Source organism: Micromonospora sp. U21 (genome assembly GCF_018070045.1).
Lineage (GTDB): Bacteria > Actinomycetota > Actinomycetes > Mycobacteriales > Micromonosporaceae > Micromonospora.
Map to the genome: position 1 here is coordinate 1 of NZ_JAGPYK010000043.1, position 45,928 is coordinate 45,928.

Annotated in this window: 47 protein-coding genes and 1 pseudogene; 19 read left to right on the forward strand and 29 right to left on the reverse strand. The window is 70.6% G+C overall.

All coding sequences use genetic code 11. The annotated features are described in order from the left end of the window. The first annotated feature begins 476 nt into the window (after positions 1 to 476). Entirely contained in the window at positions 477 to 1,211 is a 735-nt protein-coding gene (locus KBX63_RS31830) for a hypothetical protein (RefSeq protein WP_210917723.1), read from the forward strand. A gap of 43 nt (positions 1,212 to 1,254) precedes the next feature. Here the strand turns inward: KBX63_RS31830 and KBX63_RS31835 are convergent, their stop codons facing one another. Continuing rightward, positions 1,255 to 1,848 (reverse strand): PadR family transcriptional regulator, encoded by a 594-nt coding sequence (locus KBX63_RS31835; protein WP_210917726.1) that lies wholly within the window; start codon positions 1,846 to 1,848, stop codon positions 1,255 to 1,257. A gap of 53 nt (positions 1,849 to 1,901) precedes the next feature. Here KBX63_RS31835 and KBX63_RS35725 point away from each other — a divergent pair, with 53 nt between their 5' ends. Then, a complete protein-coding gene (locus tag KBX63_RS35725; protein WP_247663757.1) occupies positions 1,902 to 2,585 on the forward strand; it encodes a DUF998 domain-containing protein in 684 nt (227 codons plus the stop codon). 429 nt (positions 2,586 to 3,014) lie between these two features. Here the strand turns inward: KBX63_RS35725 and KBX63_RS36140 are convergent. After that, positions 3,015 to 3,140 (reverse strand): annotated as a pseudogene (locus KBX63_RS36140) (helix-turn-helix domain-containing protein); the annotation flags it as partial. 133 nt (positions 3,141 to 3,273) lie between these two features. Beyond that, positions 3,274 to 4,179 carry a LysR family transcriptional regulator gene (locus KBX63_RS31845; protein ID WP_307871916.1) on the reverse strand — a complete coding sequence of 302 codons (906 nt, stop codon included), beginning with the start codon at positions 4,177 to 4,179 and terminating at the stop codon, positions 3,274 to 3,276. A 129-nt stretch (positions 4,180 to 4,308) separates the two neighbouring features. On the opposite strand from KBX63_RS31845, the gene KBX63_RS31850 reads away from it, so the two are divergent. After that, a complete protein-coding gene (locus KBX63_RS31850) occupies positions 4,309 to 5,247 on the forward strand; it encodes an SDR family NAD(P)-dependent oxidoreductase (RefSeq protein ID WP_210917731.1) in 939 nt (312 codons plus the stop codon). A 163-nt stretch (positions 5,248 to 5,410) separates the two neighbouring features. Here the strand turns inward: KBX63_RS31850 and KBX63_RS31855 are convergent, their stop codons facing one another. Then, positions 5,411 to 5,869, reverse strand: a complete 459-nt coding sequence (locus KBX63_RS31855; protein WP_210917733.1) for a hypothetical protein — start codon at positions 5,867 to 5,869, stop codon at positions 5,411 to 5,413. Between the two features lie 253 nt (positions 5,870 to 6,122). Here KBX63_RS31855 and KBX63_RS31860 point away from each other — a divergent pair, with 253 nt between their 5' ends. From KBX63_RS31860 to KBX63_RS31875, 4 genes are all read left to right on the forward strand, one after another. Next, on the forward strand, positions 6,123 to 7,697 hold the full coding sequence (locus KBX63_RS31860; RefSeq protein WP_210917736.1) for an MFS transporter: 1,575 nt from the start codon (positions 6,123 to 6,125) through the stop codon (positions 7,695 to 7,697). Between the two features lie 92 nt (positions 7,698 to 7,789). Continuing rightward, on the forward strand, positions 7,790 to 8,569 hold the full coding sequence (locus KBX63_RS31865; RefSeq protein WP_210917739.1) for a thioredoxin family protein: 780 nt from the start codon (positions 7,790 to 7,792) through the stop codon (positions 8,567 to 8,569). Between the two features lie 87 nt (positions 8,570 to 8,656). After that, a complete protein-coding gene (locus KBX63_RS31870; RefSeq protein WP_210917741.1) occupies positions 8,657 to 9,154 on the forward strand; it encodes a hypothetical protein in 498 nt (165 codons plus the stop codon). 186 nt (positions 9,155 to 9,340) lie between these two features. Then, positions 9,341 to 12,211 (forward strand): glycosyl hydrolase, encoded by a 2,871-nt coding sequence (locus KBX63_RS31875; protein WP_210917744.1) that lies wholly within the window; start codon positions 9,341 to 9,343, stop codon positions 12,209 to 12,211. A gap of 63 nt (positions 12,212 to 12,274) precedes the next feature. Here KBX63_RS31875 and KBX63_RS31880 read toward each other — a convergent pair whose 3' ends face one another. After that, positions 12,275 to 13,375, reverse strand: coding sequence for a winged helix DNA-binding domain-containing protein (locus KBX63_RS31880; protein ID WP_210917746.1), 1,101 nt, complete (start codon positions 13,373 to 13,375; stop codon positions 12,275 to 12,277). Between the two features lie 100 nt (positions 13,376 to 13,475). On the opposite strand from KBX63_RS31880, the gene KBX63_RS31885 reads away from it, so the two are divergent. Beyond that, complete coding sequence (locus tag KBX63_RS31885) at positions 13,476 to 14,498, forward strand: YafY family protein (RefSeq protein WP_210917748.1); 1,023 nt, start codon at positions 13,476 to 13,478, stop codon at positions 14,496 to 14,498. Between the two features lie 42 nt (positions 14,499 to 14,540). Continuing rightward, the gene (locus KBX63_RS31890) at positions 14,541 to 15,080 is read left to right on the forward strand and encodes a DinB family protein (RefSeq protein WP_210917750.1); all 540 of its coding nucleotides are present in this window, start codon (positions 14,541 to 14,543) and stop codon (positions 15,078 to 15,080) included. Between the two features lie 66 nt (positions 15,081 to 15,146). On the opposite strand, the gene KBX63_RS31895 is transcribed toward KBX63_RS31890, so the two are convergent. The 6 genes from KBX63_RS31895 to KBX63_RS31915 form a co-directional block, all read right to left on the reverse strand. Continuing rightward, positions 15,147 to 17,300 (reverse strand): FtsX-like permease family protein, encoded by a 2,154-nt coding sequence (locus KBX63_RS31895; RefSeq protein ID WP_210917751.1) that lies wholly within the window; start codon positions 17,298 to 17,300, stop codon positions 15,147 to 15,149. Beyond that, the gene (locus KBX63_RS31900; protein WP_210917752.1) at positions 17,297 to 17,977 is read right to left on the reverse strand and encodes an ABC transporter ATP-binding protein; all 681 of its coding nucleotides are present in this window, start codon (positions 17,975 to 17,977) and stop codon (positions 17,297 to 17,299) included. The genes KBX63_RS31895 and KBX63_RS31900 overlap by 4 nt, the downstream gene beginning before the upstream one ends. Beyond that, positions 17,974 to 18,498 (reverse strand): PadR family transcriptional regulator, encoded by a 525-nt coding sequence (locus tag KBX63_RS31905; RefSeq protein WP_210917753.1) that lies wholly within the window; start codon positions 18,496 to 18,498, stop codon positions 17,974 to 17,976. The genes KBX63_RS31900 and KBX63_RS31905 overlap by 4 nt, the downstream gene beginning before the upstream one ends. Before the next feature lie 259 nt (positions 18,499 to 18,757). After that, on the reverse strand, positions 18,758 to 19,474 hold the full coding sequence (locus KBX63_RS31910) for an isocitrate lyase/phosphoenolpyruvate mutase family protein (protein ID WP_210917755.1): 717 nt from the start codon (positions 19,472 to 19,474) through the stop codon (positions 18,758 to 18,760). Between the two features lie 139 nt (positions 19,475 to 19,613). Then, complete coding sequence (locus KBX63_RS36145) at positions 19,614 to 19,736, reverse strand: hypothetical protein (protein ID WP_256443217.1); 123 nt, start codon at positions 19,734 to 19,736, stop codon at positions 19,614 to 19,616. Positions 19,737 to 19,753: 17 nt separating this feature from the next. Beyond that, positions 19,754 to 19,924 carry a hypothetical protein gene (locus KBX63_RS31915; protein ID WP_210917756.1) on the reverse strand — a complete coding sequence of 57 codons (171 nt, stop codon included), beginning with the start codon at positions 19,922 to 19,924 and terminating at the stop codon, positions 19,754 to 19,756. A 552-nt stretch (positions 19,925 to 20,476) separates the two neighbouring features. Here KBX63_RS31915 and KBX63_RS31920 point away from each other — a divergent pair. Further along, positions 20,477 to 21,661 (forward strand): low temperature requirement protein A, encoded by a 1,185-nt coding sequence (locus KBX63_RS31920; RefSeq protein ID WP_210917757.1) that lies wholly within the window; start codon positions 20,477 to 20,479, stop codon positions 21,659 to 21,661. Between the two features lie 39 nt (positions 21,662 to 21,700). Here KBX63_RS31920 and KBX63_RS31925 read toward each other — a convergent pair whose 3' ends face one another. The 7 genes from KBX63_RS31925 to KBX63_RS31955 form a co-directional block, all read right to left on the reverse strand. Then, positions 21,701 to 22,891 (reverse strand): low temperature requirement protein A, encoded by a 1,191-nt coding sequence (locus tag KBX63_RS31925; protein WP_210917758.1) that lies wholly within the window; start codon positions 22,889 to 22,891, stop codon positions 21,701 to 21,703. A gap of 112 nt (positions 22,892 to 23,003) precedes the next feature. Further along, positions 23,004 to 23,855: a pyridoxal kinase PdxY gene (gene pdxY / locus KBX63_RS31930; protein WP_210917759.1), complete on the reverse strand. Its 852-nt coding sequence runs from the start codon at positions 23,853 to 23,855 to the stop codon at positions 23,004 to 23,006. A gap of 75 nt (positions 23,856 to 23,930) precedes the next feature. Beyond that, positions 23,931 to 24,539, reverse strand: coding sequence for a hypothetical protein (locus KBX63_RS31935; protein WP_210917761.1), 609 nt, complete (start codon positions 24,537 to 24,539; stop codon positions 23,931 to 23,933). Positions 24,540 to 24,647: 108 nt separating this feature from the next. Beyond that, positions 24,648 to 25,631, reverse strand: a complete 984-nt coding sequence (locus KBX63_RS31940) for a hypothetical protein (protein WP_210917763.1) — start codon at positions 25,629 to 25,631, stop codon at positions 24,648 to 24,650. 79 nt (positions 25,632 to 25,710) lie between these two features. Next, positions 25,711 to 26,682: a pyridoxal-phosphate dependent enzyme gene (locus tag KBX63_RS31945; RefSeq protein ID WP_210917765.1), complete on the reverse strand. Its 972-nt coding sequence runs from the start codon at positions 26,680 to 26,682 to the stop codon at positions 25,711 to 25,713. 121 nt (positions 26,683 to 26,803) lie between these two features. After that, positions 26,804 to 27,679, reverse strand: a complete 876-nt coding sequence (locus KBX63_RS31950) for an alpha/beta fold hydrolase (protein WP_210917767.1) — start codon at positions 27,677 to 27,679, stop codon at positions 26,804 to 26,806. A gap of 171 nt (positions 27,680 to 27,850) precedes the next feature. Further along, positions 27,851 to 29,377, reverse strand: a complete 1,527-nt coding sequence (locus KBX63_RS31955; RefSeq protein ID WP_210917769.1) for a glycerol-3-phosphate dehydrogenase/oxidase — start codon at positions 29,375 to 29,377, stop codon at positions 27,851 to 27,853. 45 nt (positions 29,378 to 29,422) lie between these two features. On the opposite strand from KBX63_RS31955, the gene KBX63_RS31960 reads away from it, so the two are divergent. From KBX63_RS31960 to KBX63_RS31970, 3 genes are all read left to right on the forward strand, one after another. Next, a complete protein-coding gene (locus tag KBX63_RS31960; protein ID WP_210917770.1) occupies positions 29,423 to 30,988 on the forward strand; it encodes an FAD-binding oxidoreductase in 1,566 nt (521 codons plus the stop codon). Then, the gene (locus KBX63_RS31965; protein WP_210917771.1) at positions 30,989 to 31,852 is read left to right on the forward strand and encodes a diacylglycerol kinase family protein; all 864 of its coding nucleotides are present in this window, start codon (positions 30,989 to 30,991) and stop codon (positions 31,850 to 31,852) included. It abuts the gene before it with no gap. Positions 31,853 to 31,930: 78 nt separating this feature from the next. Further along, positions 31,931 to 32,431 (forward strand): GNAT family N-acetyltransferase, encoded by a 501-nt coding sequence (locus KBX63_RS31970; RefSeq protein WP_210917772.1) that lies wholly within the window; start codon positions 31,931 to 31,933, stop codon positions 32,429 to 32,431. On the opposite strand, the gene KBX63_RS31975 is transcribed toward KBX63_RS31970, so the two are convergent. The 6 genes from KBX63_RS31975 to KBX63_RS32000 form a co-directional block, all read right to left on the reverse strand. After that, entirely contained in the window at positions 32,428 to 33,018 is a 591-nt protein-coding gene (locus KBX63_RS31975) for a TetR/AcrR family transcriptional regulator (RefSeq protein WP_210917773.1), read from the reverse strand. The two genes, KBX63_RS31970 and KBX63_RS31975, sit on opposite strands and share 4 nt — an antisense overlap. Before the next feature lie 74 nt (positions 33,019 to 33,092). Continuing rightward, positions 33,093 to 33,905 carry an RNA polymerase sigma factor SigF gene (locus tag KBX63_RS31980; protein WP_210917774.1) on the reverse strand — a complete coding sequence of 271 codons (813 nt, stop codon included), beginning with the start codon at positions 33,903 to 33,905 and terminating at the stop codon, positions 33,093 to 33,095. Between the two features lie 207 nt (positions 33,906 to 34,112). Beyond that, complete coding sequence (locus KBX63_RS31985; protein WP_210917776.1) at positions 34,113 to 34,583, reverse strand: DUF3618 domain-containing protein; 471 nt, start codon at positions 34,581 to 34,583, stop codon at positions 34,113 to 34,115. Beyond that, positions 34,580 to 35,011 (reverse strand): phage holin family protein, encoded by a 432-nt coding sequence (locus tag KBX63_RS31990; RefSeq protein WP_210917777.1) that lies wholly within the window; start codon positions 35,009 to 35,011, stop codon positions 34,580 to 34,582. The genes KBX63_RS31985 and KBX63_RS31990 overlap by 4 nt, the downstream gene beginning before the upstream one ends. A gap of 93 nt (positions 35,012 to 35,104) precedes the next feature. Further along, entirely contained in the window at positions 35,105 to 35,296 is a 192-nt protein-coding gene (locus KBX63_RS31995) for a hypothetical protein (RefSeq protein ID WP_210917778.1), read from the reverse strand. A 218-nt stretch (positions 35,297 to 35,514) separates the two neighbouring features. Next, a complete protein-coding gene (locus tag KBX63_RS32000) occupies positions 35,515 to 36,558 on the reverse strand; it encodes an acyl-CoA desaturase (RefSeq protein ID WP_210917780.1) in 1,044 nt (347 codons plus the stop codon). A gap of 439 nt (positions 36,559 to 36,997) precedes the next feature. Between KBX63_RS32000 and KBX63_RS32005 the strand changes: the two genes are divergently transcribed. The 4 genes from KBX63_RS32005 to KBX63_RS32020 all read left to right on the forward strand — a co-directional run bounded on the left by KBX63_RS32005 (position 36,998) and on the right by KBX63_RS32020 (position 40,696). Then, entirely contained in the window at positions 36,998 to 37,807 is an 810-nt protein-coding gene (locus KBX63_RS32005; protein ID WP_210917783.1) for a Stf0 family sulfotransferase, read from the forward strand. Positions 37,808 to 37,908: 101 nt separating this feature from the next. Next, positions 37,909 to 38,325, forward strand: a complete 417-nt coding sequence (locus KBX63_RS32010) for a helix-turn-helix transcriptional regulator (protein ID WP_210917799.1) — start codon at positions 37,909 to 37,911, stop codon at positions 38,323 to 38,325. Positions 38,326 to 38,384: 59 nt separating this feature from the next. Then, entirely contained in the window at positions 38,385 to 38,687 is a 303-nt protein-coding gene (locus KBX63_RS32015; RefSeq protein WP_210917786.1) for a GNAT family N-acetyltransferase, read from the forward strand. Between the two features lie 188 nt (positions 38,688 to 38,875). Further along, entirely contained in the window at positions 38,876 to 40,696 is a 1,821-nt protein-coding gene (locus KBX63_RS32020; protein WP_247663759.1) for a long-chain fatty acid--CoA ligase, read from the forward strand. Positions 40,697 to 40,790: 94 nt separating this feature from the next. Here KBX63_RS32020 and KBX63_RS32025 read toward each other — a convergent pair whose 3' ends face one another. From KBX63_RS32025 to KBX63_RS32040, 4 genes are all read right to left on the reverse strand, one after another. Next, positions 40,791 to 41,966, reverse strand: a complete 1,176-nt coding sequence (locus KBX63_RS32025) for a zinc-dependent alcohol dehydrogenase (RefSeq protein WP_210917790.1) — start codon at positions 41,964 to 41,966, stop codon at positions 40,791 to 40,793. 9 nt (positions 41,967 to 41,975) lie between these two features. After that, on the reverse strand, positions 41,976 to 42,956 hold the full coding sequence (locus KBX63_RS32030; RefSeq protein WP_247663760.1) for an SRPBCC family protein: 981 nt from the start codon (positions 42,954 to 42,956) through the stop codon (positions 41,976 to 41,978). Positions 42,957 to 43,141: 185 nt separating this feature from the next. Next, positions 43,142 to 43,561 (reverse strand): nitroreductase/quinone reductase family protein, encoded by a 420-nt coding sequence (locus KBX63_RS32035; RefSeq protein ID WP_210917791.1) that lies wholly within the window; start codon positions 43,559 to 43,561, stop codon positions 43,142 to 43,144. Between the two features lie 32 nt (positions 43,562 to 43,593). Further along, a complete protein-coding gene (locus KBX63_RS32040) occupies positions 43,594 to 43,716 on the reverse strand; it encodes a ribosomal protein bL36 (RefSeq protein ID WP_074311439.1) in 123 nt (40 codons plus the stop codon). Positions 43,717 to 44,039: 323 nt separating this feature from the next. On the opposite strand from KBX63_RS32040, the gene KBX63_RS32045 reads away from it, so the two are divergent. Continuing rightward, the gene (locus KBX63_RS32045; protein ID WP_210917794.1) at positions 44,040 to 44,516 is read left to right on the forward strand and encodes a PPC domain-containing DNA-binding protein; all 477 of its coding nucleotides are present in this window, start codon (positions 44,040 to 44,042) and stop codon (positions 44,514 to 44,516) included. A gap of 113 nt (positions 44,517 to 44,629) precedes the next feature. Next, positions 44,630 to 44,884 carry a hypothetical protein gene (locus KBX63_RS32050; RefSeq protein ID WP_210917796.1) on the forward strand — a complete coding sequence of 85 codons (255 nt, stop codon included), beginning with the start codon at positions 44,630 to 44,632 and terminating at the stop codon, positions 44,882 to 44,884. Positions 44,885 to 44,964: 80 nt separating this feature from the next. On the opposite strand, the gene KBX63_RS32055 is transcribed toward KBX63_RS32050, so the two are convergent. Then, positions 44,965 to 45,699, reverse strand: a complete 735-nt coding sequence (locus KBX63_RS32055; protein WP_247663761.1) for a bifunctional 2-polyprenyl-6-hydroxyphenol methylase/3-demethylubiquinol 3-O-methyltransferase UbiG — start codon at positions 45,697 to 45,699, stop codon at positions 44,965 to 44,967. Positions 45,700 to 45,928 lie beyond the last annotated feature (229 nt).

Below are 45,928 nucleotides of genomic sequence, written 5' to 3' on the forward strand. Positions count from 1 at the left end.
CTCAGCCCCGACGAATACGAGACCGCCTGGCATACCCGCCAGCACGAACCAGCCGCGCCACCTATCGTCACCCCTGCGCCAGCCGGCAGCAGGTAACCACCGCTCCATCAAAGCGGGGGGAACTCACCGGCCGGAACCCGCCTGATCGCCCGCCGGGAACGACCACACCCCGGCGCACAGTTGTCGCTGTTCGACACCGTCAACGGCATGCGGCACCAGGTCATCGCCACCGACACCCCACCGCCACCACCGGCCGGCCACCCATCACCAGGTTGACCAACGTCCCTGGGCAGTACACCTAGCTAGCCGCGGGAGCCGGCGGCGCCTGCATGGCCCGCGCCGCCGGCCCCATCGCCCATCCGCGGACCAGCATCCGAGTCGCCCATCCGTTGACCCGCAAACCCCGCAAGGACGTGATCAAAGATGACCGTTAGCGAGCCAGCCTCGTTCGCGGCGTCATCGGTGCCGGCCTCTTCTTGGTCGCCGTTCCGGCGCTGCTGTGGGCTACGGGTGGGAACCCTCTGCGCCGGCTGCCGGCCTGGTCGCAGATCCCAGACTGGTTCGAGCGCTCCAGCGGACGGTTCACCCCGGACTTCCTCATCGGTGCGGCGCTCTGGGCGATGTGGCTGCTGTGGGGCGTGTTCACACTGCTCCTGCTCGCCGAGATCCTCGCGGCGGTGACCCGGTGGCGCATCCCCATACTCAAGCTGCCGGCCCCGTTACACCGGCTCGTGTTCGGTTTGGCCGGCACCGCCGCGCTCGCCGTCACCCCCGCAGGCTCCCTCGACGCGGCGGTACATCCGGATCAGCCGGCCACACCCGCCGCCGCGACCGAACGCGCCGACGTTCCCCGGCAAGCCGCAGCCCGTGGACCCGCCATCATCCACGTCGCCGACCAGCGTTACCTCTACACCGTCGAGCGACACGACACCCTGTCCAAGGTCGCGAAGGAGTGGCTCGGCGACGCCGGCCGCTGGCCGCTGGCCGGAAGTCTGCCGGCTCAACAAGGACCGCCACTTTCCCGCCGGCGGTGTCCTGCGCGACTGCGACCTCATCTACCCCGGCTGCGAGCTTCGCCTACCTGCCGGCGCAGGCCCCCACAACCGCCAAACCAGCTTCGCAAGGTCACGACCTGGCGATCGCTGCGACCGCCGGGCGTATGGCCGAGATGGGCCCAACTTGTCACGGCCTACCCGATTCGGCCCGGATGACCCGCACGATGGCGCCCGCAGGAGGTCAACGCGTGAGCTCGGGTCAGCCGGGCCAGACCGGGGCGCCGTCAACGAACGGCCAGGTGATTCGTTCGGCCCGCAGGTCCTCGACCAGGTTCCGGACGTAGGTCAACTCGGCTGCCACGACCTGGCGCTGGTACTCGGACTCGATAGCGAACAGCCTGGGCAGGAACCTGGTGACCTGGGCGATCTCCGCGTCGAGCATGGTTAGTCGCTCCTCGAGCCGAGCGACGCGGGTCGTCAGTTCGACGATCGCGGCCGGCGGGGCGAGGTTTGGTAGGAACGACAGCGCGGCCGGGAACTCCGGGTACTCCAGTGCCGGTGTCGACAGCATGGTGCGCAGCCACTCGCCCAGTGTCGTCCGCCCAGCGTCGGTGATCCGGTACGTGATGCGTTCCGGCCGGTTGTCAGTGCGCTCGGTCGACGCGATCTCCGCGAGACCGTCGCGGACCAGCCGCTGGATGGTCTGGTAGACGCTGTTGCGCTGGCTCACGTTGACCACGTCGTCCTTGCGACGTTCCTTGATCAGTTGCTGCATCCGGTACGCGTGCATCGGCTCCTCGACGAGCATCGACAACAGGGCCAGCGCGAGGACGGAGCGGCGTGGTGCGGACATCCATTGAGCGTAGCTGTTGACACGATACTAGTCATAAAATGTATAGTCATTCCATGGCTACTTCGACAGCACTCCGTATCGACGTCCTCGACCGACCCGTCCGATCAGCCCAGTGGCTCGCACTCGGCGCCGTGGTCGGGCCAGTTCTGTTCACTCTGGCCTGGCTGCTCCTCGGCTTCGTGAGCACCGGCTACACCCTGTTCGACCACCGGTTCACCGACTACTCGCCGATCAGTCAGCCAATCAGCGGGCTGGGCATGGGCGCCACCGCCCCATACATGAACACGGCCTTCGTCGTCACCGGCCTGATACTGATCGCCGGCCTCGTCGGCGTCTTCCGCACCGCCAGAGCCGCCGAGCGGCCGACGCTGCGCCGCACCACCTTCGTACTGCTCGCTTGTACCGGTGCGGGTCAGGTGGTGTGCGGCGTCTTCAACCTCGAAGCGGTCATGCCCCACATGCTGGGCTTCGTCCTGGCGCTGGGCACCCCGATCGTCAGCTTCCTACTCGCCGGTCTCTACTTTCGTCGCATCCCCGACTGGCGACGGTTCGGCACCCTGCTGCTGCTCGGCGGCCCGCTCACCCTGGTGCTACTCGTCGCGTTCTTCATGACGTTTCAGCCCACCGCCGACGGCGCCGAACACGGCATCGCCGGCCTCGTCCAGCGAGCCGGCATTCTCGAGGTCCATGCGTGGTTCGCCACGATGGGATGGCTGGCGTACCGGCGCCGGCAATAGGCAGCGTCCCGGACGGGTGCAGCGCCGCGGGCGGTTTCCAGCGGTCGTCGCGACAGGGGTCAGTCGACTTGCCCTGGCCGACGATGAGGTTGCCTTCCCAGTGGACCGGTACGGCCCGGTCGACGACCTCGACCGGTCGGTCAGCGGGGCGTCCATCTTGGCCAGGGTGAGCTGTCCGTTGCGCCAGCGGAACGCCGAGCGGGTGTACTCCGCCGACGCCCGAGACTTGCGCTTGGACTTGAACCGCGGGTAACGCGACCGCTTGCCCCAAAACGCCGCGAACCCGGCTTGCAGGTGCCGCAGGGCCTGCTGCAACGGCACGGAACTGACCTCATTGAGGAACGCCAGATCCTCGGTACGCTTCCACTCAGTCAGCCACGCCGACGACTGCACGTAGATGCTGCGCTGCCGGTCAACCGCCCACGCGCGGGTGCGCGCATCCAGCGCCAAGTTGTACACCTCGCGCACGCATCCGAAGATGCGGTTCAACTGCTCAGCCTGCTGCGGGATCGGATAGAAGCGGTACTTGTACGCCCGCTTCACCACCTCACCCACGCCTCACATTTTAACCAGTAGTTCACGTAAGCCCATCCCTGACGAGAGCGGCGTTTCCTCCCCCGCCTGAAGGCAGGGGTATCCACGCCGCGGCACCGATGAGCGAGGCTCACCTCGGCCGGGCGTGCGCGGCTCAGCCGGTCTCGGTCAGGTCGGTCGTTGCCGCGAGTTCGGTGACCACGTCCAGGAGCCGGTGCAGGGCGGGTGAGGTGTTGCCCGACAGCCACACCACCTCGGTGCGCGCGACGGCGCCGGTCAGCGGCACGAACACCACGCCGGTGCGGCGAAGGCTGCGTGCCGAGCGGGCGAGCCGGGTGACTCCGATTCCAGCGGCGACCAAGCCGAGGAGGCTCTGCACGTTGGCCTCCTCCTGGACGACGTCCGGGACGAAGCCCGCTTCGCGGAACTGGTCGTCGTAGGCGCGGTGCCAGGGTTCCCAGGAGCTACGCGGGGTCATCACCCACGGCTCGTTCGCCAGGTCGGCGAGCTTCAACTCGGCGCGCTCGGCGAGCGGGTGGCCCTCGGGCAGTACGGCGCACACCGGTTCGGTCGCCAGAGTCCTGGAGCGCAGGCCGGGGGCGAGCGGGGTCCGGGTGAAGGCGGCGTCATAGCGGCCGCCGAGGACACCCTCGACCAGGGGCGCGATGGTGGTGGAGTCCGTCGTCAGGCGAAGGTCGGGGAGTTGGTCACGCACGGCCCGGACCACCGGGGGCAGGAGATGGTTGGCGACGGAGGTCAGGAAGGCCAGGCTGAGGTCGCCAGCCTCGCCCCTGCGGGCCCGTTCCACGACGGCGACGGCCTCGTCGGCGCGGTCCGTCACGGCGCGGGCCTCGGGCACGAACAGGGCGCCGATGTCCGTCAGGGTGGTGCCGCGGGTGCCGCGATCGAACAGCTTCACCCTGAGGAGGCGTTCCAGGGCGGTGATCTGCTGGGACAGCGACTGCTGAGCGATCATCAGACGGGCGGCGGCCCGGGTGAAGCTCAGCTCCTCCGCGAGGACCAGGAAATACCGCAGTTGGCGCAGCTCGGGGGTGGTCACAGGGACAGACTGTAGCCATGCCAGGAAGCGTGTGTTGGGCGCTTCGGAGGGTGCCGCGCACGATGGTTTCGGACCACGGCGAGCGTAAGAGCCGTAACGAAGCGACAAGGAATCCGAGGAAAGCCGATCATGAATGCACCTCGCGTCACCACGCCCTTCGGCGCCGCATCCACCGCCGATGACGTCGTCGCCGGTGTCGACCTCACCGGGCAGCACGCCGTCGTCACCGGCGCCTCGTCGGGCATCGGTGTGGAAACGGCCCGGGCCCTCGCGACCGCGGGCGCCGCGGTGACCTTGGCGGTACGAAGCGTGGCGGGCGGCGAGCGGACGGCCGAGGACATCCGCGCCACCACGGGGAGCCAGCTGATCCGGGTCGCTCCCCTGGACCTCTCCGACCAGGGGTCGGTCGCCGCCTTCGTCAGCGCCTGGGAAGGCCCCCTGCACATTCTGGTCAACAACGCGGGGGTGTCGGCGACCCCGGAGACGCGGACGGCGGAGGGCTGGGAGCTGCAGTTCGCGACCAACCACCTCGGGCACTTTGCGCTCACCAACGGGCTGCACCCGGCCCTCGCCGCGGCCGGAGGGGCCCGCGTGGTGTCGCTCAGCTCGATCGCACATGTGCAGGCACCGATGGTCTTCGACGACGTCGACTTTCGCGAACGCCCCTACGACCGCCTCCTCGCCTACGGGGAGTCGAAGACGGCCGCCGCGCTGTTCTCGGTCGAGGCGAACAGGCGTTGGGCCGGCGACGGCATCACCACCAACGCGGCCAATCCGGGCGCGGTCAGCACCAATCTGGGGCGTCACCTCACTGAAGGGGACTTCGCGCAGCTTCCGGCGTACGACTTCAAGACCCCGCAGCAGGGCGCGGCCACCTCCGTGCTGCTCGCGGCCTGGCCGCAGCTGGAGGGCATCGGCGGCCGGTATTTCGAGGACTGCGACGAGGCGCCGCGCTACAACCCCGAGACGCCGCTTCGGGGTGTCGCGGACCACGCGCTCGATCCCGCAGCAGCCGAGCGACTGTGGCAGGTGTCGCTCGACATGCTCGCCGACGCGCAGCGCGGCTGACCGGAGCTTTCAGCACGATGTTCAACGGCAACAGCGGCGCCCGACCGCAGATCCGCTCCTGCACCGCCGGCTGACACCCCGGACAACGACCGCCCTGGCGGACGGCCACTGACCCGGTCGTGCCGGGCAGCGACGCTGCCCGGCACGATGCACGCCACGGCCGTCAGCCGCACCATCCCGACCTGTTGCCGCCGGCGTTGGAGTCCGTCGGTGGGTAGTAGATGTTGCCGATGACCCAGATGCACCTGCCGCTGGCGTAGGCGTTCACCGGACCGGCGTAGTACCTGTAGGTGCCGTGGTCCCGGTCGTTCGCCGCCAGCAGTCGGCAGTTGCTGGTGCCGGATGAACAGACCCACAGCTCGATTGACATGACCTTGCTGACGCCCCACGTGTTCGCACTCGACACGGTCCGCGCGCAGTTGTATCCGCCGCTGTAGTAGATCTCGACGTACCCGTACTTCGTCGAACCGTTGATGGCCACGTCTCCGTACAGGTCGAATCCACCGACCTTGGAGCCTGAACATGTACCGGTCGCGGCCTGCGCTGGCGGGCTGGCGAGGAACGCACTCCCGGTTGTGCTCAGGACAAGCGCGGCGAGTACCGCGATGACTCGCGATCGCAAGGTCGTCAATGGTGTCTCCGTGCTCTCGGTGCCCCGCTGGGAGGCGGTTCAGGACCGGCACAGTCAACAGTCGTCCGCAACCGCGGACCAGTGATTCGAACTGGGTCGAATCCCCGCTGGTCACCGCCGCTCTGGGGCCCGCGCACACGTTGTCCGACGCCGGTCGGACGGAAGCTGGTTGCGTCTGCTCGACCAGCCCGAGTTCGCGCCCGCCGACCTGCTTCGGCACCCGGCCGGAAGGACAGGTATCAGAATGCGCAAGTGGCTGCCGCTGCTGACGGTCTGCCTGGGTACGTTCATGCTCCTGATCGACGTCACGATCGTGATCGTCGCCCTGCCCGACATGGTCGACGACCTGGACGCGTCGTTCCGGGCGATGCAGTGGGTGATCGACGCCTACGCCCTCGCGCTGGGCGCACTGGTGCTCGGCGCCGGCTCGATCGCCGACCGGGTGGGGCACCGCCGGGCGTACGTCGTCGGGCTCGCGCTCTTCGCGGTCTCGTCGCTGCTGTGCGGTCTCGCGCCGACCTCGGGCGTGCTGATCGCCGCGCGCGCCGTGCAGGGCGTCGGCGCAGCGGCCATGTTCGCGACCACGTTCGCCCTGCTCAACAGCGCCTACGCGGGTCGTGACCGGGGAAGCGCGTACGGCATCTGGGGCGCGGTGGCGGGCGCCTCGGCCGCTGTGGGCCCGATCCTCGGCGGGCTGCTCACCGAGGGCGCCTCGTGGCGCTGGATCTTCCTGGTGAACCTGCCGGTCAGCGTCGTCGCCATCCTGCTCTGTGGCAGGACGCTCCCCGTCGCCCACGCGGCGGTTCGCGGCAGGATCGACGTCGCGGGCATGGCGAGCTTCACCGCCGCCGCGGCCTGCGTGACGTACGCACTCATCCGGGCGAACGAGGACGGCTGGTCAGCAGCCACCGTCTGGTGGCTGCTGGTGGTGGCCGCGCTCCTGCTGGCCGGGTTCGTCGCGATCGAGGCGCGCACCCGGCACGCCATGTTCGACCTCGGTCTCCTGCGCAACCGCTCGTTCGTCGCGGTGCTGCTCGCCGGTCTGCTGCTGACGTTCGCGGCTTTCACCACCCTCACCTACACCTCGATCTGGCTCCAGTCCGTGCTGGGACTGAGTCCGCTGGCGGCGGGGCTGACCGGCCTGCCGATGTCGGTCACCGCGTTCGCGGTCTCGGCGGCGCTGGGTCGGGTGCTGCACGGTCGTCGACCAGATCTGGTGATCGGCTCTGGTCTGCTGTTCGTCGGCCTCGGCAGCCTGCTGACCGCGGCGCTCGTGCACGGTCCGGCCAGTTGGCCGGCGCTGCTGCCGGGGCTCGCCCTGATCGGTGTCGGCGTCGGCCTCGCGACGCCCATCCTCGGCTCGGTCTCCATGGCCCTGGTGCCCGCCGAGCGCGGCGGCATGGCCGCCGGGGCTGTCAACACCACCCGTCAGCTGGGCTTCGCGTTCGGCATCGCCGCGCTGGGCAGCGTCTTTACCGCCCAGGCGCAGACCACCCTGGCCGGACGTGGCATTCCGGACCCGGCACACGTGGCGCACGCCATCGCCGGCGGCCAGACACCCGGCCTGCTGCGTGCCACGCCGGCAGCCGGGCGGCAACTGCTGGACAGCGCGGCGCACGCCGCCGGGGTGGCCGGCGTGCAGGCGACCTTCGCCGTGGCCGGGGCCGTCGGCATCCTCGCCAGCGTGCTCGTGGCCGTCCTCATGCGACCCGGCAGACCGCGCGCCGCCGCCTCGGCCGAGCGTCCGCCCGTCGCGGACGGGGGCGGGACGGTGCCCCGAACCCGGGACACTCCCGCTCGGTTCGGGACCGGGCGGTAGGCGGGAGGACGCGCGGCGAGGGGCGGCAGGCATGGTCGCGGCCGTAACGGGAACCGGAGATCGGCCAGCAGGACCGACGGAGGAGACGCGCCATGACGGACGCATCGAGCACCGGGGCGATGCGTGCCCACGTGCCGGGTTCGCCGCCGCGGGCGCGGGACGTCGCGCCGCCGAACGGTGGCTTCGCCGTCGTGGAGATGTTCACCTCGCAGGGCTGCTCGAGCTGTCCTCCGGCGGAGGAGCTGCTGACCGAGATCGAGCGCGACGCCCGGATGCGGGGGCAGCCGGTCTTCGCGCTCGGCTTCCACGTCGACTACTGGGATGATCTGGGCTGGCCCGACCGGTTCGCCGACGCGTCGTACACCGCGCGGCAGGAGGCGTACGCACAGGCCTTCGGCTCCGGGCGCCTGTACACCCCCCAGATGGTCGTCAACGGCACCGTCGAGTTCGTCGGTTCCGACCGTCGACGGGCGGCGACGGCGATCGCGTCCGGCCTGACGTCGGCAGCCACCACACCGCTCAGACTGTCGGTCCAGGACTACGGCGCAGGCACGGGTGCCGGGCAGCGGGTGGTGCTGGGCTACGAGACCGCGCGGCCTCCGCAGCGCGCGGTGCTGAACGTGGCGATCGTCGAACGCGGCCTGCAAAGCGAGGTCCTCCGGGGTGAGAACGCCGGTCGGACGCTCCGGCAGGACAACGTGGTGCGCGCCTTCACCTCGTCGGGTCTGGACGTCGAGCGTGGGCAGGTGGAGCTGGAGGTGCCGCCAGATCTTGATCCTCGGCAGGCCACGGTGGTCGGTTACGTGCAGAACGACGGTGACAAGGCGATCGTCGCCGCCGCCGCGGTCGACCTGTCCGCCGTCGCGGGATGAGAGTGGGCTGATGGCGGTGCCTGATCGGGCGTCACGTCACCATGGCGCGCTGGCAGAGGCGGCCTCGCGAAGCTAAGGTCCGAGAGCATGTCGGGGTGGAGGCGAGCGCTCGGAATTCTGGCGATCGGGCTCTTCCTGGTCGGGTGCTACGGCTGCTTCACCCGGAGTTTGCCGGTGTGGCAGATCGTTGCCCTGGGCGCCTTCGCGGTCTTCGGCGCGGTGCTGTGGACGGCGCTGACGGTGACGAAGGCGGTTCGGGAACGCGGTCCCGCCCAGGCGACCGCTACGGCGTACCTGGACGCGCTCGTCGCGGCCGAGTTCGCGGTCGCGTACGAGTTGCTCGCCGAGCAGCGCCGGCAGGCCAGCGACCTGCCGACGTTTTCCGAGCTGCACTCCGGTGGCCAGCGGCTCACCGGCTATTCGGTCGAGGGGACGACGATCGTCGGCCCTGGGCGACCTCGTGCCGAGGTACGGACGCAGGGCCGCTTCGGTGATGGCGAGGTCGCGCCGCTGCAGCTGCTGCTGATCCGGCAGGCCGACGGCCAGTGGCGGGTCGCTGACTGGCACACCGGCGAGCGGTGGTAGGTGAGCCAGGGTCGCGGGCGTTCAAATCGCGACATCAGCACGCAACCCACGGGACACATTGACGGGAGTCATGACCCTCGATTACCGTGCGGACTGAGAGAGCGCTCTCTCACCGCACCTTCTCCTCAATTCAGACAACGTGTCGGAGCCGGCGAGGCCGGCATCCCGGCACGCGATGGAGGCACCGTGAAACCTCCCGTCCCCCACCGCCGTTGGGTCCTGGCCGCCACCACCGCCCTGACCCTGGTCGTCGGCGGCCTCGCGATGTCCGTCACCCGCCCCGCGGAGGCCGCCCCCGTCGGCGCCGGCAGCTACACCACCACCCCGGTCGGCCCGCTCCCCAGCGGCTGCGGCTCGATGTCCAGCAACCCCCGGCAGTTCGCCACCGCCAACGCGCCAGCCGGTGCCATCCCCACGAACGACTGGTGGTCGTCCCTGCTCTGGAAGCGCACCGACTGCTCCTTCAGCGAGCCCCTGCACGCGCACCCGATCTCCTACGACACGTTCGGCGACGGCCTCGGCTTCTCCGCCAACTCCACGCCCGCCATCAGTGGCACCGCGACCGGCGTCGGGGAGTACCACTACCCGTACGTCCAGGACATCCGGGTCGGCGTGGCCGGGCTCGGCGCACCCCAGGTCAAGGTGGACGGCTGGACCGACTGGACGGTCAGCCCACACTGGAGCGACGGAGCGCGGACGATGCGTGCCACCATCGGCCACGGCCTGCCCTTCGCGTACTTCCAGACCACCGGCGGGGACGCGGTGATCAGCGCGACGGGCACCGCCGACGTCTGGTCCAACAGCGGCGCCACCGTCGGCTTCCGGGTCAACGGCCACGACTACGTCGGGTACGCCCCCAACGGCGCCACCTGGACCGTCAGCGGCGGCCGGATCTCCTCCACCCTGGCCGGTCGCGGCTACTTCTCCGTCGCCCTCCTGCCGCCGACGTCGAGCACGGCGGAGCGCGCCGACCTGGCCGCCACCTACGGCAGGTACGCGCACGCCCACGTCACCGGCACCCAGGTCTCGTACGCCTACAACCCGGCGAGCAGCGGGCTGACCACCACGTACGCGTTCACCACGACCGCCCGGGAGGGAAGCGCCACGCAGACCGTGGTCAGCCTCTACCCGCACCAGTGGAAGTCCCTGACCGGCTCCACGCCGATCACGTTGACCTACCCGTCGGCGCGTGGCCGGATGAAGGTGCTCACCGGCGTCAACCAGTTCCGCACCGCCATGAAGTTCCAGGGCGTCCTGCCGGAACTGCCGGCCGTCGGCGACAGCAGCGGCGCCGACCTCACGACGCTCACCGGTCACCTCGCCGCCACCCGGGCGAACCCGATGGACCAGCGCGGCGGCGACACGTACTGGACGGGCAAGGGGCTCGGCCGGGCCGCCCGGCTCGCCGAGGTGGCCGACCTGGTCAACGACACCGCGACGCGGGACAGCGCGCTGAACGCGATCCGCAGCACGCTCACCGACTGGTTCACCGCGTCGAGCGGCAAGACCTCGAAGGTCTTCTACTACGACGGCAACTGGGGCACGCTGATCGGCTACCCGGCGTCGTACGGCTCCGACCACGAACTCAACGACCACCACTTCCACTACGGCTACTACATCGCCGCCGCCGCGACGCTGGCCAAGTTCGATCCGGCATGGGCGACCAAGAGCCGTTACGGCGGCATGGTGGACCTGCTGATCCGGGACGCCAACAACTACCGCCGCGACGACACCCGCTTCCCCTACCTGCGCGACTTCGACATCTACGCCGGCCACGACTGGGCGTCCGGGCACGGCTCGTTCGGCTCCGGCAACAACCAGGAGTCGTCGTCGGAGGGGATGAACTTCGCCAACGCCCTGATCCAGTGGGGGCAGGTGACCGGCGACACCGCCGTCCGCGACGCCGGCATCTTCCTCTACACCACTCAGGCCGCGGCCATCCAGGAATACTGGTTCGACGTCAGCGACCAGAACTTCCCCGCCGCCTTCGGGCACTCGACGGTCGGCATGGTCTGGGGTGACGGCGGCGCGTACGCCACCTGGTTCAGCGGCGAGCCGGAGATGATCCAGGGCATCAACCTGCTGCCGGTCACCGGCGGACATCTCTACCTCGGCAACAACCCGGCCTACGTACGGACCAACTACGCCGAACTGGTGCGCAACAACGGTGGGCCGCCGACGGTGTGGCAGGACATCCTCTGGCAGTTCCAGGCCCTCGGCGACGGCGACGCGGCGCTCGCGAACCTCCGCGCGAACCCCAACTACACCGTCGAGGAGGGCGAGAGTCGGGCACACACCTTCCACTGGATCCGCAACCTCGCGGCGCTGGGCACCGTCGACACGACGGTGACCGCCAACCACCCGCTGTCGGCGGTGTTCTCGCGCAACGGAGCGCGCACGTACGTGGCGTCGAACCCGACCGCGACGGCGATCACGGTGACGTTCTCCAACGGCACGACGCTCGCCGTGCCGGCCGGACGGACGGCCACCACCGGGGCGTACACCTGGAGCGGCGGCAACGCGTCGGGCGGCCTACCGCCGGTGACCCCACCGCCAACCGACCCGCCGCCCACCGACCCACCGCCCCCGTCGGGCTCCCCGACGCGGTACCTGCTGCCCGGTGGCGGGCTGGGCGCCGCCGGCGGCGCGGCCACGACCACGGTCGCGGCGGCCAACGGAAACCACGACGGTACGCCGACCAACGCCCAGGTCTTCACGGCGACCGGCCTCAACCTCGCCTACTCGGGCGGCCAGACCACCTTCGACCTGTTCGTGGACGCCGGCACGGCCGTCGGTAACGGCGTGCAGGTGCGGATCTCCTACGACCTGACGGGCAACGGCAGTTGGGAGCGGGTGGAGACGTCGCGCTACTTCGCCACCGACCCGGTCCCCGGCTACGAGCACTACACCCAGAACGCCGGCCTGGCCTCGGCCACCGGCACGTTGGGTGCCCTGAGCAACGGCACGGTCCGGGTGGAGGTCTGGTCGGCGATCGGCAACAACCCGAGCACGGTGGGCATCGGCAACCAGTCGGTGCTCCGGCTTCCGTACGCCTGATCGACCCGCCCGCGCCGCCGCCGGTTCGGTACAGCCGGCGGCGGCGCGGCGCACGCCCCATGCTCATCGGGGGGACGGAGCCACCTCCACCCAGTGGCTCTCGTTGTCGCAGAGGAACGCCGCCAGCTCCAGCCCGTGCTCGGCGACGGCGGTGCGGTCGGCTCGGGAGAACCGGCGCAGCGGAGTGACGGTCACGGTGCCGGCCTCGACGCTCCAGGTCGCGGCGACCCGACCGTCGACCAGCACCGCGCGCTCGCCGGCGACCGACAGGCCACGGTCGGCGTCGTCGACGATCCGGCTCCGGTCGTGGTAGCCGAGTATCGCGTTGTCAAAGGCCGGCAGGAACCGCACCGGGGCGGGTGTGTCGGGATCGGGACGCGGCGCGTCGGGAAGGTCCAGCAGCTCGCGGCCGCGCTCGTCGCGGAACGTGACCAACTCACCGCGCATCGCGGTTACCGCAGGCAGCAGTCCGGCGAGGCCGCACCAGGCGCGCAGGTCGGCCGTCGCCGCGGGGCCGAACGCGGCCAGATAGCGGCGTACCAGCGCCTGACCGACCGGGTCCGTGCCCTCCGGGGCCGGCGGGTCGATCTCCCGACCGAGCCAGGAGGAGAGCAGGGCGTAGCGGGCACCGGCCCTGGCGCGCCACACCCCGCGCGGCGGCAGTTGCACCATCGGGATCAGCGCGGCGACCAGCAACTCCCCGATCGGCCTCGGCCCCGGCGCCGGCCAGCGCTCGGTGAGGGCCCGCGCGAGCTCGGTCATCGTGCGCGGCTCGTCGTCCGCCATCACCGACCGGCCCGCCGCCGCCAGCTCGTCGAGGTCCATCCCGTCCAGTTCGCGGCGGTAGGTCCCGAGAACCCGTTGGCGCAGCATGGCATCGTGCCGGGAACGCCAGGCCAGAGCATCGTCGGCGGTGAGGAGGTGGACGGTGCGGCGCATGAGGTGTGTCCGCACCACGCTTCGCCGGGTCAGCAGGTCCGAGAGCACCGCCGGGTCGAACGCACGCAGCCTCGACCAGAGCCCGACGAACGGCTCCTGCGGTTCCTGCGCCTGCAGGCCGCCGAGGTGCGCGACGGCATCGAGGACCGGTACGTCGGCGCGATCGAGCAGCAACTGCCGGGCGAGCGTCGCGCGGTTGAGTGCGCGGATGTCGAGAACCGTCATCGGGTGCGGGGGTCCTTGCGGTCGTTCGGGTGCTGGCACGAGCAACGGTCGCAGGTGAAGCGGTCAGGTTCTGGCCGCTACTCGTGGCAATATCGGGCTCGTGCTGAGGACCTCAGCGCGGCTGCTGTCGTTGCTCTCGCTGCTCCAGGCGCGCCGGGACTGGCCGGGGGCGCTGCTGGCCGAACGGCTGGACATCAGCCCGCGCACCGTACGCCGGGACGTCGACCGCCTGCGTGAGCTCGGCTATCCCATCGTGGCCACCAAGGGCCCCGACGGGGGTTACCGGCTCGACGCGGGCAGCGACCTGCCGCCGCTGCTGTTCGACGACGAGCAGGCCGTCGCCCTCGCCGTTGCCCTTCAAATCGCCACCACCGCCGGCGCCGGCATCGAGGAGGCCGCGGCGCGCGCGCTGCACACCGTCCGGCAGGTCATGCCCGCGCGGCTGCGTTACCGCATCGACACCGTGCGGGTCACCGCCGTCGAGCGGCCCGCGACCCGATCGAGCCCGCAGGCCGACAGCGGCGTGCTCATGGCGCTCAGCGCGGCCGTCCACGCCCACGAGGTGCTGCGCTTCGACTACGACTCCGCATACACACCGACGGCCGGCGACGACGAGCGCGCGGCCACCGCGCCGCGCCGGGTGCAGCCCCACCACGTCGTCACCTGGGATGGGCGCTGGTACCTCGTCGCCTGGGACCTCGACCGCGCGGACTGGCGTACCTTCCGCGCTGACCGGATCACACCCCGCACCCCCACCGGCCCTCGCTTCACCCCACGGGAACTACCCGGAGGGGACGTGGCCGCGTTCGTGGTCAGCAGGTTCCAGGGCCCCGAAGGGTGGCCCTGCCGAGGCGAGGTGATCCTGGACCTCCCCGCCGACGTCGCCGCCCGCCACACCGACGACGGACTCGTCGAGGCTCTCGGCCCGGACCGCTGCCGGCTCGTCGCCGGCTCGTGGTCGTGGGCCAGCCTGGCCGCCGCCATCGGTCGGTTCGACGCCGACATCGAGATCGTCGGGCCGACCGAGCTCAGAGACGCCTTCGCGCACCTGGCCCGCCGCTATGCCGACGCCGCGGCCGGCCGACCCACCACACCACGTCGAGCGGTCCGGACGAACCGGTAACCCGCTTGCGTCCGTCGCGGCTTGCCGACAAGGTCGGGAGCCATGAGCGACATGTGGGTGGACCAAGCCGACGATCCACGAACCTCCGGCAACCCCAAGGGTGAGAAGGCGACCCTGCGGGAGTACCTCGCGAACTACCGGCTGACCCTGGAAATGAAGTGCGGCGGTCTCGACGCCGAGCAGCTCGCCCGCCGCTCGGTGCCGCCGAGCACCATGAGCCTGCTCGGCCTGGTCCGGCACCTGGCCAAGGTGGAGCACAGCTGGTTCCAGCGCGTCCTGCAGGACAGGAGCGACCAGCCGCGCCTGTTCAGCCGCGACGACGACCGGAACGCGGACTTCAACGACGCCATCGCGGACCCTGCCGTCGTCGAGGAGGCGTTCGCCACGTGGAAGGCGGAGATCGCGGCGGCCGATCAGTGGCTCGACACGCTCGACGAGGACGACCTCGGGCGGGAGGTGCCCCTCGGCGACGGCACGGTCAGCGTCCGCGACGTCCTCGTGCACATGATCGAGGAGTACGCCCGCCACGCTGGCCACGCCGACCTGCTGCGCGAGTGCGTCGACGGCCGCACCGGCCAGTGAGCCGGTGCCCCGCTTCCGCACGGTGACCCGAGCGGCGGGGGCGTGTGTCCCCCGCCGCTCGCGCGGTCACTCGCTGCGTGCGGTTTCCGGGCCGGTGATCCTTTCCAGCACCGGCAGGGTGGACGCGATGATGCCGAGGCAGGCGGCCAGGCCGACGATCACGATCGCGTAGAACTCCGGGCCGGGGGCGGTGAGCATGTAGTCCATCTGTGCCTTGAGGAACAGCTGGGCGGCGACGAAGCCCATGCCGATCGCGACCACGGCGACGGCCAGCATCGGTACGGTGCTCTCCAGGGCGACGACGCGGCGCAGGACCCGTACCGGCGCGCCGCTGAGGCGGAGCAGGCTGAACGGCCGCCTGCGTTCGCTCAGACCGCCCACCACGCTGACTGCCAGGCTGCAACCGGCGAGGCCGAGGCTGGCGACGATGATGACGTTGGCCAACTGCTGCCAGCCCCGCAGCTGGTCGGCGAAGGACGATTCGAACTCACCGGGGACGCTCGGGGCCGACCAGAAGTCCGGGTAAGCCCGCGAAAGGACCGTACGCGACCGTTCCAGCGAGGCCGCCGAGCCGTCCGTGCCGACGACGATCGACGCCACCGGCAGCCGCTGGACATCGTCGAGGGGGACGGGCGCGGCGGGCCAGACCCTGGTGGCGGACGCCGACTCGCGGAACGGGATGAAGTTGTGGGCCACCGCCGCGACGGTGGCGCCGTCGGCACATCGGCCGTACGCCGCGGGAATGTCCGTGCACGCGAGCACGCCGGGATCGGCCATCCGGTCCGGGTTTCGGTGCACCGCCGTCGCGCTGCGTACGCCCGGGATCGAGCGCAGCTCGACCAGCAGCGAGTCGGGCACTGAGAGCTCGTCGTCGGAGAGGCCGGTGGAGAGGGTGGCGGCATCGGTCGAGCCGACCTGTGCTGGGCCACGGTTGGCGACGATGGTGGTGATGACACCGATGGAGACACTCGTCACGAAGAGCGCGAGCATGATGCCGCTGATCGCCCGGAAGCCGGCCTTCGGATTGTCGGCCAGGCGTCGCGCCGCGATGAGCGCTGCCGGGCGACGGGCGCGGTTGGCCAGCACACGGGCACCGACCATGGTGAGCCACGGGCCGGCCAGGACCAGGCCGGCCATGATGAGCAGGAGGCCGGGCAGGAACGCCGCGGTCTGGCCGTCAGAGGTCACCGGCCTGCGGCCGATGAAGTACGCCAGCTCGGCCACCCCCAGCACGAGGGGGATCAGTCGGTAGGCGCGTGGTGGGCGGGGGGTGACCCGCCGCGTGACGCCGAGCGGGGAGATCCGGACGCGCCGTAGCGAGACCCACGCCGCCAGCGCCGCGCCGGTCGGCACGCCGAGCGCGACCACCAGGACGTCCAGCGGTCTCAGGAACATGTCGCCGGGGAAGAAGCGCATGCCGGTGAACGGGATCGCGGCGAGTTGGCCGCGGAACGCGTAGAACAGCGCGAAACCGAGGGCGGTGCCCGCGACGGCCGCGACGGCGGCCTCGGTCGCCGCGATGATCGAGATCTGCCGGGGCGTCGCGCCGACCAGACGCATCGCCGCGAACCGGTGCTCCCGGCGGGCGGCGCTGAGCCGGGTGGCCGTGCCGATGAAGATCAGCACCGGAAACAGCAGCCCACCGGCAATCACGCCGACGATGAGGTCGACGACCGTCTCCGGCAGCGCGGGGGTGTCGGCGCCGACGCTCGTGAGCTGGCGGACGTTCGGCAGCGCGGCGGCGTCGTCGACGGTGTGGCCGACGATGACGACGAGGGCATCCGGCGAGGGCAGGGCCGCGTCGCCGATCGTGCCGAGGCTCCGCCCGGGGTAGCGATCGGCGAGCTCGGCGGCGGGGGTTGCCTCCAGCAGCTCGGTGAGCGCCGGTGAGACGTAGTACTCCCCCGGCCCCGGGGTCGTCGGGACGCCGACCGGGGTCGGTGAGCCCGGCCCGGAGGCAGCGACGTCGACCCGTACGATCTGCTCGCCGCGGAAGTAGTCCTCACGTGTGGACCACCACAGTGGATCCCCGATCCCCTCCGCCGAAGGGCTCGGGTACAGCGACGCGTACCGCGTGAGCTGCCCGTTGACGGCGTTGAGCCCCGCGAGGGTGACCAGCAGCAGCCCGGCGCCGACCGCGACGGAGGTGGCGATGATGATGAGGCGGGTGAGCGCCTCGCGCCCGCCAGCCACGGCGAGGCGGAGCCCAAAGCGGATCATGACGCGATCCGGTCCGGCGCGTTCACGCGGCCGTCGCGCACGATGACCTCGCGGTCGGCGTACGCGGCGACCCGTGGTTCATGGGTGACCAGGATGACCGTGGTGCCCTGCGCACGGGCCGCGGTGACCAGCAGGTCCATGACCTGCTCGCCGGTGAGCGAGTCGAGCGCACCGGTCGGCTCGTCGGCGAAGAGGACCTCGGGCCCGGTGACCAGACCTCGGGCGAGGGCGACCCGCTGGGCCTGCCCTCCGGAGAGCTCGCCCGACCGGCGGTGTTCCAGCCCTTCCAGGCCGAGCCGCTCGAACCAGCCGTGCGCCTTGCGCAGCGCCTCGGCCCTGCGTGTGCCGTTCAGCAGCAGCGGCAGGGCCACGTTCTCCGCGGTGGTCAACTCGGGAACGAGCTGACCGAACTGGAACACGAACCCGAAGCGGTCCCGGCGCAGGCTGCTGCGCCGGGCCTCGGTCATGGAGTCGACCCGGGCCCCGTCGAAGAGGACCTCGCCGGAATCCGGAACCAGGATGCCGGCCAGGCAGTGCAGCAACGTCGACTTACCGGAGCCGCTGGCCCCCATGATCGCGACGATCTCCCCCGAGTCCACGGCGATGCTGGCACCCCGGAGCGCAGGTGTCTGGCCGAACGAGAAGACGACGTTCCTCGCTTCGATCGCGATGGTCATGGCCGTACCGCTTTCTTCAGGGCGTCCAGCCGGGCGCCGGTCATCTCGATCCACCTGAGGTCCGCCTCCAGGTGGTACAGGCCGTGGTCGGCGAGCAGCGCGTCGACGAGATTGCCGGTGCGCTTGATCTCGGTGAGCTCACGCATCCGCTGCAGGTGCGCGCCGCGCTGCGTGTCGAGGTAATCGCCGGCGGGGCGGTCCAGCATCAGCGCGAGCACGACCTTGGCGAAGAGGACGGTCTGCAGGTGCGGCTCCGGCTCGACCGGCTGGGTCAGCCACTGCTCGACCTCGGTCGCGCCAAGATCGGTGATGATGTAGCGCTTGCGGTCGGGCCCCTCGCCGGGGCCCACCTCGCTGATCACCACCTTGCCGTCGCGAGCCAGGCGGCTGAGGGTCGAGTAGACCTGCCCGAACGGCAGCGGCTTACCGCGGCCGAAGTAGGCGTCGTACTCGCGCTTGAGGTCGTACCCATGGCTGGGCTCGCGATCGAGCAGGCCGAGGAGGGTGAGGGGAACACTCATGCCAGCACCATACACCGGGGGTATACACCGCGTATATACCCCCGGTTTCTACGCTCACCGAGGAAGGAAACGGGTCTTGTCGGCGGCGGGGTCGAGCAGGCGACGACGACAAAGGCCTCCGGTCATGGCCCCGGTCCAGAGACCGCTCCACCACCAGAGGCCTTCATCCCGGCCGTGATCCGTACTGCGCTTCGGAAGGACCAGTCCCTTTCGACGCGGGCCCGTTCTCCGCCACCGCATCCGACCGGACCGCCGGACGTCAGACGCGCAGCGCCGCCGCGAGGTCGCCGATCGCCCGCGCCGCGTACCGCTGCATCCCCGGGCCGAAGGTGATCCGCGTGGCGCCCAGTCGTGCCAGCTCGGCCACGGACTCCTTGTCCGGCTCAGCGGCCATGTTGATTGGACCCTCGATGCCCTCGCGCAGGAGTGGCAGCACCTCGGGCGGCGCCAGGAGCGGGTACACGCAGTCGGCGCCAGCGGCCACGTACAGGCGGGCGCGGGCCACCGCGTCGTCCGGCTCACCCGTCCCGACCAGGAAGGTGTCGACGCGGGCGTTGATGAAGAGCGCGTCACCCGCCTCGGCGCGCACCTCGGCCAGCCAGTCCGCGTGCCGCTGAGGGTCCTTGAGCGTGGCGTGGCCGTCGGAGTCCTCCAGGTTGCAGCCGACGGCGCCCGTCTCCAGGAGTCGCCCGACCAGCTCCCTGGGGGCGAGGCCGTAACCGCCCTCGATGTCGGCGGACACGGGCACGGAAACGGCCCGGACGATCCTCGCCACCGCGGCGAACATCTCGTCGGGCGGGGTGGAGCCGTCCTCGTAGCCGAGCGACGCGGCGACCCCGGCGCTCGGTGTGGCGAGCGCGGGGAAACCAGCGTCGGCGAAGATCCGGGCGCTGGCCGCGTCCCACGGCCCCGGCAGCACGAGCGGGTCGCCGCTGGCACGGCCGTGGTGCAGGGCGCGGAAGGTGGCGGCGGTCATTTGACGTCTCCCGAGGATTGCGGTGATGGCACAGACGAGTGCCAACGCTACGCGCCGGCCTCTCTCACCACGGCGCCGCACGACGCCTTCGGCCACGGCGCCGCGCTCGGTCGGTGCAGCTACGCACCGCTTCAGCGGATCACCTGGCGCGGGCCGCGGGGTCTACGTCCAGCAGCATGCGGGGGTGCAGGCGCACCGCCTCGTCCGGGTCGGTGACCTGGCTCAGTGCGAGCCAGGCGGCCCCGACAGCCGGGTCCCCCACTCGGGCGGGCTGAGCACCTACATCCAGCAGGTCGACTGGGTGCTGTTCGCGAAGAACCAGGCACTCACCCCGGCGCAGGTGACGACGAAGACGGCGGCGTACCGATCGGCGGGCAGCACGTTCGCCGACACGGTCGACTCGACGGGTGGCTGCTCGACCCCGACGAACCCGCCGACGACGCCTCCCACGACGCCTCCCACCACACCGCCGCCAGCCGCCAACTGTTCAACCGCGCCCGAGTGGGCCTTCGGCACGGCCTACACCGGGGGCCAGACGGTGAAGCACGAAAAGAGCAGGTACGGCGACCCGAGCGGTCCGCCGTCGGGTGACGGCAGGCACCTGTGGCGGGCACGGTACTGGACACAGGGGTCCGAGCCGGGCTGGACCCAGCAGTGGGAGGATCTCGGCCGCTGCTGAGGGGCGTACGGAGAGGAAGGGCCCGGGCGGCCGCTCGCGAGTCACCGGCGAGTGCCCGCCCGGGCCCCACCCGGAAACGGCGGGTCTGGTCAGGCGGTGCAGCCACCGTTGGCGATCAGATGCCCGCGCGACGCCGGCGTCCACTGTGCTCGCGCGGCCTCCGTCCGTGGCCGGCTGGCGCGCCCGGTCGATGACGCGCCCCCAGATGCGCCCTTTCGGGTGTCCGAGCATGTCCTGTTTTGTAGGTTCAGAGGTGACAGGTACCTTGCCACGTTGCCCAGCGCCTCCGCTCCCGGTCGGGCGTCCCCTAGGAGGCAGACGCCGTGACGTCGAGTCCGCTACCCCGGATTCTTCGCCGACGCGGCGAGCCCGAGTTTCCGACGTTCCTGGAGCTCTTCTTCGATCTGGTCTACATCTTCATGTTCTCCCGGCTCGCCGCAGGGCTGGTGGGCGACCTCAGCGCGCGCAACGCGGCGCAGACCGCCGTCCTGCTGCTGGCGGCATGGTGGGTCTGGGTGCTGACCGCCTGGCTCACCGACCTGTTCAACCCGCGGCTGCCGCTGATCCAGGCCACCGTTCTCGTGATCATGTTCGGCACCCTGGTGATGGCCATCGCGATCCCGCGGGCCTTCGGCACACACGGGTGGCTCTTCGTCGCGGCGTACTTCGCCATCCACCTGGTCCGGGATTCCGTCCTCATTCCCGGCACCCGCGTGAACCGGCCGATCCAGGCCAGGAGCATCCGCGTCTTCTTCTGGTTCGGCGTCACCGTCGGGCCATGGGTGGCCGGAGCCCTCGTGGACGGCACGGCCAGACTGGTGCTCTGGTCCATCGCGGTGGCGGTAGACCTCGGGTCGGCCCGGATCGGTTGGCCGACACCGAGGCTCGGTCGGACCGAACTCGCCAGCCAGATCTTCACCGGCGCCCACCTGTCCGAACGGCACCGGCAGATCTTCATCATCTCTCTCGGCGAGTTGATCCTGACCGTCGGCATAGGGTTGGCCGCCAGCGACTTCGAGGTCAGCCGGGTGGCGGCGTGCACGATCGCGCTCGCCAACGCGCTCCTGCTGTTCCAGATGTACTTCCACCGGATACGACAGCTGCTGGCACCGGATGCCGTCTCGACGGTGGAGCGGGTCCGCCCCGGCACCGCCACCTCGTACACCCACCTGGTCATGGTCGCGGGAGTGGTGGTCATCTCGGCCAGTGACATGCTCGTCATCGGCCGTCCGTTCGGTGCGGCGCCGCCGGGCTGGATCGTCGCGATCCTGGGTGGGCCCGCCTTGTTCCTGCTCGGCAGCTGCCTGTTCGACTTCGTGGTCACCGGTCGGATCCTCTGGCCACGGGTGCTGGGGCTCGTCGTGCTGGGCGCCCTCGGACCCGCCATGCCCCTGCTGCCACCGCTCGCCATCATGGTCGTGGCGAACCTGGTCCTGCTGCTCACGCTGATCGTCGAGACGGTGGCCCCCCGCTCGCGACTGACCAGCGCTCCGCTGCCCGCCCGGTGAGCCGGCACCACCACCGTCGGCGGCACTTACCCGACCCGGTCAGCGCAGCGCCGGTGGTGCCGCCGTTCGGGGATGCAGCCGGGTGCTCAGCAGGTTCGCCACGGCGACCAGCGCCAGGACGATCATGGCGAGGAGAGCGACCACGAGCGGCGGCAGCAGGTACGTCGCCGGCGCCACCACACCCAGCAGGACCAGACCAGCCAGCCTCGACCTGGACACCCGACCGAACACGGTGTAGTCGAGCACCCCACGGCCGAACAGGAAGAGAGCCGGGCCGCCGAGGATGACCGCAGCCCAGGACGGTGGGGTGGTCTCGCCGAACGGCCGATCGACGACGAGCTTGCCGGTGACCGCCGCACCCCCGATGCCGGCCACCATGATCAGGTGGGTGACCGCGGCGGACTGGCCGAGCAGGGAGGGTCTCGTCGACTTGGTGATCGCGTCGGTCAGCAGTTCTCCGGCGCGGTAGATGTAGATCCGCCACATCAGCACCACGATCAGGAACACGACCACCAGCGCCCAGACCCGGGGAGCCGTGTAGTCGCTCTCGCTGAAGGCCTCGGCGACCGCGAATATCGATACGCCGAGCGCGACGATGACGAACTGGCGGTACCGCTCGGAGAGTCTCTCACCGGCCAGCCGCCACTCCTCGGAGTGCGAACGCCCCAGTCCCGGCACGGGCCAGCCGAGCGCGGCCGCGGCGTACTCGATCCCGATGGCCACCGCCCAGAGCACCAGGCGAGCCGTGTCGCCGAGGAGTGCCCCACCGATCCATCCAATCCCGGCGATGGCCTCCCAGAGCAGGACCCGGCTGCTCCTCCCCCGCAGGAACGGCTCCCGTACGACCATCACGAGGTAGAGGCTGGAGCCGAGGTGGATGGCCAGGTACGTGCTCGCGAACAGCATGCCGCGGCTGCCGTACGCGTCGGGGACCGTGGCCGCCAGCAACAGGCTCGCCGCCGTCGTCCCGATGAACTGCACCTGGATCACTGACCGCGCCCGGTCGAGCGTGTCACCCGCCCACGCGGTCAACGCCCAGATGAACGTGAACGCGAGCAGCAACACCAGTGTCTGGGCGGTGCCCGTCCAGGTGAGCTCGTGGGCCAGCTTCTCGGCGAGGGAGATCAGCGCGAAGACGTAGACCAGGTCGAAGAACAACTCCAGGAACGCCGGATGCGCCGGATTCCTCCGGCCGGGGTCCGCCGACCGGGCGTCGCTCTCCGCAGCCATCGATCACCCCGTCGCGCCCGTTCACGGTCACCCGATTGACGACACTACGGGTTGCGGATCAGCAACAGAGGGTGGTTGCCCGGCTCGGCTCGCGGGACGGCGTACCGGTGGGTCAGCGCAGCCGCCGGGCGGCGAACCTGGTTGGCGGCTCGGCGATCGCGTCCTGGGCCGCGATCAGTTGGATCTCCCGGGTGCCCGCCGCGAGGGTCGCCTCCAGGACGGCGAAGACGGAGGCGATGGTGCGTTCCAGCGCCGTCGCGGGCGAGCCCGTCGTGCACAGGTGCGCGAGGTACAACGCCGCGGTGACGTCGCCGCCGCCGTTCGGGTTGATCGGCAGCAGCGGCGTGGTGACCGCCCAGGCGCCCTCGTCCGAGACCGCCACCACCTCCAGTGACCCCGCCGGGACGTCGCCGTGCAGGACGCTGGTGACCAGGACGTGCCGCGGTCCCGTCTCGCGCACCACGTCGACCGCCGCCAGCACCTCGGTCAGGGAGTTCGTCGTACGGCCGGCGAGGAAGTCCAGCTCGAAATGGTTCGGGGTGATGATGTCGGCGCGTGGGACGACGATGTCCCGCATGTACTCCGGGATACCCGGCCGGACGAACATCCCGCGGCCGATGTCCCCCATCACCGGGTCACAGCAGTACACGGCGGCCGGATTGGCCTCCTTGACCCTGTCCACCGCGTCGAGGATCACCGCGCCCATCGCCGGGTCGCCCTGGTAGCCCGACAGCACCGCGTCGGCGCTGCCGAGGACCCCGCGGTCCGCGATGCCATCGATCACCTCGGCCACCTGGGCCGGCTCCAGCAGCGGCCCACGCCATGAGCCGTACCCGGTGTGGTTGGAGAAGTGGACCGTCAACACCGGCCAGACCTCGTGCCCGAGCCGCTGGAGGGGGAAGGCGGCCGCTGAGTTGCCGACGTAGCCGTAGGCGACCGAAGACTGGATGGACAGGATCTTCACCGCCCCATCATGGCGGTTCGCGCCGGTGGCACACGAGTACCCACCACTTCTGTCGGCTGGCCCACTCCGGGCGTCCTACCCGGGTACGGAAATCGACGCACGGTTGATGTAGGCGACCTGGGCGGCGAAGGCCAGCAGCGCCGACACGGTGCCGACGCCGATCGCGAACCCGGACGACAGCCCCGCAAGTCCGGCCAGCAGCGTGACCGAGAGCCCCGCCAGCAGCGCGTTCACCGCACCCACCATCGCCGCCGTGGTGAGCAACAGCTGCGCCCGCCCAGGCGCGTTGCCGACCGCCGCCCAACTCGCCCGCATGATGCCCTCGCCCTGCACCGCATCGGCGAAGAAGTCGTGCTCGCCGGCCAGCCGGTGCTGGTAGTACGCCCGGATGCGCTGGATCCGCGCGAGATCCAGCTCGTTCTCCACCATGTTCTGCACCAGCCGCAGGAAAGTGAGCAGTCCGGTGATCATCAGCGTGGGAAGCACCGCCCCGAGGTACGGCCCGACGAACGCCGCGTTGCTGGCGACGAAACCGAGCCCGATCAGTGCGGCGGAGAGCATGGAGAGGAAGACCGTCGCCCGGCCGACCGACTCGGTGACGGTGGCGCTGCGGGAGGTCTGGAGCACGAAATGCTCGGTGGTCAGGGCGGTGAGCAACGCCTGCTCGCGTTCTCCGTCGTCCATGCACCTCACCGTCCGCGCTGACCAGGGACATCGTCACGATACGAGGTCCGGGGGTGCACGGGGTCCGGAAACCGACGGTGCACGAACGGGCCAGTTACCCGCCTGCGGTCAGGTCCCCTCCAGACCGCGTCCGTCGTGGTGACCTCGCCGGTCGTCTCCGTCGCCGGGATCCATGCCTCGCGCCCCGTCATCGCCATCGCGGCGGCTGGACCCATGGCCCCAGGCCGGCGCCGCGAACACGAGCAGTGCGATCGCAAGGACCGGCATGAGCCCCAGCAGCGGTGCCGTCGCCAAGCCGGGTGAGGAAGTGTGGCCGAGCGCCACGGCAACCTCCACGTGCGAGCGGATGCCCGGCTCAAGGAACGCGGACTGCTGGCTGAACGAGTGCATCTGTTCCAGGACAACTGGGCGGAGCGGCGCCACAGCCGCCAGGTCAGCGTCGATGACGGCTGCGATCAGCACCAAGGCCCCCAGCATGCCCGGAACGCCGAACCGCCGCTGTCGGCCGGCGGCCACCACGAGCACCGTCAGCCCGGCGACAACCGCGGCGATGGTCGGCAACTGCGCGGCGAGCGCGACCAGCAGCCGGGGCAGACCGCCTCCGCCGACGGAGACGAGCAGGGCGACGGCCAGCCCTGCGACGGCGGCCCATGCGACCCAACGGAGCCACCGTGTGTCGGTCCGCGCCCGATCGGTCAACGTCACGACCGATCCGCCGCAGATCAACGCCAGGCCCAGCAATGCCGGCCAATGCTGCGTGACCTGCGCCGACAACGCCTCACCCAGCCACGCGAGATCCTCGCCGACGGACGGACGTGGAGCGCTCAGCGGCGCGTAGAACGGCGACAGGTACCTCGGCCCGTCCGAGCCCTTCGCCGACACCACGGCGTCGACGGCGAGCACGCCGACACCAGCGGCCACGGCGACGCGACCGCGCCCGGCACCGAACAGCACGATCACCGCGAGGCCGGTCAGTGCCACCCCGGTCGCCTGCCCCGCGAGGACCAACGCGCCCGACAGCGCGCCAGCCACATGCACCACCGCCGAGCCGGCAACCACCGACCAGCACACCGATCCAGCAGACAGCCGCACGGCGCACATCCAACCACGGGGCACGGTCGGCTCGTCGCCGCCGACGCCCACCAACCCGGACGACGCCGACCGGTGTTCCCTATCGTCCAGGCGAGAGGCTCTCGGCGAACGCGGGAATCTCGGGGTGCCCGAACATCCCGGGAAGCCCGCCCGTGTGGATGAAGACCGTCGTGTCGCCCGGTTCGATCTCGCCTCGCCGAATCGCCGCGATGAGTCCCGCCATCGCGCGCCCGGTGTAGGTGGGGTCGAGGATGATCCCCTCGAGCCGGGCGACGAGCGTCAGCGCCTCCTCGACCGTCGCGGTCAGGCTTGCGTAGCCCTTCCCGACCTGGTCACGGTCGATCCGCAGGTCGTCGGCGCGAACGTCCGGCGCGAGCGGAGCGACGAACCCCGCGACGCGCTGCCGGGGGTCGTCCACCGCCCCCACATCGACACCCAGCGTGCGGTCCGGGCCCAGGCTCGCGACGAGCCCGGCCATCGTGGCGCCGGAGCCGAGCGCGACCACGGCGGTACGCAGGTCGGGCACCTGGGACAGCAACTCCTCGCCACACTGTGCGTAACCGCGGGCCGCCAACGGGGTGGACCCGCCGAACGGGATGAGGGCGGGGCGTGCACCTTCGGAACGCAGCCGGTCGCACACCCGCATGGCGGCGTCTGCAAGCGCCTGCCGACCCTGCGTACCGGTGAAGACGACGTCGGCGCCGAGGAACGCATCCAGAACGAGGTTGCCGGTTCGAGCCGCCGCCGGTTCACCCGGAAACACCAGCACGGCGCGCAGACCGAGGCGCGCGGCGGCCGCGGCGGTGAGCCGGGCGTGGTTGCTCTGTGGCGCCCCCGTGGTGACCAGCGTGTCGGCGTCATTCGCGAGGGCTTCGGCGACCGTCCACTCCAACTTGCGGATCTTGTTGCCGCCGCCGCCGAGGCCGGTGAGGTCGTCCCGCTTGACGAGAAGATCATCGTGACCGAGCCCGAGCGCGGTGGCCAGGCGGGGCATCGGTTCCACCGGTGTGGGCCACGTGCCGAGCGTGAGCGGAACGATCGGTCCGGACATGCTGGTGACTCCTCAGTGTCGGCGTGGCACGGCGACGGTCGGCGCGACTCGCACCCTATGTCCCGGCCGTACGGTCGCCTCCACTCGCCGGCCGCCTCGGCGTTCGGCCTGCGGAACGGCCCTACCTCAGGAAATCCAGTAGTTGCCGTGCGGTCTCCTCGGGAGCCTCTTCCGGAATGAAGTGCCCAACCGGGACCGGCCCGCCGCGAACGTCGTCGGAGCATTGCCTCCAGATGCCGAGCGGGTCGTCATAGAGCTTCGCGACCTGACCCCGTTGACTCCAGAGAAACAGAACCGGGCACGCGATCTTGCGGTTGCCTCGGTCCGCCTCGTCCTGCTGGTAGTCCAACGTCGCGGCCGCGCGGAACTCCTCGCAGATCGCGTGGGCGGTAGCGGGATCGCTGAACTGCCTGACGTAGGCGGCTCGCACCTCGGCTGGGAACGCGTCCTTCACCTCAGGCCACGTGTCGAGCATGAAGTCCACGAGGACGGCGGGAGCCGCGTCAATGAACCGCTCGGGCACCGGCGCCGGTGCCGCCAGGAAGGACCAGACCCAGTACGAGAGGCTGAACGTCTTGTCGGCACGGTCGTACACGTCGCCGACCGGTACGACGTCCAGGACGGCGAGCCGGGTGACGACGTCTGGTTCGTCGAGCGCGAGACGGTAGGCGCACCGCGCTCCGCGATCGTGCCCGACGAGCCTGAACCGCTCATGACCCAGACTTCGCATGACCTCGATCTGGTCGCGGGCGATCGCTCGCATGCTGTACGGCTCATGGTCGGCGGCGCTGGGCGGTTTACTGCTGTCCCCCCAGCCGCGCATGTCGGTGACGACCACGGTGTGGTTCTCGGCAAGCTGCGGCGCTACGCGGTGCCACATGAGGTGCGTCTCTGGAATGCCGTGCAGGAGGAGAACCGGGGGGCCGCTTCCGCCACGGCGTCCGTGGATCGTCGCCCCCGAGGTAGGGATGTCGAACTCCTCGAATCCCTCGAACATGGCCCCGGATCCTCCGCGACTCGTGCGGACCGTGATCGCACGGTCATCTCCGGCAGCACCCGTGACGGGCGGCGTGGACCGCCGTGGGACCGGCTCCGCCCAGCTCTCCTGGGACAGGTACGACGCTAGCAGGGGAAGAGGAAATGGTCGGACTTCAGGCGGAATATCCAGTCACGCCTCGGCGGCCAGCGCGAGGACGTCTCGCGCCGTCGGCAGTGCCGCCTCGCGGTGCGCCGGGACGAGTCCGATGCGGGTGCGTCGGTCGAGCAGGTCGTCGACGGTGAGCGCGAGTTCGTGCCGGGCGGCCCAGAGAAGTTCCGCGCCGGTGACCGGGATGTCGGGGCCGATCGGCCGCCGGAGTTCGGTGGGCGCGTCGGCCAGGACGTCGACTGCCTCGGTGCCGTACCGGTTGATGAGCCGGCGTGGCGCGGGGACCCGGGCCAGCTGTGTTCTGCTCGCCGCTCCGGGCAGCGGGAGGCGACGGGTGCGGCAGGGGCCGGCAGCGAGGCGGCGCTGACGGACGGCGGTGTCGACGGCGTCCTGGGCCATCCGGCGGTAGGTGGTGAGCTTGCCGCCGATCACGCTGATGATCCCGTCGGGGTCGTCGATGACGGCGTGTCGGCGGGAGAGGTCGGCGGTTCGGGTGTCGGCGTCGGCGAGCAGCGGCCGTAGCCCGGCGTAGGCACCGAGGACGTCGGTGGGTTGCAGCGGCTGATCGAGGACGCTGTTGAGGACGTCGAGCAGGAACGCGATGTCGGCGTCGGTGGGTTGCGGTACATCGGGGACCGGTCCGCTCACCGGCTCGTCGGTCAGCCCGGCGTACACCAGGCCGTCGGTCTGGGGCAGGGCGAAGACGTAGCGGGTGAACTCGCCGGGGACCGGGATGGTGAGGCCGGCCCAGAGTCCGCCCAGACGGGCGGCGGACAGGACGATGTGGGTTCCCCGGGACGGGCGTAGGCGGACGTGCGGGGTCAGGTCGCTGGCCCACACGCCCGTGGCGTTGATGACGGCGCGGGCGGCGACGTGCATGCGTGCCCCCGTACGGGTGTCCTCGATGGTGGCGCCCTCCCGGTGCAGGCTGATCGCCCGGCAGCGGGTCAGGACGCGGGCGGAGTGCGCCGTGGCGGCGCGCGCGAGGCCGACGACGAGGCGAGCGTCGTCGCAGAGCTGGCCGTCCCAGGACAGGTGTGCTCCGCGGAGGCCGGCCGGCCGCAGGGCGGGTGCCATCGCGCCCGCTTCGGCCGAGCCGAGCCTGCGCGTTCCGGGCAGGGTCCGTCGGGAGGTTCCGGCGCAGGCACGCAGGAGGTCTCCGGCGTGCAGGCCGGCCGCCGCGGCGCCCGCCTGCCAACGGCTGGTGTACGCGGTCGCCGGCAGCAACATCGGCAACGGGCGCGTCAGGTGCGGCGCGGTGCGAGTCAGCAGCAGGTGGCGCTCGGCGGCGCTCTCGTAGGCGATGCCGACCTGGCCGTGTGCGAGATATCGCAGGCCGCCGTGGATCAGTTTGGAGCTCCAGCGGGAGGTGCCATGGGCGAGATCGTCGGCGTCGACGGCGACCACGGACAGTCCGCGGCTGGCGGCGTCGAGCGCCACTCCGGCGCCGGTGACACCCAGCCCGACGACCAGGACGTCGACGGGCGCCCCGGCGGCGAGCTCGGTGAGGTCACGTTCCCGGCGGGAGACGGTCAGCGAGGTTTTCACACGCCTCCTTGCGATGCAGTGACGTTCGGTGTCACTCTGTCACACATGAATATGGAAGGGGAAGCGTCGACCGTCGGGTGGGCCCGCTGGGGCACCACCAAGAACGCGAAGGCGCTACCGGACGCCGCTTCGACGCTGCTGGCGCAGGTGCTCGACCTGACACCCCCGCCGCCGGCCGTACCGCTGGCCGAGGTGACGGTGCCCGACTGCGAGCTGGACGACGCGGTCCTCAACGCGCTGCGACAGACCCTGGGCACCGAGCGGGTGGTCACCGCCCACGACCCCCGGGCACGGCACTCGTCGGGCATGTCGACGCCCGACCTGCTGCGCCACCGGCACGGCAAGGTGCGGGTAGCCCCGCAGGCCGTGCTCCGCCCGGCCGACCACGCCGAGGTCGTGTCCATCCTCGACATCTGCTCCCGGTACCGGGTGGCCGTGGTCCCGTTCGGCGGCGGCACCTCGGTCGTGGGCGGGCTCACGCCGTCCGCGAAGCAGCACTTCGCCGTCGACCTGAGCCGGCTGAGCAGCGTCGTCGCCATCGACCCGTTGTCGCGGACCGCCACGCTCCAGGCCGGACTACGCGCCCCACGGGCCGCGGAGCTGCTCGCCGAGCACGGGTTCACCCTCGGCCACGTCCCACAGTCCTACGAGTACGCCACCATTGGTGGATTCGCCGCCACCCGGTCATCCGGTCAGGCGTCCGCCGGCTACGGCCGCTTCGACGACATGGTCGTGGCGTTGACGGTCGCCACACCGCGGGGCACCGTCCGGGCGGGCCGCGCCCCCGCCTCGGCCGCCGGCCCCGACCTGCGACACCTCTTCCTCGGCAGCGAGGGGACACTCGGCGTCATCACCGACGTGACCGTTCGGATCCGGCCTCTACCGGCGCGGTCACACTACGAGGGCTGGCGGTTCAAGTCGTTCGCCGACGGCCTGCACGCCGTGCGGCGGCTGGCGCAGGACGGACCGCGGCCCACGGTGCTCCGCCTGTCCGACGAGGTCGAGACCATGATCGGGGCGACGGGATCCGGGCGCGCCGACGGCGGCTGCCAGCTCATCGCCGGATACGAAGGAACGGACGTCCATCCCACCGTCGAAGCGGCCGCTGATGTCCTGGCGGCGCACGGCGGGGTGCCACTGGGCGAAGAGCCGGGTCAGCAGTGGGCACGGCACCGCTTCGACGCCCCGTATCTGCGGGACGCGCTGCTCGACGCCGGGGCGTTCGCGGAGACCCTGGAAACCGCGGCGTACTGGTCGGCGCTGCCGGCGGTGCACGACCGGGTCCGGCAGGCGATCCTCGACGCGTTGCCGGACGGGGCGCTGGTGTTGGCGCACGTGTCCCATGTCTACGAGACCGGCGCGTCGCTGTACTTCACGGTGATCTGCTCTCCCGGTTCGAATCCGGTCGAGCGCTGGCGGAAGGCGAAAGCGGCGGCCAGCGACGCGATCGCCGCCGCGGGCGCCACCATCAGCCACCACCACGGTGTGGGCGCGGATCATCGGGCCTGGTACGCCGCCGAGATCGGCGACGTCGCCGTGGACCTGCTGCGGGCGGTCAAACAGCAGCTGGACCCGGCCGGCATCCTCAATCCCGGCATCCTGGTGCCGTAGGTGCGGTCCTTCGCAGTGATCCTCGGGCCCACCGCGCGCCGAGGGTTGTCCCGCCTGATGCCGGTGGCCCATCTGCTCCGCGCCGCCGGCGCCCGGATCCGGGTCGAATACACCCAGACGGTCGAGCAGGCCCGCCAGTGCGCCACGGCGGCGATGCACACCGGTGAGGTGGTCGTCGCCGCCGGGGGCGACGGCACCATCCGGCTGCTCGCCGGCGTCGTCGCCGACACCGACGGACTGCTCGGCGTCGTCCCCGCCGGACGCGGCAACGACTTCGCCCGCCAGCTCGGGTTGCCGCACTCCCCGGACGCGGTCGCGGACCTGCTGCTGCACGGAAGGCCGCGGCACCTCGACGTCCTCCGCGTCGCGGGTCGGACCATCGTCGGCAGCGTCTACGTCGGCGTCGACGCGGCGGCCAACGAGCTGGCGAACCGGTCGCGCCTGCCCGCACCGCTGGTGTATCCCACCGCCGGCCTGCGGGCGCTGCTGCGCTGGCCGCGCACCCGGTACACGATCACGGTGGACGGCCGGACGGAGCAGACGTACGCCTACACGGTGGTGGTCGCCAACTGCGGGTACTACGGCGGTGGCCTGCACGTCGCCCCGGCGGCGCAGCCCGACGACGGGACGATGGACGTCGTGGTGATCGGACACGCGCCGAAGCTGCTGTTCCCGATCGCGCTGCGACAGATGCGCACCGGCCGGCACGTGGAGCGCCGACACGTCTTCTCCTACCGCGGCACGTCGGTCACCGTGTGCGCCGACCGTCCGATGACCGTGTACGGCGACGGTGATCCCGTCGGCCGGACCGACCAGCTGCACGTCGAGGTTTGCCCGCGGGCCCTGCGCGTCATCACCGGCTAGGTGTTCCAGAGCCAACTCGAACCAGTTCCGGGCTTCGACATCGGGATCGTGTCGGTGGTGGCCGCCAGAATCGGTGGCATGAGTGCCCAGGTGCAGTTGAGGGATGTCGAGGAAGCCGATCTGGAGGTGTTCCACCAACAGGAGAACGATCCCGAGTCGGTCCGCCGGTCGAAGTTCACTCCGCGTGACCGGGAGACCTTTATGAAGCACTGGACGACGAAGGTTCTCGGCGATCCCGGTGTCTTCGTCCAGACGGTGACCATCGACGGTGCCACGGCCGGCAGCATCGTGGCCTGGTGGATCCAGGACCAACGGTTCATCGGCTACTGGCTGGACCGGCGGTACTGGGGTCGGGGTGTGGGGACCGAGGCGTTGCGGCTGTTCCTGGGCCGGGAAAAGACCCGGCCGCTCTACGCGGACCCGGTCGGCACGAACACCGGCTCCGTCCGGCTGCTGGAGAAGCTCGGCTTCCAACAGATCGACACCGTGCGCCACGGAGAAAACGAGCACGTCCTGCTCATGCTGGCGAGTCACACCAGTTCAGCGAACGGCACTCAGGATTCGCGGGACGGAGCCTAGGCCGATCGCAGGTAGCCGTCGACGAGCAGCGCCAGCTCCCGGTCGAACTCGGCGAGCGGCACGTCGTCGGCGACCGTGCGGACGGACAGCACGAAGGACTGCGTGGTCAGAAAGACCGCGCGGGCCATGACGTCGGGCTTGCCGGGCCGGATCGAGCGGTCCTCGTGACCATCGACCAGCGCCGCCGCGAGGAACCGGAGCATCTCGTCCTGCCCGTTGCCCCGCCGGTCGAGCAGGTACGGGAGCAGCACCTCCGGATCGACGTCACGGATCTTGCACAGCAGCGGGTGATCCCGTAGCTGCCCCGCCACGGCGACCACCCGCGACACCAGACGTGACCGGGCCGAGCCGCCGGTCTCGGCGTCCGCCGCGGCCATCAGCACCTGATGCCACTCCCGGCTCATCAGGTCCCCGATCAGGGACTGCACGTCCGGCCAGCGCCGGTAGACGGTCATCCGCGAGACGCTGGCGCGTCGCGCCACATCCGTCATCGTCGTGCGACGCACGCCGTACGCCAACACGCAGTCACGGGCCGCGTCGAGAACCGTGTCGTCGACGCTGCGCTCGGACTGGCTCGCCTCCACCACGTCCGACTGTCTACCACAGGGGCGAGGTGGCCCCGGCCGCGGACGCGCGCGTCACGGATGCTGCGGGCAGCGGCTCAGAAGGTGTCGACCAGCTGCGTACGCAGCTTGGCGAGCGCGCGGGCCAGCAGGCGGGACACGTGCATCTGCGAGACGCCAACCTGGTCGGCGATCTCGCTCTGCGTCTGGTTGCCGTAGAAGCGCAGGGTGAGGATCTTCTGCTCCCGCTCGTCGAGCGTGGCGAGCGCCGGCCCGAGAGCCACTCGCAGCTCGGCCAGGGCGAACTCGGCGTCCTCGTCGCCCAGCATCTCGCCCAGCTCGGTGCCGCGCTCACCGTCACCGACCGGGGTGGACAGCGACACCGCGTTGTACGCCCGCGCACCCTCCAGCCCTTCCAGCACCTGTTCCTCGGTGAGCCCGAGGTGAGCGGCGATGTCGGCGACGGTCGGCGAACGACCCAACGTCTGCAGCAGGGTGCTGTTGGCATCCGAGATCGCCAGCCGCATCTCCTGGAGCCGGCGGGGCACCCGGATGTCCCACGTGCGGTCCCGGAAGTGGCGCTTCAGTTCCCCGACGATCGTGGGGATCGCGTAACCGGCGAAGTCGACACCCCGGGAGGGGTCGAACTTGTCGACCGCCTTGATCAGTCCCAGTGCCGCGGTCTGCATCAGATCTCCGGTCGGCTCGCCGCGCCCGCTGTAGCGCCGGGCGAGATGATTGGCCAGCGGAAGCCATGCCTCGATCGCCCGGTCCCGCAGCGCGGCGCGCGACGGGTGGTCCGCCGGCAGCGCCGCCATCGCGAGAAGCAGCTTGGTGGCGGGTGAGTCGGTCGAGGCGTCGTGGTCAACGGGAGTGGTCGTTGTCGCGGGCCGGTCGGTGGTGGTGATCATGCTGGTTCCTCCGCATCGCACCGGCCGCGCTCCGCCTGTCCGGCGCCAACCGTATGAGCAGAGACTAGACCAAAGGTCAGCTGAAACCTAGCCGAACGGATGATGCGGCATTGCCATTCGCCATGAAACCACGCGCCGGCATCGGCGCATGAGAGTGGCGGAGGCGCGAGCGTTTCAGTCGTCGCAGTCCACCCGTTGCACTCTCCGTCACCTCAGGCGGCGACGTCGATAGGCCATGACCGCGAGGCTGGCCGCGGCGCCGGTGGCGACCAGGACCGGCGCGGGTTTCGCGCGTATCGAGCCGCCGATCCTGGTTGACGCGGCGCGGGCGGAGGTGACAAGGGCCGAGCCGGCCTTACCGGTGGTCTGGGTGCCTGCTGTCGCCGATCCTCGTACCGCGGTGGTGGTCTGCTGGGCTCTCCGCGTGACCGACTTGGCGCGCTGGGAGGTCTTCTGGCTCATCGTGCGCGTCATCTGGGTCGCCGTGGTCTTCGCGGACCGACTGACCTGGGTGACGCGCTGTCGGAGTTCATCCGCAGCGGTCGTGGCCTTGGTGCGAAAGCGGGTCTTGACGTCGGTCTTGGCGGCCAGGGCGGCAACGGTCTCGCCGAGTTGCGCGCGCGTCTGCTGGATTTCGCGTCGGGTCTGTTCCGAGTCGCTTCCCGCTGGCGTGCTCATGGCTGCCTCCGACTGGCCGCGTTTCGTATCGTCTCGGCGTCCGCGCGTACGCTGTCCCGAGTCGCCGTTGGCGTGGCGGGCATGGCCTGGGTTACCTGCTGCTTGCCGCGTTTCGCCACGATTGCGGCGGCCACGGCGAGGATGACGGTGACGATCAAGGCGGCCAGTGCATCCGGAATGATCGCGGCCAGTGTCAGCACGACGGTGGCGACGAGCATGCCGCCGGCGTAGAAACCGAGCATCGCGCCGCCGCCGAGCATCCCGGCGCCAGAGCCGGCTCGTTTGCCCTTCGCGGTCATCTCCGCCCGCGCCATCGTCAACTCGTCGCGGACCAGCCGGGTGATCTGTTCCGTGGCGCGCTGCACGAGCTCAGCGACTGGCGTGTCGGCAGATGCGCCGCCAGGGCTGCCGCTGGAACGCTCCGCCATGAGTGGCCTCTTTCTCTTATGCCGCGCCGAACGGCCAGATGCCCCGACGAGGACCTGGGTGGCCACGTCCGCCTAGAGCAGTGGGTTGTCGGTTCAGCCCTGCTGGGCCGCTGGCGTGCTCACGGATTTCTGCGAGGGGCTGTCGTATCGTCCGCCCAGTGGCGGGGCCGACTGGCCCAGTTGGGCACCGGCCTCGTCGGTCGGGGTGTCGGCCTCCTGCCAGCGGCGCCGCAACGTCAGCATGCCGGCCGCCCCGGTCAACGCCCCTGCGGCGAAAGCGAGCATCAGGGCCGATCGCCTGGTCGAGGGTCTCCTGCTTGCCATAACTACTCCCGGAAATCATCCTGCCTGATTAATACTTATTGTCCGACTGCGCCGTCGAATCGGCCCGTCGAATCGGCCCTTTTGTATAGCTTGGGCGGGTGAATCACGGGCGCGGACGTACCGATGACCACCCTCGGCGCCGCGAGGACAGCCGACCTCCGAGATGGCGCAATGGCGCCTTAGCGCACCGCGGCGTCGGTTCGAGGATCGGGGCTTCCCACCTCCCGCAGGTGGCGCAGCCCTTCCGCCCAGGAGCGGCCCAGACTGGTTTCGTGGTAGTCGACGTCGTGCTTGGCGCAGAACCGCTGGATCAGTGGCCGGGCGCGACGCAGATTGGGGCACGGCATGTTCGGGAACAGGTGATGTTCGATCTGGTAGTTCAAACCGCCGAACACGGTGTCGAGGAACCTCCCGCCCCGGACGTTGCGGGAGGTGACGACCTGCCGCCGCAGGTAGTCGAGGTTGTCCTCGGCGCCAAGGATCGGCATGCCCTTGTGGTTGGGGGCGAAGGAACAGCCGAGGTAGAGGCCCAGCACGCCCTGGTTGACGAGGATGAACACGACCGCCTGCGCGGGACTCAGGACCAGGAACACCGCGGCGAGGTAGCCGCCCAGATGCAGGGCCAGCAGCCCCGCCTCGGCGGGCCGACGCGCCAGGCGGCGCGGGCCGAGGACAGCCCGCAGGCTGATGGCGTGCAGGTGCAGGCCCTCCAGCAGAAGTAGTGGAAAGAAGAGGTACGCCTGGTGACGGACGAACAGTGCGCCGAGGCCGCGCCGCCGCCGGACCTGGTCGGCGGTGAATGACAGGGGCGCCACGGTGATATCGGGATCCTTGCCTTCGGTGTTCGGGTGGGCGTGGTGCCGGTTGTGTTTGTCCACCCACCAGCCGTAACTGATCCCGGTCAGGAGGTTGCCGTGCACGATGCCGATCAGGTCGTTCGCCCGGCGCGAGCGACCGATCTGCCGGTGCCCGGCATCGTGACCGATGAACCCGGCCTGCGCGATCACCACCGCGAGGGCCACCGCCACGCCGAGCTGCCACCAGGACTCACCGAGTCGCCCGAACAGCGCCCACAGCCCCGCGAAAGAACCGACGACGAGACTGATGCGTACGGTGTAGTAGCCGCGCCGCCGCTCGAGCAGACCCGCTTCGCGGACCTGCCGGGACAGGTCGGCGTAGTCACTGCCCCGCTGGCGGTCAACGCCGAAACTGATGTCGCTCACGATGACGGCTCCCACTGGCCCCTGTCCGCCGGATGTCTCAGCGGCGTCGGCTCGATCGGCCGGTCAGGCGGGCCATGAGCTGTTGAAGCTTCTGTTGCGTGCTGGGCTTGGCCGCTTGGCGGCGACCCCGCTGCATCAGGTCACGCCCCCGTGGGCTGTTCAGCAGGCCCTTGATCCGTTGGCTCATCGACCCCGACGTCACGGCGCACTCCCCTCTGGCCGGCCCCCGCCGACTGGCTTCCTACTGCCAGTTTCACCTGACCAGCCTGCCGGTCGGACGGGATTGGGCAGATCGCGCCGGAGCGGGACCGGGACGAGGCGGGCGAAGGAACCCGGACGGTGCAGCCCACGGCCGAAGACCCCGCGGGCGGAGGCCATGTCGCTTCCCACCGCTCCAGCATCCTGGTCAGGACAACAGCGGTTACGTCATGCTGTGCCGATGACCGTCGGAGATCGAGTGGACTCCTATTTCATCTGCGCTACCCCGCGCACCGGCAGTTCGCTGCTACTGGGGTTACTGGAGTCCACGGGCGTCGCCGGCCACCCGCAGGCGTACTTCCGCGCTCCGGACGAGCCGTTGTGGGCTGAGCGATGGCTGCTTCCCCGCACCGCTGACGGTGGGTTCGACCACGCGGCCTACGTACGTGCGGCACGTGACGCCGGCCGCACCGCCAACGGCGTGTTCGGGGCGAAGCTGATGTGGGGCACGCTCGACGAGCTGGTCGACAAGCTCGGCGGGGTCCACCCCGACCTCGCCGGCCAGGATGTCGCGTTGCTGGAGCGGGCATTCGGTCATACCCGGTTCGTGTATCTGCGGCGTGACGACGTGCTGGCACAGGCGGTGTCCTGGCTGCGGGCCGAGCAGACCCAGGTCTGGTACGTCGGTGGTAACGGCGAGATCAGCGGCGGCCGCAACGGGCAGGAGCCGGACTTCGACACGGACGGGATCGACGGCCTCATTCAGACGATCGAAGAGCACAACGCCGGATGGCAGGCGTGGTTCTCCGCGGCCGGTGTGCGCCCCCACGTCGTCCGCTACGAGGATCTCGATGAGGACATGGTTGCCGCCACGCGTGGGATCCTGGATTTCCTCGGCCTGGACATGCCGGACGTTCGCGCTGTCGTGCCCCGACACCAGCGGCAGGCCGACGACGTCAACCGCGAGTGGATCCAGCGATACCGGGCCGAGTCGCCGAACGCGACGGGTCAATCCGGTGCTCAACGCCCCCAGCGCCGACAGTTGCTGTGACCGTGGGTGATCGTGCGATGCCGAGCCGCAGCGCCGGACAGCGGCGGTCGGCGATCGAGGTTAGCCTGAGCGTCGACCACGGGGGAAGCGACGGCCAGGACATGGGTGAGACGCCGGCAACCGCGCAGGCAGCGTTCGCGCGGTTCGTCCGCGAGGCGGTCGAGGCCGCCCGCGACGAGCGCGGTTGGTCGGTCGCAGAAGTGGCGGCTCGCAGTGGCGTCAGCCGCTCCACCGTCTTTCGGTGGCTGTCGGGTGACTGGCAGCACCACCCGGAGCTCCCCAAGGTGCGCGCCTTCTGCGCGGTCCTGGCCGTACCTCTCGGCGTGGCGCTGCGCGCCCTCACCCCGCCGCCAGTGGACATACCGCAGCCCTCGCCGCCCCTGACGGATCCGGGTGTGGAGGCGCACATCGCGGCCATCCGTGATCGACTCGCCGACCCTCGCACCTCTGCCGTCGACAAGCAGCACATCCGCGCCACCCTGCAACTGCTCGCCCTCGCTGAGTCCCGCGCCAGCTGACCGCTCACGACGTCGGACGGCGGGGGCAGCCCAGCTGACCAGCGTGGTTGGATGGGCCGGTGCAGTTCACCGTGACAGACGCGCCGACGCGGGAGCGATTCGAGGCGCGCGACGAGGCGGGCGTGGTCGCCGGAGTGGTCACCTACCAGCTGACCGGCAGCATCATCGTCTACACCCACACCGAGGTCGATCCGGAGTTCGAGGGCAAGGGCGTCGGGTCGACCCTGGCTCGTGCGGTGATGGACGACGCGCGGGCCAGAGGCCGGACCGTCGTTCCGCTCTGCCCGTTCCTCAGCGAATGGCTGGTCAAGCACCCCCAGTACGAGGACATCGTGGCCCGATCAACTCGCAAGGTCAAATAGCGGTTCGTCAGCCTGAGCTGTCGACCAGGCCGGGCGGCAGGCCCGGCCGGGGCGTCGGCACCTCACAGGCGGGACTGTTTCCCCGTTCACCGTCATGGTGACCGCCGGTGCCGTCATCATGACCGCGTAGCCGCTTCGGTTGCCAGGCGGGCGTCGGTGGTGGAGGGGGTGCGGCGAACGTGCGGGAGATGTCGGTGGCGCCGGTGGTCACGGGGGCCGCCTCGCCGGGCCTGGCGGACATGGTGTGGGACAACGCGCGTCAGGATCCGGACGGGGTGCAGTTCCTGCGTCCGGTCCCGGTCTCCCCGGCCTGGCCGGCGGGACCATCGGCACGCGGGGCCGTACCCGTGACGTGCGCGCAGTTCCGCGGTGACGTGCTTGCTCTCGCCCGCGGCTTCATCGACGCCGGGATCGGGCACGGGGACCGGGTGGGGTTGATGAGCCGCACCCGCTACGAGTGGACGCTCGTCGACTATGCGCTGTGGTCGATCGGGGCCGTCACCGTACCGATCTACGACACGTCCAGCCCGGAGCAGTTGGAATGGATTCTCGCGGACTCCGGCGCGGTGGGGTGTGTGATCGAGGCCGACAAGCACGCCGCGATGCTCGCCGACGTGCGCGATGGCCTGCCCGCGGTGCGTCAGGTGTGGCGGATCGACGCCGGGGACCTGATCGCGCTGGCCGGTCAGGGTCGGGCCGTCGACGACGCCCAGGTGGACGTGCGCCGCACGGCGGTCACCGGCAGCGACATGGCGACGATCGTCTACACCAGCGGCACGACCGGCCGACCGAAGGGCTGCGTGCTGACGCACCGCAACATCTACTGCGACATCACCAACGCCACGGCGGTACTGCCGGAGCTGTTGCACTCGGGAGCGTCGACGGTGCTGTTCCTGCCGTTGGCGCACGCGTTCGCCCGCCTGATCCAGGTCGGCATGGTGCTGACCCGCGCCACCCTGGTGCACAGCTCCGACATGTCCGGCGTACTGAAGCAACTACAGCAGCACCGCCCCACCTTCATCCTCGCCGTGCCGAGGGTGTTCGAGAAGATGCACACCCAGACACGGCAGAAAGCCGCTGACGCACATCAGGGGTGGCTGTTCAGCATCGCGGACTCCGTCGCGGTCCGCTACAGCCACGCCATGGACACGCCACAGGGCCCAGGAGGACTGCTGCGGCTGGCGCGCAAGGTGTTCGACGTGATCGTCTATCGGAAACTGCGGGCCGCGCTGGGCGGACGCTGTCACACCGCGATCGTCGGTGGCGCCCCGCTCGGGGAGCGGCTCGGTCATTTCTTCCGCGGCGCGGGCCTGACCGCGCTCGAAGGGTACGGGTTGACCGAGACGTCACCGGCGTTGACGCTGAACCTGCCGTCCGCGATGCGGATCGGCACGGTCGGTCGTCCGATACCCGGCGTGGAGATCCGCATCGCCGACGACGCGGAGGTCATCGCTCGCGGCGAGATGGTGTTCGCCGGCTACTGGAACAACCCCGACGCCACCCTGGCCACGTTCACGGCGGACGGGTGGCTGCGCACCGGGGACCAGGGCAGCCTCGACGACGACGGCTTCCTGCGCATCACCGGCCGTACGAAAGAGATCATCGTGACGGCGGCGGGAACGAACCTCGCCCCCGCCCCGGTCGAGGAACGCATCCGCGCCCATCCCCTGGTCAGCCAGTGCGTCCTGGTCGGCGACGACCGGCCGTACGTCACCGCGCTGATCACCATCGACCCGCAGGAGTGGGGGAGGTGGACGGCCAGCCACGGCCATCCCCGCGGGTCGATAGCGGACCTACGAGAGAGCCCCGAGCTGCGCAAGGAGATCCAGGGAGCCGTCGATGAGGTCAACGAGACGGTGTCCCGGGCCGAAAGGGTCAAGATTTTCCGCATCCTGCCCCGGGACCTCACCGAGGCCGACGGTGAGCTCACCCCCACCCTCAAGATCAAGCGCGAGGTGGTCGAGTCACACTTCGCCGTCGACGTCGACGCCCTCTACCGCGGCCACTGACCCCGCCAGTCGCACGGAACGCCGGGGCGGCGGCCCGTCAGCTCGGGCCGCCGCCCCGGCGCCCTCCCTCGTTCCGGCGCAGGTGTCCCCGGCGCTACGGCTTGAGCACCACCTTCAGGCACTCGTCCTGCTTGTTCTTGAAGATGTCGAACCCGTGCGGGGCGTCGTCCAGCGGCATCGTGTGGGTGATGATGAAGCTCGGGTCGATCTCGCCCTTGCGGATCCGTTCCAGCAGCGGCCGCATGTAGCGTTGCACGTGCGCCTGCCCGGACCGCATGGTCAGCGACCGGTTCATGAACGAGCCCATCGGGAACTTGTCGATGAAACCGCCATAGGCGCCGATCACGGAGATCGTGCCACCGTTGCGGCAGCTCAGAACCGCCTCCCGCAGCGCGTGCGGCCGGTCGGTCTCCGTCTTCGTCGCCTGCTTGGCCCTGTCGTACGCGTGCAACGCGGGCGACGCGTGGTGCCCCTCCATGCCGACCGCGTCGATGCAGGCGTCCGGCCCACGACCGGCCGTCATCTCCCGTAGGGCGTCCAGGACGTCGGTCTGCTCGTAGTTGATCGTCTCCACGCCGGTGTTCTCCCGGGCGATTCGCAGCCGGTAGGGGAACCGGTCGATGACGATGACCCGTTCCGCGCCGAGCATCAGGGCGCTGGCGGCGGCGAACTGGCCGACCGGCCCGGCACCCCAGATCGCGATGGTGTCGCCGCGCTTGATGTCACACATCTCGGCGGCCATGTAGCCGGTGGGCAGCACGTCGGACAGGAACAGCACCTGCTCGTCCGCCAGGTCGTCCTCGATCTTGATGGTCCCGACGTCGGCGTAGGGCACCCGGGCGTACTGAGCCTGGCCGCCCGCGTAGCCGCCGAGCAGGTGCGAGTAGCCGAAGATGCCCGCGGGCGAGTGGCCCATCACCTTCTCCGCTATCGCCGCGTTGGGGTTGGAGTTCTCGCAGATCGAATAGAGCCCGTCCGCGCAGGAAGCGCAGTTGCCGCAGGCGATCGGGAAGGCCACCACCACCCGGTCGCCGATGCTCAGACCGTCCCGTACGCCCGGTCCCAGCTCCACGACCTCGCCCATGAATTCGTGACCGAGCACGTCCCCCTTCGTCATGGCCGGGATGTACCCGTGGAGAAGATGCAGGTCCGAGCCGCAGATCGCCGACGAGGTGATGCGCACGATGGCGTCGCGTGGGTTGAGGATCTGCGGGTCGGGGACGTTCTTGACCGCCACGTTGTTGGGTGCGATCCAGCAGTTCGCTCTCATCGCTTCCCCCTACCTGCCGGACCCGCGCGTCGCCAGCGGCTGCGCCGGGCGCTGCTTCAGCTGTTGCTGCCTGTTGCTGCCGTCCGGGCTGCCGTCGGAGCGGGTGATCTCGCCGGTCTCGATCACCTGCTTGAACCTGCGCAGGTCGTCGCAGACCTGCTGCTGCGGGTTCTCGCCGAACACCTTGGCGATCCGCGCGCCGAACATGCCCCCGGGCACCCGGTAGCCAAGCTCCACCCGTACCTCGGTGCCGCGCCCCCCGGTCGCCGGGACGAAGCGCACCGAGCCGGAGTTGGGCACCCGCGCACCGTCGACAGAGCGCCACGTGATCAGCTCGCCCGGGCGGTCGTCGACGATCTCCGCGTCCCAGGTGACCTTCCGGCCGGCCGGCGCCTTCGCCGTCCAGCGCGACCGCCGGTCACCCGTGGTCCGCACCGACTGGAGGTGGGACATGAAGCGCGGCAGGTTCTCGAAGTCGTGCCAGAACCGGTAGGCGTCCGCGGCGCTGCGGTTGATGGTCACCGACCCGTACACCCGGTTGGCGTCCCGCCCCCGCCGTCCACGGGTGGCCCGCACCGCGGTGTACAGATCCACGGCGGTGATTCCGGCCAACGCCCAGGTCGTGTACGTCAAGCGCATCCGCCGTTCGCCACACCGACCCTTCATCGCCTGCCCGGCGGCGGCGAGGTCCAGCATGTCACCGGCGACCCGGGTCCACGCCCCCCACCCCGCACGCCGGGGGATCAACAGCGCGGCGGCATGGCCCAGCTCGCGGACCCCCGCCGCCGTCAACACCTGCCGCGCGGTGGGCGAGTCGTCGACCCCGGTCACCCGGCTCACCTGCTCCCGGCGCGCGAGGACGGTCACTCCCAGACTGAGACTGAGCCAGCCCAGGAACCGGGCCAGCCCCTCCGATCCGCGGTCCTGCCCGGCCCGCTCGATCCCCAGGCTGTCGGTCACCGACCGGACACCCATGGTGGTTCTTCCCATGATCACCCCTCGTGAGTTCCTCGTTGTCGGCCGCGCCGTACCGGACGGCCGTCGCCCGACGTCGAGCCGTTGAGGGGATCGGCCCGCACGCCTCCAGCAGATCAGGCGGACGCGGTCCGCGCCGGCCGACCGGGAAGATGAGGGTCGAAGAGAACGGACGGGACCGCGCCCACGCCCGGCGAGAATCAGGGTGGATCCAGATCGATGCGTACCGTCAGCGGGCTCGCGTTCACCGCCTTCGAGGTGCCCAGGCAGAGCCGGCGCATGAGATCGCTCCCCGCGAGGATCCGCTGGCGCTCGCGGGGGTCATCGTCCTCGACTAGCCGCGCGGTCCCGGCCCGCCAGCGTGCCCGCGGCCCGCTGCCCACCTTGACCCGGACGCGGGGCTCGGCCTCGACGTTCCGCACCCAGTCGGCACGGCGCCCCCGCTGCGAGACCAGCCAGAAGACGTCACCGTCCAGGCCGTCACAGACCGGTGTGTACCGCCGCCGTCCCGTACGCGATCCAGTCGTCTCCAACAGGGCATCGCCGGGGATCGGGAGCTTCCAGGCCCACGCGAGCCGGACGATCGGATTGATCAGGCGCTGCTGGAGCGCGTCAGGCATCCCGGCCAGCCAGGACACGTCAGGACCCGCTCTCAGCCCTGGCGGGCCTTCTGACGCCGGTCGGACTTATTGATCACGAATGTCCGGCCCCGGCGGCGTACCACGATCGAGTTCATCTTGTTCTTCAACCCGCGCAGTGAGTTCCTGACCTTCATCGCAGTAACCCTCTCCTCGTCGTATCCGGGTTCCGACCGGCGATCCGGCACCCCCATGGCGATCCACGCGAGATGCGACACTCGCCCCTTCACGGCCTCGTGCGTCACAGTCGCTCCGCCACGGCCCCGCTCGCGTACCCGACGGGTCGTCGCTCATTCGTCGCGTCGATGCCGGCCCCGGCCGGCATCAGCGGGCCCGGCGCGGCCCATGCGCGCGCCGCCATCGGGTATCGCAGGTGGCGCGACACTGGCACACGGCCGGGCCGTCCGGAGCCGTACGCGTCGAACCGGTGCCGCCCGTCATCCGGCAGGGAGGCACGACCATGAGGAAGACCGAGCTGACCGACGGTGGCCGACGCGTCGTGGTGGTCGCCGTGGACAAGGGTGAGGACGCCGTGGCGGCCATCCACGAGGCGGCAGCCGAGTGCGACATCCGCGGTGCGCGTCTCACCGCTGTCGGCGGGTTCCACTCGGCAGAGGTGGGCTACTTCGACCGCGAGAGGCGTGACTACGTCCGCATCCCCGTGGACGAGCAGGTCGAGGTCCTGTCGCTGCTGGGCGACATCGCCGACGACCGCGGCAAGGTCGCCGTGCACGCGCACACGGTCCTTGGCCGCCGGGACGGGACGACAGTCGGCGGGCACCTCATGCGGGGTGAGGTCTGGCCGACCCTCGAGGTCATCATCACCGAAGTCGGCGCCAATCTCACCAAGCAGGTCGATCCGGAGACCGGCCTCGCCCTGCTCCCGGCAACCACCAACCGGACACCATCCACTGCGCAGGATCGCACCGCTCGATGACGGTCCGACGACCCGCCCGGTTGGCGTCCCGGCTCCGGCCGCATGCCTCACAGCGCCGCGGGTAGATCGGAGCGCACCGGCACGAGGCGAGGCGGACGATGGCGGGATCGTGGTTGCTCGATGCACGTGGCCGACACCTCGGCCCCGGAGCCCTGGACCAGATCACCACCGTCCACGGGGTCCTGCACGAGATCGGCGCGGGTTCGGTTCGCGAGCTGCTGGTGCTCAACAAGATCGACGTGGCGCCACCGGAATCGGTGCTGGCGTTGCAGCGCGTCCATCCGGACGCGGTGGCGGTCTCGGCGGTGACCGGCGCCGGCATCAACGACCTGCGGGCCGCGCTGGCCGCCCGGCTGGCGCGTCGTTGATTTGCCTCAGACACGTCGACGGCTGCCAGCGCCAGTGTTCAGGGTCGACGGCTGCCAGCGCCGGTGTTCAGGAAGGCGGCTCATGCCGGTCGCCGGTAGACCGACACGTGGTCACGGCTGCCGTCGGTGAAGGGCCGGCCCGTCCAGTCCTCCCACCGGTGTTCCCGGGCCATCCCCGCCAGCTGCGCCATCAGGTCGAGTTCGGCAGGCCAGGCGTAGCGGTGATTGGCGGGAAGCAGGTCGACCCCCGCCCCGGTGAGCCGGACCTTGGTGGTGGTCATCCGCTGCTCTGCCGGGTGCAGCAGGGCCGCCTCGAGCATGACCGCGTCCTGCGCGACCCGGACCGGCCGCAGTGCCGCGCCGGCCCGGAACGCGGCCAGGTCCGGCACCCATGCCTCGACGACGAAGCGACCACCGGGACGCAGGTGCGCGGCGGCGTTGCGGAAGCACGCGACCTGCGCGGCCTGGTCCGGCAGCGCGAAGATCGTGTTGAACGCGAGCAGCACCAGAGCGAATTCGCCCGGCACCCGGGTATCGGCAAAGTCGCCGATGGCCACCTCGATCCGTTCCCCACCCGGCTTCTCCCGTAGTCGAGCAGCCATCACCGGGGACCCTTCCACAGCCGCGACGGTCAGCCCGCGTTCCTGCAGGGGCAGTGCCAGCCGGCCGGTGCCCACCCCGAACTCGCAGACCGGACCGCCGTCCGCGAGCTCCACGAGCCGCTCGACCGCCGACGTCGGATCCAGGTGCGCGAAGGCATCGTCGTAGACGTTGGCCGCTATGTGCCGGCCGTACTCGCTCGCGTCGAACGGCAACGGTGCCTCCCGGGCATGGTGGGGCCCGCAGGCCGACGGGCGCCGACACCAGATGCCCACGTTCGGCCCAATCAACCCGAAACGCCGCACATCGGGCACCCCCTGCCGCCGACGCCCAGGCCGCCGGCCGCCCCCTGCCGCCGCCGCCCCTGCCGCCTGACGCCCCCTGCCGCCGATCTAGGGCATATCGTGTCCCACGGAGATCAACTAGCGCTGATATGCCCTAGAT

Bases quoted from the DNA above. Each gene is read 5' to 3' on its own strand.
- KBX63_RS32010 (WP_210917799.1), top strand. From the start codon at position 37,909: ATGGGTGAGACGCCGGCAACCGCGCAGGCAGCGTTCGCGCGGTTCGTC.
- KBX63_RS31895 (WP_210917751.1), bottom strand. From the start codon at position 17,300: ATGATCCGCTTTGGGCTCCGCCTCGCCGTGGCTGGCGGGCGCGAGGCG.
- KBX63_RS32040 (WP_074311439.1), bottom strand. From the start codon at position 43,716: ATGAAGGTCAGGAACTCACTGCGCGGGTTGAAGAACAAGATGAACTCG.
- KBX63_RS31950 (WP_210917767.1), bottom strand. From the start codon at position 27,679: ATGTTCGAGGGATTCGAGGAGTTCGACATCCCTACCTCGGGGGCGACG.
- KBX63_RS31970 (WP_210917772.1), top strand. From the start codon at position 31,931: ATGAGTGCCCAGGTGCAGTTGAGGGATGTCGAGGAAGCCGATCTGGAG.
- KBX63_RS31890 (WP_210917750.1), top strand. From the start codon at position 14,541: ATGAGCGACATGTGGGTGGACCAAGCCGACGATCCACGAACCTCCGGC.
- KBX63_RS31960 (WP_210917770.1), top strand. From the start codon at position 29,423: ATGAATATGGAAGGGGAAGCGTCGACCGTCGGGTGGGCCCGCTGGGGC.
- KBX63_RS31980 (WP_210917774.1), bottom strand. From the start codon at position 33,905: ATGATCACCACCACCGACCGGCCCGCGACAACGACCACTCCCGTTGAC.
- KBX63_RS31985 (WP_210917776.1), bottom strand. From the start codon at position 34,583: ATGAGCACGCCAGCGGGAAGCGACTCGGAACAGACCCGACGCGAAATC.
- KBX63_RS31925 (WP_210917758.1), bottom strand. From the start codon at position 22,891: ATGGCTGCGGAGAGCGACGCCCGGTCGGCGGACCCCGGCCGGAGGAAT.
- KBX63_RS31995 (WP_210917778.1), bottom strand. From the start codon at position 35,296: ATGCTCGCTTTCGCCGCAGGGGCGTTGACCGGGGCGGCCGGCATGCTG.
- KBX63_RS31935 (WP_210917761.1), bottom strand. From the start codon at position 24,539: ATGGACGACGGAGAACGCGAGCAGGCGTTGCTCACCGCCCTGACCACC.
- KBX63_RS32020 (WP_247663759.1), top strand. From the start codon at position 38,876: ATGTCGGTGGCGCCGGTGGTCACGGGGGCCGCCTCGCCGGGCCTGGCG.
- KBX63_RS35725 (WP_247663757.1), top strand. From the start codon at position 1,902: ATGGCTACTTCGACAGCACTCCGTATCGACGTCCTCGACCGACCCGTC.
- KBX63_RS32005 (WP_210917783.1), top strand. From the start codon at position 36,998: ATGACCGTCGGAGATCGAGTGGACTCCTATTTCATCTGCGCTACCCCG.
- KBX63_RS31865 (WP_210917739.1), top strand. From the start codon at position 7,790: ATGACGGACGCATCGAGCACCGGGGCGATGCGTGCCCACGTGCCGGGT.
- KBX63_RS32035 (WP_210917791.1), bottom strand. From the start codon at position 43,561: ATGCCTGACGCGCTCCAGCAGCGCCTGATCAATCCGATCGTCCGGCTC.
- KBX63_RS31990 (WP_210917777.1), bottom strand. From the start codon at position 35,011: ATGGCGGAGCGTTCCAGCGGCAGCCCTGGCGGCGCATCTGCCGACACG.
- KBX63_RS31880 (WP_210917746.1), bottom strand. From the start codon at position 13,375: ATGACGGTTCTCGACATCCGCGCACTCAACCGCGCGACGCTCGCCCGG.
- KBX63_RS32030 (WP_247663760.1), bottom strand. From the start codon at position 42,956: ATGGGAAGAACCACCATGGGTGTCCGGTCGGTGACCGACAGCCTGGGG.
- KBX63_RS31910 (WP_210917755.1), bottom strand. From the start codon at position 19,474: ATGACCGCCGCCACCTTCCGCGCCCTGCACCACGGCCGTGCCAGCGGC.
- KBX63_RS32025 (WP_210917790.1), bottom strand. From the start codon at position 41,966: ATGAGAGCGAACTGCTGGATCGCACCCAACAACGTGGCGGTCAAGAAC.
- KBX63_RS31945 (WP_210917765.1), bottom strand. From the start codon at position 26,682: ATGTCCGGACCGATCGTTCCGCTCACGCTCGGCACGTGGCCCACACCG.
- KBX63_RS31905 (WP_210917753.1), bottom strand. From the start codon at position 18,498: ATGAGTGTTCCCCTCACCCTCCTCGGCCTGCTCGATCGCGAGCCCAGC.
- KBX63_RS31870 (WP_210917741.1), top strand. From the start codon at position 8,657: ATGTCGGGGTGGAGGCGAGCGCTCGGAATTCTGGCGATCGGGCTCTTC.
- KBX63_RS31860 (WP_210917736.1), top strand. From the start codon at position 6,123: ATGCGCAAGTGGCTGCCGCTGCTGACGGTCTGCCTGGGTACGTTCATG.
- KBX63_RS31900 (WP_210917752.1), bottom strand. From the start codon at position 17,977: ATGACCATCGCGATCGAAGCGAGGAACGTCGTCTTCTCGTTCGGCCAG.
- KBX63_RS31835 (WP_210917726.1), bottom strand. From the start codon at position 1,848: ATGTCCGCACCACGCCGCTCCGTCCTCGCGCTGGCCCTGTTGTCGATG.
- KBX63_RS31850 (WP_210917731.1), top strand. From the start codon at position 4,309: ATGAATGCACCTCGCGTCACCACGCCCTTCGGCGCCGCATCCACCGCC.
- KBX63_RS32045 (WP_210917794.1), top strand. From the start codon at position 44,040: ATGAGGAAGACCGAGCTGACCGACGGTGGCCGACGCGTCGTGGTGGTC.